Origin of the sequence: Breznakia pachnodae, assembly GCF_030814225.1 — a bacterium.
GTDB classification, from domain to species: Bacteria; Bacillota_I; Bacilli_A; order Erysipelotrichales; family Erysipelotrichaceae; genus Breznakia; species Breznakia pachnodae.
In genome coordinates this window covers 1-57,671 of the sequence record NZ_JAUSUR010000010.1, presented here as the reverse complement: position 1 = coordinate 57,671, position 57,671 = coordinate 1, and the positions used below count along the sequence as shown (strand labels likewise).

Genomic DNA, 57,671 nt, shown 5'->3' with positions numbered 1-57,671 from the left:
CACTATCAGGATTCACATATACATCTCCAGCTTTCAATTCAATTGTTTCTCCATCATAAGGAACAACTGTATCTTCTACAACTGTAGCTTGGAATCTTGCGACTAATAATTCTTTTGTTTCTTTTCTTTCATCACTGCGTTCGAACAGTTTATCAACAGTTAATGATCCAGTTGGACGAGTGTTTTCCATTACAGTAACAGTAACTGCTTTACCATCAATATTTGTTTCTTGAACATTACTTGCAGTGATTTCAAATGGGAATCTTGATTCTTCATCAACATATCCTTCAGGAGTTGAGACTTCAACCCATTCATAGTTACCTGCAGGCATTACCTTATTAGTGATCACTTCACCATTTTCTGCAGTCCATGTATCTACTAATTTAGATCCTACGACTTCACTGTACCATTCTTGTTTGTCAACATTCCAAATCTTAAATTCAGCATTGCTATGTGTAATATTAATTTGTGTTCCTTCATCAACTTTCACACCTTTTCCATAAGCTGTGTGTTCTTTGTTTGTAACAACATAACTAATCGTTACTCCATTTTCACTAATATCAACAATCCAATAAGGTGCAAGCTCTAGATTTTCATTCATTGCAGCATATTGAGTTACTCGATATTTACCATATGGAAGATCAATTGATTTCGCATATCCTACTAGGTTTGTTGTTAGATCATCATAAACTGTTGCTGATTCTCCAACCTTTTGAACTTCTTGTTCTAATTGCACTCTAAATTTAGCATTAGGTTCTCCTAGTTGAACACCTGAGTTACCTTGATCGATTACTTTACGAATTTCAAAGTTTCCTTTAATTACTTGCTGTTTTGATGTAACTTCCTTTTTGATTATAGCAGTTGCGTTATTAACATAAGTTAAATCAACTTCATATTTATTTGGATCGAGTAAATGTCCAGTTGATTTTGCTGTCTCTTGGAAATAATATTTACCAGAAGCCAATCCTGAAACTTCCATTTTTAAATCTGTTCCAATAACTTCAGATCTGATTTCTTGATCTTTAGTATAGATTAACTTGCCGGTAATACCATCATAAATATTGGTTGATGCATATAGAGCATAAACTGCATTATCCAATCGAGCATCACCTTGTGGCACTGTTAATCCTGTTTCTTTATCTACCTTATAAAGAATTGCAGTTCCTGAAGCGCGTTGGTTAGTTTGTGTATAGGTAACAGTTTGATTAGGTAAAATTGTAACTTTATGAATTGTATTATCAATTAATAAAGGAGCAACAACTGTTTTTTCTCTAATATACACATCTCCGAGATCGATATCTTCTTCTTTGATTGATCCATCTGCTCCAGTTGTAATTGTTGCAAAAGGATTACTCATATCTGAATTGTAACTTACATCAAATGTTACTCCAGAAACTTTATTACCTAAGTTATCTACTTTTGTAATTTGTAGATCACCTTTTCTAAGGTTTGTAAAATTAACTGGAAATCTATCGGGGTCATCCAACCCCCATTTTACAAGTTGTTGCGAACCCGACTTTGTATACACCATCGACACCTGTTTGTATGCACCAATTTCTTTTGTGATTTGAATTGTTATTGTATCATCTGTTGTATTATTATTTGTAACAGTTAATACTCCATTAGAGAAAGAAGCCGTTACTCCTGTTGAGGTAGTAAATATTCCCCAACCACTTGTAATTCCATTGGTTACAGAATAAGTTTTAGTTTCACCAGATTTAATTGTACCATCACCAAAGTTAAATGTTGGTTTTGTCCAATAGCTTGTTGTTTTTGCTTCAAACTGTGTAAAATACGTTGATAAATTTGGTACATTTGAAGAATCAACTGTAAAGCCTTCTGCTGCATACATAATAGAGTGTTGATATAATTGCCATGCTGCATATGCTTCATCATTCATTGCATATACATTATTAGCCACTGCAGCACGTGCAAGTTTTTTTCTAGTAGCATTAGATACTAATTCAGAAGAATTATATCCACCTCCTGGGATTACGGGTGTCGGTGGTTCTGAACATGTAACTAGTTCATTATCTGCGTAAATACGATCAATTGCAGCAAACCCACTATTCGCTCCACTGATGGTACTAGAACTGCTCCATGAAAATGTGTATCCAGTAGTAACTGTACGAACATTTGTTACTGGGCCTGCGCGCGCTTGTATTTCATTTAAAAGTAATTGAGTCAATGGAGATATCTCTGTTTCATTCACTTCACTCTTTATTTCATCATGAGCCAATACTGAGTGAATAGGTTCTTCTACAGTTATCTTGGTTTGCTTTGTTTCTTTTAAATCATTATGATTTCTAACAAGTTCACTCTTATTAGATCCTTTGAACTCATTTAAAAGAACAGGATTGACATAACTCTCCTTTGCATTTAATTCATTTGCATTAACACTAATATTACCAGTAAGGAAAGTACTCACTAATACTAATAATGCTAATGATAGTTTTGATATCTTTTTAAAATTCATTTCGTTTCCTCCTATTTATTTTGAATTTTATTCGGTTCTTTGTTTACCAGTCTCATCGCATAAAAAAAGCAGGGAAACCCTGCTATAAATAAAATACCCAATACAAAATATACATCTTTGCTCTCTCCTTCCATAAAAAAACCGATAATTTTCATTATCGGTTAATCATCAATTATTATCTATTGAAACGTAAATATAATTACATGTTTTGAATAAACTACTTGACCAGTACTTGCATATCCAAAATGGATAACTCCATTATACCAATTAGTAATCATTGTATAGCCATGATCTTCAGCTAACTTAGCGCTAGCTGTTGGACTGTCCCAAATTGAATAAGCCCAATTAATTGCTTCATCCTCTGTTTCAAATATAGGACTTCCTGTAGGAGTAGGAGTTAATTGAACAACTGCTTCTGTAGGTGCTGGTGTTGGATTACTTGGTGTTGTAGATCCTCCACTTCCATTCCCAGCACTAGTGCCTCCAGAAGAGTTTGTTGAACTTCCTGTAAATCCACCTGTAGTCTGGTTAGCATCAGGTTGTGTTCCTTGATTACCTTGTTGATCTTTATCTTGATCAGCTGAAGCTTTTTCTTTTACGACAATAGTTACATCCTTAGTTGCTTCATTATCATACTTATCTTTTGCTGTAACAGTTGTCTTGTATTCTCCTGCTTTAGACGAATCAATCTTTTCCACATCCACAGTAATAGTAACATCACTTAGATCAGTTGCAGTAAACTTAGTGCTTAGATCCTCTGCAGAATCTTGTTCGATTTCTATTTTCTCTTTAAAATCAACAAATTCAGGAGCAGTAGTATCTTTTACAACTATTTTGAAATCTAATGTCTCATCCTTATAAACTGCAGTTGCTTTATACGAACCTACTTCTAAGTATTTGATTTCCTTTCCATCAGCTTCTCTTTTTTCATATTTAACATCTTTGAAAGAAATACCTGTTTCCTTCAAAACATCTTTATCAGCTTTAATATAGTCCTTAGCATCTTCTGAAGCTGCATCGCCATATTCAATTACAAATTCTTTTTTCTTTAATTCAATAGAAGTCTTATCAGAACTCCCACATGCAACAACTGTCATGGCTAATAGCCCAATCATCAATAATTTTACTTTTTTCATTTTATCTCTCCACTTTCTTTGTTTGTAGCCTACATGGACAATGTGTCCATGTTATCAAAAAGGAAGAACCCCTGCTATCTCACGATATCATTTTAACACGGTTTTTTAGACATTTTGTTCCCCTCTCAGGGGGAACACTTTGTGAAATTATTTCACAAGTGAACAGCGCATTCTTCATTTCTCCTTTAAAATAGGCTTATTTTATTGTTTTTATAGTTTCTTCATCATCAAAATCTACGCTTAAAATTTTTTCTGCCCAACTATTGACAAGTTTTATTTGACGCTCTTTTGCACGTTTTTCCAACATCTCAATATGCTCTGTAATTTGAGGAGATGGTTTCAAAATTAAAGTCGCTTCTTTGAATAAATATTCGCTACTCTCTATTACATAATAATATCGTTTATTATTTATTTCTCGCTTTTTTAGAATTTCTCTTACTGTCATATCATCAAAGTATCTGTCATATAATAGTTCCAAAAAAATCGGACTGTATGATTTAAATGTACTATTAATCCTATCTAGGTAAAACGCTAATACATCTCGCTCCTCATTAATACGATCACTTAATTTCTTTGATTGCTCCACTTTCCAGTCTTTATTATCTGAACCTATCACACTGGTAGAGTATCGATAATCCATCAAATCATAATTCTCTCTAAATACTATTTTTCCATTTTGCAACAGATAGGATCCATGTGCTTGTTTGAATATATTGATCAAACGATTAAAAGCTGTTGTTTCATCAATCCTATCTCTATCTCTATCTTCCAATACTTGCCATGTTTCATCCCAATTAATATACTTATCCATAATCACCATCCTTTATCTTACTTTTAATACTTCATCATAATCTTCATCAATATCACTCTTATCTCTAAGTAACAGTAGAAACAAATTTGTAATAATCAAACTGATTTCGACTTCACTGAATGATTTCGATTGTATCTTTTCTTCAACTATTCCTACCGGTTGCCCAATCCATCTGGAGATTTGCTTTCTGTATTGCTGGAAGAAAACTATAAACTGAGCATCAGTGAATATTTTTGTTTGTATCTTCATATTATTTTCGAACACTCTCTTAATTGTCAGTAGAAGTGTTTTTTCATCTGTTGTCAGTTCTCCATCATATAATATCTGCTCCAATATTCTGTTAATTTTATTCTCTTCCACAAGCCCCTCCTGGTCCTACATGGACAACATGTCCATGTTATTTCCTATATTAATTATTACGGTTACTTTTCTCTTCTAAATTATTATCTTTTATTCTTAAATTCTCATTCACAAAATCATCTAAGCTAACTTTAAAAAACTTTGCTAACTTTGTAATATCTGATATCTGAGGATCCTTCGTTATTCCATTCTCTATTCGATGTATTTTCGAATGATTCACTCCTGTTAGTTCTTCAATATTTGCATATGTTAATTCGTACTTGCACCTTAAATATGCTAGATTCCTTTTTATATTCATTTTAGTATTTCCATTCATTGTGCTAAAATATCTTATATTCGAGATAGGAGGTTATTGTGATTTTGTTAAAATTCATTTCACTGCTTAAGCCTACTACTGAGGCAGCCGCTGATCAACCACTAACTACACCTGAGATAATCACGTTAGTCGCTACAATTTTGACTGCACTTGGATTCGGGAGTGTTTTCGTTGCGTTTTTAAATCATTATTTAAGAAAACGTTCTACTATTACTGAAATAGATAACTTAAGATTTGATTTTTACCGCTACATCTATTTCTCTGGCATATCCACTCCTTTATACGAAAAAATGGATATTCAGGAAACGAGATATTTTCTCTATAAATTAAGAAGTCAACTTTATTTAGATGATGATAAATCTTTATTACTTAGCAAGAAAACACTTAATCTTTTCAACATATTTTTAAAAGATGATTCTGATAGAAATACCAATGCATTAATTTGTTGTATCGAAAAAGAATTTAATCAAATGCTTAAACTTCATAGATATCGACCTTTGGACAGAAGTGATTTATTCAAATACCGAATTATATTTATAATTATTTCTATTTTTCTTTTCCCTATAGCAATCATTTCATTCTCGTTCATAGTGTACAATCTATTCAATGTTTTTTTTGGAACTGATTTAAATTTAAATCAACTATTGCCACATTATGTAGTTTTTTTCTTATCAACAAGTTTCTTATATCTTGCCATTTCATATCTTAGTAAGCTTTTATATTTAAAAAATTAAGTTGACTTCAGCCATTAAAAAGAAAGAATTATAGCAATGTAAAAAAATGTAACTCCAATCCCACCAACAAAGATATATAAAAGTTCATCAATCAACTCATAAAGTAGTATCATTAATAAAAACATAATACTCCCTAGTATTAGACAAATTATCTGTGCATTCAAAATATACATTGTTCCCCCTACCACATGGACAACATGTCCATGTTATTTCCTGTATTAATTATTACGGTTACTTTTCTCTTCTGAATTATTATCTTTTATTCTTAAATCTTCATTCACAAAATCATCTAAGCTAACTTTAAAGAACTTTGCCAATTTTGTAATATCTGATATCTGAGGATCTTTCGTTATTCCATTCTCTATTCGATGTATTTTCGAATGATTTACTCCTGTTAAACCTTCAATTTCTGCATAAGTTAACTGATACTTTTACACCTTCATTTTGAGTTTTATGGGCATATTTATTTGTGTCATATTTATGAAAGAAAAATATCCAGTTACAAAATGAACAGTATTACATAGCAACTTACAAAAAATAAAATACCAATTATTTTATCAATTATATTTAATTCAAAATGAAATATTTGATATTTAATAATTAACCACATGAAAGAACATGTTTGGAATATAACAAGAATTGTAAATAACATAATAAATCTCCTCATGATACTACATGGACAATATGTCCATGTAGGTATGCTCCTCTTCAATTAAATCACTTTGAATTCCTATTATTTTATATCGTTCAATCTTTATTACTTTTTCATTTAGCAGTGTGAACACTATTTTTCCATTTTTGATTACTATGTTTTTTATGTTTCTAATTTCTTTAGTTTTACCTTTATGTAAATAAACCATCATGCTTTTTCTTCCTCTTTTGAAGTGCAGCCAACTGATCTTCCAATATTTGTTTGGTGTATTGTATTGAGTTGTAGCATTGTAATAATTTCTCATCTTCTACCTCAAGTTCATCAAGCTCTAGAAGTTGTTCTCCGGTCTTTTCTAATCTCTTACAAACAGAAACTAGTGTTGGTTGTTTTTTCTCTTTAGGTTTGCTTTTTGAACCCTCAGTGGTCACTTCATTTAGATACCGACTTATAGTTCTACCTGATACCCCCATATGAACTCCAATCCAATCTTGTCTTAAAGTACCTGTTGGTATTTTTCCATCAGCTTTTAACAAGTCATGGATTTCGCCATACTCTTCAGCTCTTTTCTTTTTGTAATCCTTAGTATCCTCTGGTCGTTGTGAATTAGCATCTAGAATCATTATCCTTTCGCTAATTTCATCTCCTGGCTTTTCAACTATAATTGCTGGTATCTCTTCGTACTCTAGATACTTACATGCAGTCCACCTTCGTTCTCCAGCAATCAATCTATAATGATGATTTTTGACTTTATACACAATAATAGGATTTATTAGTCCTTGAGATTTGATTAACTCTGCTAGATCTTCAATTCCCTCAATTGGTGCTTTATTAAGAATATTTCTTTCAATCTCATCTACTTGGAGAATGGTTATCTTCTTGTTCGCTCTTTCTGCACTTGCATCATTTAACAAATTGTTTATCCCTGTCATTTTATACCTCCTGCCACTTAGTAAGTAACTCCTGAATTAGTTCCTGGTAATCCTTTCCAACATTTGATTTTCCTAAAACAACAGCTGCTTGATCATAACCTGCATCAGTAACCGGTTTAGGTTGGTTCCTGATTGTTACATCGATTATCTTGTCCCCATACTTTTCTCTAATGCTCTGCATTCTGAATTTATCAGTATTGTTTCTATTTACCATGGTGAATAGAATTTTGTAGTCAAGATCCAAATCATAACTATCAGCAATATCTTGAATGCTCTGTTTTGTAACTCCAAATCCTTTTTCAGCTGCCTTATCAACCTTGATAGGAATAATTACCTCATCACTCGCATTTAGGGCATTTACAATGAGTAAATTAAGGATTGGAGGACAATCTATAATAATATAGTCGAACTCCTCTCTCAAGTTCTTAATTACCTTCAGCAGTCTATTATGTTGCGCTTTTGTATCTAGTAAAATATTTCTTTCTGTTAGTGCCAGATCCAAACGAGAAGGAATGAAGAATACATTCTCATTATCTGTTGGATAAATTTTCGTTTCTGCTCCCTGTATCATTTCATCAATGTACACGTACTCCCGATTTTCATCTATAAAGTAATCTGTTGAATTTGCTTGTGGATCAAAATCTATTAGTATTGTTTTATTGTTCTGATTCCCTAATCCATATGCTAAGTTAATTGATGTTGTAGTTTTTCCAACACCACCTTTATTATTCAATACACATATTGTTTTCATGTTATTCTCCTTTTCTACATGGACAACATGTCCATGTTATATTTTTATTTTTTTATTAAACTGATTTTTACTTCTGAATGTCTCGAAATATAGAGTCTTCAAGTTCCTTACATTTGCGATTTCTTTCCTCAGCTTTTAATTGTTTCCTTTTTTCCTCTTCTTCATTTATTCTTTTATCTGTAATCTCTGTACATTCTTTAATTTCAAAATATAAGTAAGCTAACAATTCATACGATACATAAGATTCAATGGCAATCCTTTTGTTTTTTTCATTCAAATAGATACCATCATTTCTATAACAGCTAAATAACGATTTACCATTTAACCTTATCTCCCTTATAAAATCATCAAAATAAGAGTCATTGCCATCATTTATTTCAACATTTATGTTTCTCTTCTTCATTTCGTGAATCATTACTCTTGTATACTTACTATCATATTTAAGATAATTATCAATACATCTTGCAATGCTCTCTCGTGACATAAGACAATATTTTAAATTAATAAATCTAAATATACTCCATAAGGCAGGAAAACCAATGAACCATACTAACCCTGTGCAGCAAAGTGTCAGTATGAGGTTTTGATTTTCATCGCTTACTACGTTCCACAGAATAGGAAAAGAGAATACCCACGTTATAATTAGGATTCCGTCTATAAGAAACCATAAATTTCTTATTTTTTTCAATGAGGTTAAATTTTTCTTTGTTATTTTCTTTTTCATATATGCTCAATCCTTTCTACATGGACACGCTGTCCATGTAATTTATTCATTTGTTAAATAATCATCTATCTTAATAAATTCATCTTTAGACAAGGCATTGAAGAATAGATCAGTCATATCTGATATACAAATACTTGCAGGACTCTTCCAGTCAAGCACGGTTCCCAATGGTTCCCTTTGCGAAAGATAAATCTTTCCATCTTTCTTCCTAAATAAATATCCTGATTGGAATTGACTCATGAATTGATGTTCTTCTGGTGTGAAGCTAAATCCTAGTTCTTGTTGTTCTTTGCCTTCAGCAAACATCTTTCCTTTTTCATATCCAGCTCTCATTATATGTTTAGCTCCACTTCCTTTAGATGGAGTAGTTTTAACTACTTCAAGAGAAAATGTAATCTTCTGATATTCTTCTTCTACCTCTTTAGGAATTACGATCATAATTGCTGTCTCTTTTGACTCTTCTAATTGCTTTCGAAATCCATCAGCTAAACCTGCAACAAATCCATCAATGAAATCGTCTCTCACACCCATGCTTGATCCATAAGTGTTATACTCTCTCATTGCTATTCTATTCGCCTCATTTTTTGCGTAATCATATGCTGATTTGAATACTTCTACAGCTACTGTCACATCAGTTTCTAACCCTACAAACCTTGGAAGGAATGTTTTCTTATTAGGATATGAATAATATGTTTTACACCTAAAGTTTCTTCCAATAATAAGCTGCAGTTTCATAAAGCAGTCTTTTTTTATATTGTATTCCTCTCCAACATAAATTGTGATTGCTTCTTCTTTTTCTAAGTCACGTACATCATGCATTTCAATATGATACTTTGCCATCAGTTTCTGGGCTTGGAAATAAGCTACTTCTTGTTCGTGTTTTGTACCTCCTTCAGCCATAGCTAGAAGTTTCTTTACTTTACTAAGAATTTTCGTTCTGTCTTTTTCCACTATTACTCACTCCTTTCATTTTGAAAATATGAGCAAATTGTTGATTGCTTATTTTATATAATTCCTTGTCTTTAAAAAATTCTTTGATTTGCTCTTTGTTAAGCGAATGTTTCTCTTCAATCAAATTAGATAATTGATTGAGTATTTCAATATTCGCACTAAGAATTTCAATTGTTTCCATATAACATTGCTTCGCTAAGCTAATTAATGCTTTTGTCTGATATTCTTCTATTTGATGTAATTGCGCTTTTGAATTAATAAGTTCTTTTGCTAGCAGAGTGTTTCCTGAATCATCAAACAAGTATTGTAAGTAATATTGCAGATTTCTTGTGGCACTTTTAATATCATTTTCTCCACCCCCTGGTGTTTCTTCCCCACCATGGAGAACTTGAACAGCAGCCATTCCTGCATAGTCTATATAAGCATACTTTTTATAATGTTCTAAGGTTACCATTCCATCAATAGCACACTCATTTCCATTTGAAATCATACATCCACCAACTGGGTTAATTGGATATGAATTGAACACAGATGGATTGATTGTCACATTTTCTACACTGTATCCCATATAATATGCTAATAGCGTATGCCCAGCTTCATGCTCTGCCATTGTACGTGTCGCTTTTTTTAGCCAGGTATCGCCAGTCTCTGGACCATTATTTTTCAACTTTAAACTTTTCATTTTTCCAACATGGTCAATGTGTCCATCTTGATTCTCTATTCCCAATGTTTGGAAAAAACATTCTTTCACCACACTAGCACATAAGACTAGTAGTAATGCTTTCACAAAAAATGTATTTGTTAATTGTGAAAACTCATTTAATACATTCAACTGGTTTTTAGAATATACATTTTCTCCCACAGAAGTGAACAATAGAGTTGATAATCCAATCTTTACTATTAGATTATCTAATGTTAATGGTGTAGACGTAACACCAATCATAGCTTTTATAAGGTTCCATACGAATCTAACAAGTGAAATCATTAATAGTGCTGCTGTTCCTACTTGAACCAGTTTTGTTTCATTCCATGGCGCAAATGATGGCGTTGCTATTAAGATAATCACTACCATTCCAATCATGCTAGTTACATAGTATTTTGTAACAATATCACCAAAATATTCAATAAATGTGAGACTTACTCTTTTTAATAGTTTCATTTAATTTCCTCCCCAAATGTAATCACCCCAGAAGTTCAAACATTCGCTTTTAAACTGTTCATAGAATGAATAAATATTTTCCTTGAATCGATCACTCCTGAAATATGGACTGAATGACAGACGTACTCCACTCTCATGTTTAAACTTCCGTTTGCCAAGTAATGACTTATATTTCCTCATTAACTGGTAGAACGCTTCGAGTGTCTCATTATCCTGGTAAAACTTCCCAGGGGAATACAATGTTTCGTACAAGAAGTTATATCGATAGTTCATTTCGTATATGATCTGATTGTAATAATCTACATTTACATTCACATATACTGCTCGCTTCCCTTTCTTGTTTGTAAAAGCATATTGCTTTATTGCCTTGAAGTAATTTGACTCTCTCACCATCACATTCAGTTTCACTAATGCTTTTCGTACTACATTTTCTATCTTCATCCGGAAGAGTTTCAGTTCTTCTTTTCCCATCTCAAACAATCGCACCTTCTTACTCCAGTTGGATGTATAGGAGGATTTAACACTACCTTCTTCATAAACAAGTTCTGCTTCTGGATCATCTTCCTTGCACCAAAGCTTACTTACTTTGTTTCTATACACCGCAGCTTCTCGTAACACTTTAATCTCAATGGGTTTCTCATGGTACTTACGCTGAGCAAACGCTATGATCACGTACAGTCCCATTCCTCTTCTTACTACATGTGCTATCCATGGTAATTTATTACCGGATAGAATTTCTTCAGCTACTGCAGTAATGAATGCTGGATAATCATTTCTTTGGATTGTCTTTGGTAAAAGAACTTCAATACAGTAACCTAAGCAATGTTGATACTTCTTATAGTTGTAAGCTCTCTCTTTGGTATGTGAATCCAAGTCCTTGAATAATTCATACATTGTATCTGATACAGCATACTTATATACTGCAGTATCATGTTCTTGTTTGATTGTTTCTAAACTACGTATTGGGTATCTATCATAATAAAAGTTATAAATTGACACGTCGTGTACCTCCTGTATATAACTACACATCACCGGTTCCCGGGAATGTTTTTTTTATTTTTTGCTGATTTTCGGATCAGCAATATTCACTTTTCATTTTCAACTGGTATAATTACTTATATCAGATCAAGAATTCCCTCCTGGTCTGATATGAAATCTTTTCATAGGATGTTCAGACTCTCTCCCAAGTAGTTCTCTGGACATCCGTTTTATTTATCTTTTTTCTTTTCATCAATTTTTGTTATAATTGTCTTGTATCTGTGTATAACCCTATCTTCCTACAGATACAAATTTTGGATGCTCATCCTATTTGTTTTACACCCGAGCATCCTTTTTCTTTTACCACCGAAGTGGTGCCTGGTAAAAGAAAGGTTTGGTTTAAATTGGAGGGCATACAAAGGTATTTCAGCAACCCAGGCTAATTGCTTTCCTACATATACAAACATCTCTTAGACGGTCTGATATAGGTTTGTATATCCTGATAATTAAATGGCTGTCAGGCATCCATATCTATTCTCATTAGACCGATTATTAGATAATGATCATAATGTTATTTTCAAATTTATTTTTCAGTTGGCTCTTCTAAGATATATGCTATATATTCTGTTACTGAACACGCATAATTACCTGGAGACCATCCACGTAATACACTTTCTGATGAAATAACCTTATAACCTTTTTTTAGAAGTTTCTGTAAATCACCAAATGAATGTTCATCTTCTCCTAGCCTTCCATCCGTTCCGACAAAATAAACTATTTGTGCCATATTATTCTCCTCATACGCTTTTAATGAAGCGTTTCTTTTACTTTTAATTAAATATTTGTTAATATATACATGTGAGGTGACTCACATTGTTCACTCCTTTTATTAAAGGAGTCTTTTTTATTTGTTTATTTCTTTAAAAAGTTTCAACAAAATTAATAATGTTAGTAACGTTATAACACTATCCATGGTCGACCAACTCCTTTTTCGGTTGGAGAATGACTATGTTGAGTACCTCACATCACCTAATAATTATTATCTGCAGTATCTTATTCTTGTAGGGGTCCTAAGTTATTGCGTCGGGGTATTAGACAATCCCAAGCGCTTTTATGTACTCACCTTGATCATTTCATCAATAATCATTCCAAGAGTTACTTTAGGCATCTTTTTTACCTTCTTCCATTTCTTATTAATAAATGGTCTGTATACAGTATTAACTGCTAACCAAATTGTATGTTCCGAGAAAAATGAAATGTAATATTTACTGATAATTGGATAGACATAACAATCAATTTTGATTTTTACTGTCTCTATATCCAGTATTTTTTGTTTGCTAAACTCCAAGTGCTCTTCCAATTCTTTACTTGCTTCAATAAACAAATGATTTCCAATTTTTTTCCTACCAGCTTCACTTACAAAATCTAAAATTGTTCTACTCTTTTCATTGTTCATATTAGCCCTCTTCAGTTTCCATATTATTTTGCTGAGAATCGCCTTCAGGAATATTTGTTTCAACAACAAATGTAAACGGCATATCTTTGTCTTGTGATAATTCCTCTGTAGCTTTGATTAACTCATCCCATTCCTGATCACTAAGAGAGACCCATTCACCATCTTCTCCAGCACCAGTTCTTCCAAAACACAAATCATATTCCCATCCATCATTATTGATTGTACCAGTTGCTACCCACATATAATCTTGGACTATTGTATACTTCCATTGCCTTATATGGTCTCTTATATAGTCGTTTTCTTCATAATCAGCCTCTAATTTACTTTCATAATTAATACCAGTAATACCAGAACTTTGATCATCAATATCATATTTGATTTTTATTACTTCAAAATATCTTTCATTCTCATCATCGCATTTTGTATCAGAGCATGCTATTGTTTCGGCATCCTGCATGTTTCCTTGCTCATCAAGTATTACAAGCTTCAGTTCTTTCTTTTTTGATTCGTTACATCCTGCTAACAGAAGGATGAGTATTCCTAAAATTATTCCTTTTTTCATACCGTTCTCCTTGTTTCTTTGTTATAATTACTCATATATCTGATTAGGACCCCTCCGAGTCAGATATATCCAGGAGGATGTTCAAATTCCCTCAGAAGTATGAACATCCTTTTTTGTTGGAATAGTGTACCTGGAGAAGCTTCCTACAGGGGTTGGAGTTACTTCGTTTTCTCTAACTGAAGGGCTTCATGCTTAGAGTTACCATGTACACTCTGATCAGATCATCAAATGGGCTTTTGACTTATTCCTGATCAGGTATATGAGTAATTACTTTTTATATACCTGGAGTATAATAATCTCCAGGTACATTAATCATTTATTCATTAGTTGAGTCTTTCACTATTAGATTATTTATCTTTTCGTTTCTTGCTCTACAATCTGTAACACCTGCTACAGATGCAAATCCCATTACTACTATAAATACAACAGCATAAGCCATATTTATTCTCCTTTCCTTATCTACTTTCTAACTATTTCCTTATTATCAATTTGTGGACCATCAATCGTTACAATTCTGATGATCTGATTATGATCAATAACATAAACTTTTACTGTTTCCTTGTTTACACATGTCTCTAATCTAAAGCGACAACCTGATTCTTCTTTTTTTATACACTTAATCACTTCAGTAGCATGTGATAATGATGTTTCAAATAATTCCTGATTAAAGTCCTGTTTGCTTTTATTAATATTTTTCATTTTATTTACCACCATTTCTTATATCTTTCTATATCAAACTTATTTAGTCGTAATTCCTTAACATGATTTTTACAAATATTCATATCAAATGGTTCCTTTTTAAATTTGATCCATACGACTTCTTTGTTTGTTTTAATTTGCACGTACTTTTCACCTCTTATTACAGCTGCTGCAGTAATATGTCCATCACCTTTCACTGTCTGGAAAGTTGTACCTAGGTATGGTGTTATCTGATACACAATCCTACTTATCCTTATAGTAGGTACGTTTCGCACAATACATAAGATAGTCATCATCTGAATTTTGTGAAGCTATCGCTGTTATTACTCTATTAATCTGACGATCAGTGAGAGATCCATAATCCTCATTTACTCTATCATCAGCTGCAATAATACATGGACCAGCAATAATATCTCCATTCATGAAAATATTAGGTTGAAGGTTAATAAGTTTTCCTTCTTCATTGCATATCAAATTCAAATCATGAGCTATTCTTACATTCTCAATATGTCCTTTTACTATTTCACGTAAACATTCTAATGTATTTTCTATTTCTCTTATTTCTGGGGCTTTACCCGGCTCATAAACTACTACTCTTAACTTTTCCATCTCATTCTCCTTGTTATACTTTTTAATCATGTCGCTCTGGATATAACTTTCCTCTAACCTTTTCTAATTGAACATAAAGTTTACTTATTTTATTGCTGATTACAGGAAACTCAGGTGTTCCAATTGCTTTTTCCAATTCAACTGTTTTATCATCTAATTTCTTCATTATTCTTTCGTATTGGATTTCTAATATATAATTATCTATCTCTTTATTAATATCTTTTCTAAAATAACCAAATCCATTACTTAGAAAGAAATTAATGATTTCTTCTTTTGTACAATTCTTCATCAATTTCTGATATCGCATGTCTTCCACAAATAATCCTCCGTTTTTATAATTACTATTGAAATATCTTTTAAATTTGCTATAATATGGTTGTAGACATGACGAAAAGGTAGGCATTATTGCTATAAAATTTTGGTTCATGTTAATTTTGTAATCTAATTCAGGCTTTGCACGGCGTGAGAATTAGATTTTTTTTATATCTTCCTTTTCTTTACGTTCACTGCATACAAGATCAGCTACAGCCACTTCTAATGCATCTGCTATTGACAACAATGTTTTAAGTGTAAAATTAGTATCCTCTGGTGGATTATTTAATAGTTTCCAAACAGCATGATAATTCAGTCCAGCGTTTGCGGCTAATTTCCTCAGAGATATATCTGATTGATCAAGATAGTGATAAATCAGATATCTAACTTCAATTACTTTTGCAGTCAAACGTTCATCATTTTTCTTCCTCACTTTTTCCTCCTTTCTTAAAAACAAAAAAGCAGCATATAATGAACCATAAGTTCATATATGCTGCTTTTAGATTAGAAATCTATTTAAAGCGATATAACCATTTTATCTCTAAAATATTACCTAATTAACTTAAAATAAATGGTCGGGCCGGGGGGACTTGAACCCCCACGAGGTTACCCTCAACGGATTTTAAGTCCGTTGCGTCTGCCTATTCCGCCACGGCCCGATATGTAATTAATAAAATTGGAGGTTCCTACCAGATTCGAACTGGTGATCACAGAGTTGCAGTCTATTGCCTTACCACTTGGCTAAGGAACCAAAACCAAGAAATAAAAAATGGTGCGCGTGAAGGGACTCGAACCCCCACGGTTGCCCGCCAGATCCTAAGTCTGGTGCGTCTGCCAATTTCGCCACACGCGCAAGTGCTCATTTATTATAACAATACAAAATCTAAAATGCAATATTTTTAGGGTAAAAACTGAAAAAAGTTTGCTCTTTTCTTTGAAAAACTAGCTTTCATCTACCCGCTACCTTTGGGTTTCTATTAAATAAAGAAAAAAATAGATTATTTTCCTTCTTTATTTATGATTTTTATCTATATATTTTAATACATCTTTAGGGATATCTTCACGACTTACTTCTTTATCATATACGGTTCTGGTTTTACTTTGTTCAACCATAATATATGTGTTAGGCTTATATGCATTATTCACATCATCTTTTTCAAATGATGCAACTACTTCTTTTCCCTCTTTATTATATACATTGAATGTATAATCAATCGCACTGTAGTTTTCACCAGTTGAACCAACTAACTCTTGAGGCTCTAGTGACTGGTTTGATGGAATTTGTCCATAATATGTTTCACCTACATATGTGTTATCATAATACTCTTTTCCTTTAATAATTCCAAATACACCTAGTACTACAACTACTGCAACTATTCCAATTGTCATTTTCTTTTTGTTGGTCATACTATCACTCCAATCACTTCTATTAATTATAGTTTATAATTATGTTAGAAATATGTTTGGCATTACGATATATTATAAGATAGAAAGTTATTACTTGAATCACCCCATTCCATAAATTCTATTTTCTTTTTTATCTCATTTGATGTATCCTTATTAATGTATGCAATTGTATAAGTAATGCCATGGGGAGGTTAATAATGAATACAATTATGAAAGAAATGATAGATATCGCGAAAGAAGCAGGTATCAGAATTAAGAATGATAGAGATTTCTCAGTATCAGAAAAGACAGATGCTGCAAACATTGTCACAACAATGGATACACAAATTCAAAATTTTATTTTAGGTAGATTAGAACAACTACTTCCAGAAGCAAAGGTAATAGCTGAGGAAGATAATGTACATTCATTTGATAATGGATATGTATGGATTGTTGATCCAATTGATGGAACAACCAATTACGCATATGACTGTAAACACAGTTGTATTTCTATAGCACTGTTAAATGAAAATGATGGATATATCGGGGTGGTATATAATCCATATCTTGATGAATTGTTCTATGCGAAAAAGGGTGAAGGTAGTTTCTTGAATGGAAAACCTCTAAATGTTACAGATTGTTCAATGAACGAGTCATTAGTAATTATGGGTACTGCTCCTTATCGTAAAGATAAAGCGGATTACACATTTGAAATCGCAAAACGTCTGTTTGTGAATGGTAGAGACATCCGTCGTAGTGGAAGTGCTGTATTAGACCTTTGTTACGTCGCATGTGGACGATATGATGCTTTCTTTGAAGCAGACTTGGCTGTTTGGGATCGTGCTGCAGCAGCGCTTATAATAAGCGAAGCAGGAGGTATTGTAGAAGCGATTGAACCAGATGTTTGGAACTATGAGAGATCAATTGGTGTGATTGCTGGTAACAAGAATAATATCAAAGATTTGAAAGCTTTAGTTAAGCCTTAAACACTAAATAATATTACTTTTTCAACAATTTAAAATATTAATATATTTTCTTTATTAAAATGTCAAAAAGGGCTTGCCACTTTTATGGGGATATGCTATTATAATAAAGCATTCGCCTGAATAGCTCAGTTGGTAGAGCATCCGGCTGTTAACCGGCAGGTCACAGGTTCAAGTCCTGTTTCAGGCGCCATGAAATAAACAAAGCACCATGATAAATGGTGTTTTTTTATTAGGTTACATTCTATTCATTCACCTGAGAAATACGATTTTCTTAACAACATCAATATATAGTCAATTAGCATTATAATAAAAAGATTATATAGTTTAACAGTTTTACTCATTTTACTTTCAAATCGAACTTCCGAGTATTCCTCGATAGTTCGATTTTCATAAATTATCCTTTAATATGTAAACTAATATAAGAAATGTTTATTTATAGCGCTTGTGAAGTTTTTCTCTTTTTTCACTTTTGAATTACATCGTGCTATAATCTTCAATAATAAGTTTAAACTTATTTAGAGAGAAAGAGAGAAATTATGATTAATATTTTACAAGAGACACAACGGTGTTTACAGTGCAAGGTACCTTTTTGTCAAAAGGGATGCCCGATTAATACGCCAATTCCAGAAATAATCAATCTACTTGAGAATGAGTCGATTGATGCTGCTGGAGAAGTTCTTTTTAAAAACAATCCTTTATCGATTGTCTGTTCATTAGTATGCAACCACGAACAACAATGTGAAGGAAACTGTGTATTAAATCGAAAGGATGTACCAATTCAATTTAGTGATATTGAAAACTATATTTCAGATACTTATTTTGATAAGATGGTAATTCCAATCCAACCATCAAACAATAAGAAAGTTGCGATTATTGGTTCGGGTCCTGCCGGGATTACAATTAGTTTAATTCTCGCTCAGCTTGGTTATAATGTAACCATATTTGAATCAAGAAGTGAGTTGGGTGGAGTACTAAGATATGGAATACCTGAGTTTCGATTACCCAAAAGTATTTTGGAACGATATCATAAGAAACTATTACAGATTGGAGTAAAGATTCGTTTGAATGTAACAATTGGTGGAACATTAAAAATAGATGACTTATTTCGTGATGGTTATCTGAGTATATTTGCTGGAACTGGAACTTGGAGAGCTAACAGTTTAAGAATCGAAGGTGAGAGCTTCGGTCATGTTCATTATGCAATTGATTATTTAGCCAGTCCTGAATCATTTCACTTAGGAGAAAATGTCGTAATTATTGGAATGGGAAATGCTGCAATGGACGTAGCCAGAACAGCATTAAGACATGGTGCTAGAAAAGTAACTCTATATGCCAGAAGTGATAAGATATCTGCTAATACAATCGAGTATCAGAAAGCTAAGTTAGATGGGGCAGATTTTGAATTCAATATGGCTCCATCAAAAATAACTGATGAAGGAATTATATTCCATAACACCACAGATGATAAAGAAGAGCATATCGATGCAGATTCAATTATTATCTCAGTTAGCCAGGGACCAAAAGATAAATTAACCTCCACTACGTCAGGGCTTAATTCATCGAACAATGGTTTGCTGTTAACCGATTCATCTGGTAACACTTCGAGAGCGGGAATTTTTGCTGCTGGTGATGTAGTACATGGTGCCAAGAGTGTTGTTGAAGCTGTTAGTCAGGCAAAACTTGTTGCACAAAGTATGGATGAGTATATGTCTAATCTATAACATAATAAAGGCCAAGATACGGTTTATATCTTGACCTTTTTCTTTATTATTCTTTTTGTAATTACTGGTACGATGATTGCTGACAATACAATTCCAATGGATACCTGTGCAATTGTCTGATCTATATACTCTAAATACTCAGGATTCATTGATGATATCAGTAATGGTGCAGTTAATGAAATACCACCAACACAACTAATCGCAATACTGGCTATTCCAGATTGCTTCAATATCTTTGTATCAATAAAATAAAGTGGTATAAAATTAATGAACATATATATGATAAACAGAATAAGTCCTGATAGCCATGAATCAAATACTAATTCTAAGTTTATTGCACTACCTAGACAGGCCCCTAAGAATGGAAGCATAAGCTTGTTTAATGTCTTTGATGCATCTTTTGATTCAGGGAAAATCTTGCCAATTACAATTCCAACAACCAATGGTATTAAAGTTGCTGCTACCATTTTATAGTCAATTCCACCGCTATCATAGCTAATAATCATCGCTGGAACAATTGGTAATACAACCAAACTTAGTAATGCAAAATTGGCTTTATCAATATCATCTCCATGATCTTCAATAATTGCCATATACACTCCAGGATTATAACTGGTTATTGCCACTACAAAGGTAAGTACAGAGATACCAAACAGATTACCATTGCTTAATTTAATAAATACTATGGAAACTATGACATTGATAGTCATTCTTATTAGCACAAGTATTCCACCACGTTTCATTGCTTTCATAAATAACGCTAAATTCATCTGAATCCCTGTCACAACTAGCATGATACCAATGATTGTCATTGTACCTGCACTTGAGAATACTGCAGAAGTTGGATTACCAACATCTAACACTGAGGTATACGTATTTAGTAATGCAGTAATTGCCATTGGAACAAGTAAAAGAGCACCTGGGATCCCCATTATCTTATCTTTTATATATTGCATACACTATCCTCCCATATAGTTGAAGTATAACATCGTTAAAAGTAGTAAGAAGATTTATATACCCTTTGAACAAAGTTATTTCGATAATATCGAAATATTGGCGATCATTCTTTATAAAAACTTAAGATGCATTCAATAAAAAGTTTTGGTATAATCTAATAGGTTATTAGAGGACAGAAGAGGAGAAATAATTTGAAAAAAGTATTAATGATTATTGGAGGGGTAGTTGTTGTAATCATAATTGCTGCAGTAGCAATTATATATTTTGTATCATCTACATCTGAGAAAATGGTATGTGAATCTGATGATGGTAATATTACAATTATGTATAACGATGATAGTATTACTGGATACACTGCAAATGGTGTTTCATATGACTTAGACGGTCAACAAGAAATAGCGGAACAGATTGGTGTTGAAGAATACCTTGATCAATTTGAACTTTGGTTCACTTCAAACACAACTGGAAGTTGTAAACGATAAAATCCTATATAAAATATATTCTATTTTATATAGGATTTTTTACTATTTTAAATAAATAGAAGCGATTTTAACCATTGTACTTCTTCTGAATATTATTTACAAAGCATCTTAATTTTTCTATCATTTATTCTTTGAATTGGTCTTACATTATTATTCACATTTTTATTCAAAATCCCATATGAACAACTTCCAATAGAAATAATCTGTTTTCCAATAATCCATGTAACAGACTCTACGGTTGGAGGAGTTGTTAATGATCCTTCATAATGATAAAACTCTCTCACTTTATTTGTAATTAATTGACTTATATCCAACAATAAGTGTTTCTCTTTTTTATTTAATGCAGTTACCAATGACTCAAAAGAAGATATTGAATTATTACGTACATCTGACAATATAGCTAATACTAAATATTCTTTATGTATATTCTTATGAACAAAATGCCATTCTACAGAAAATCTTTTGTTATCAATTGTATGTTCTGAGGGTACATGAAAATGAATATGCTCCAAATAAAACTTTTCATTTTCATAAACAAAATATTGTTTATATTCATGTAATGGATATAACGATATAGTATATTTCTCAGACTTTATTAAATATTTATCTTCTTCATAATGATAATCAATTGATTGTGTTGCGCTATAAACATTATCGCTGTCTATATTAATTGGTGATTGCCTCATTCCATTTGTTGCAATAGAATATTCATGACACAAACTTCCCCAATAATCTGGTCCGTTATTTCCTATATAAGACCATTCTATATCTTTGTTCATAGTTTCTTTTCATGGTAATCGTAATTCTTCTGAATCTTTATGTTTCTCAAGATACTTTATATCTTCTTTAATTTCATTAATCCACGAGCTTGAGAGCATTCCGAAATAGTGTTCATAAATATCTTTGTCTTTAATTAATGTATCTGTCTCTATTCCATAATATAATGCGCTAGCAGCTACAAACAATAATTCTTTTGACTCTAGATGATATTTTGTTAATAACATAAGTGGAGCGATAATACGCTCATGATCACCAAGCTTACGATCCACATCACGCACATTTCTTTCTACAGTATCTACAATTTCTTTATTTTGAAACTTTTTAATTGCCATTTGTGAAAACTCTGTCTGTTTTTGAATATCTACGTAGTATTCTTTGGCAATTGCTTCATTGATTGACGTTGCAATTTTATGTAAATACTTATCTACTTCAATATCATTCCCTGCTTGTGCATAGTTTTCAATGCCCTTTACATAGCCTAGATATGCACTACAGGCACTTAAACAATTATAAGTATAAATCTTTCGCTCAAGCAAATCTTTAAAATTTTCTTCTGCAACCATCCCATGATAATTTAAAGGGTTGGGCAAGAATTTAATATCATATGGAAGAAAATCTAAGTCTTCACTCAAAATATCTAGTGAATTTTCTTTGGTGATTGTTGTACAGAAAATAACTGATTCAGATAAATGAACTCGTTTATCTTGAGTTAACTGTATCAATTTAACTTTAGGTGCAACTCCATTCTCTCCAGTTATAATATACAAAGGATTATCTCCTCTGTTTTTTAGGCTATTTTTTATTAAAGGAATCAAATCTACTAAATTCTTTTCACCCACACTTGTAAATACATAAGTTGCATCAGCAAGTGCCTCAACTGCTTTTGGATTTTCTATCGAATAGGCATCAAAATTATCAATAACGATTGACTCTCTTCCTTGATTTCCAAAATCAATTGTATATTCCTTTTGCTTATTTAAAGCATGGATTAACACTTCATCTTTATCAATAAAAGTTACTTTTTGATTTGACAATGCAATCAAACGATTAAGATATCCCCTGCCAGTTTGTCCAGCGCCAATAATTACAACATTCTTATTCATAACTCTTCTCCACACCTTTCTCCATTAATTCATTATATCGTTGTATTACATCTTGATAGAGTGGTTCTTTTGGATTTAATTTACTAACTGTTTGTAGTACATATTCAACACCATTATCTTTACGCATTTCTTGTAACTTTTGGGCTGCTTCATCACTTTTCTCATCAAACATAATTGCTTTTGCAATTGTATCAATAATAATTTCAGGATAAATATTATATCTATATGCCATCCTAGCTGGTGCGATTAATCGATCTTCTGGGCCTAGTTTTCTTAATGGATCCTTTCCATGTCGAATGATACGGTCAACAATTTCCCAATCCCCATACTTAGCTCTTGCTTTCTTTGCAAATTCTTCTTGTTTCTCTGGATCTAAATTTAATTCCATAATTAAAATAGAATTTATTTCCTTATATGCTTTATCAAGAAGTTTAGATATCTCTGGACTATTGGTTGCTTCAGCAATTAAATTATATCCCAAAAGATATCCGTTGTAGGCAATGACTGCATTACTGGTATTGTTAGTATACATTTTCTGTTGAAGAAAGTTACCAAAATCATCAATAAGTTTCATCGAATGAATAGCCGGTATACTTCCTTTGAAATTCTTGCTATCTACAGGGAGATACCAATAGTTCTGAACCCACACTCCAGTAGGATCAGCTTCACTTAACTCCTCAGATGGTTGTGTAGCTGTCCTCATAATAACTGCTTCATTTATACCTATATAATTATCAAAATCATTATGCAAATCTTTTTTCAACTCTTGTTTAATGGAATCATATAATGCTTTTCCTGCATCTTTCCAATTCTCACAAGTGATAAAATTAAAAGGTTTTTCCTCAATTCCATTTTTATTATAGATGGAAGCAACTAACTTTCCAACGCTACCTAAATTTTGGCCACCTACTGCAACAAAACTAATATCAGAAGTTACCAATTCTTTTGCAATTGATGCTTCATCATCAAATGTTAATGCCTTATAATTAGTTACATCATTATCTAATGAAGAATCACCTAACACATGTACATGATAGGATTTATCTTCATTTAATTTATGCACCAAATCTTTACTTACATCTACAAACACTATTTCATAATTACTTAAATATAATAACTGCCCTATAAATCCTCGAGCAATTTTTCCAGCTCCAAATACGATTGCTTTCATTTTTTTCTCCTCCTTAAAAAATAAGAATCAGCTTAAGCTGATTCTTTTGATCATTTTGATTGTGCAATATCTACAAAAGTTTTCGCTCTTCTTGTTAGTTCTTCATAATTGCCTTCAGCAATTACTTTTTTATCTAGTAATCGTCCACTAATTCCTGCTCCAATATATCCTGTTTCTAAGAAATCAGCAAAGTTTTCTTCACTCACTCCAGCTGCAGCTAAGAACTTCACATTATTGATTGGTCCTTGGATATCTTTGATATATTTCAGTCCTAAATGTCCAGCTGGAAATATTTTCACAATATCTGCTCCAGCACGATGTGCAGTTAAGATTTCAGTAGCAGTCATTGCTCCAGGAATTGATATTAAACCCGCTTCCTTTGTTGCTATGATTACTTCTTCATTAACATCAGGTGATAAACAGAACTCACCACCCGCTTTTTTTGTAGCTTCTACATGTTCAACTCTAGTAACCGTTCCAGAACCAATTTTCATATCTGGAAAGTTCTTTATTAACATTGAAATTGCACTACTGGTTTTTTCAACAGCATTTGGATCTGCTTGATCAAATGTTACCTCTGCCATACGTATTCCACCTTTATATAAAGATTCAATCAGTTTTCTTAAATCTTCTCCATAAATACCACGACAGATAACCAGTACCTTATTATCTTCTATAAACTTTACTGTCTCATTCATCTTTCTCTCCCCGTTTCTACAAGTATTTCTTAATATCTTCTTGTGGATCAGTCGTAACTACTCTAAAGAAAACATTAACTCCTTTATCCACTAAATTACGAAATGCGGTTTTTTCATCTTCACTTACTGAGATATTTTTATACATTGATTTTCTTCCAGCTTTTGCACCTATTCCACCAACGTTAATTAACTCAAAATCAATACCATTATTAGCCAGTTCATCAAGCACTATAGGTGTCTTTACAAGAATGATAATCTTCTCACTTTTAGAATCATCTTTCAAATAATCGACTGCTTCTTCTACACTGCGAACTTCTAAGTTTATTGTTTTAGGAACACTAGATTTCATGACCATTTGTAGAAAAGAATCTTTCGCTACTCCATCATCAATAATCAACACTTCATTTGCTGATGTATATTGAATCCACTGCGTCATTACCTGCCCATGAATCAAACGATCATCAATTCTAGTCCATACAATATTTTTCATATTTACATACTCCTTTCAAAACTATTTCGTTTTAAAATATTCAATTAAATTATCTACTGCTTTATGCGACATTTTATTAATTGCTTCTACACTTACAGCAGCATTATGTGGACTCAACACTACATTATCCAAGTCTGCAAACTCTTTATTCACTAATGGTTCTTCAGCAAACACATCTGTCCCATAACCATAAATTCGTTTATCTTTTAACGCACAAATCATTGCTTCTTCATCAATCAAAGACGCACGAGCAGTATTAATAATAACCATGGATGATTTCATCATATCCAGTTCCCTTTTTGATATGAAATAACTGCCATCCACATTACCAGGCATATGAAGCGTTATGATATCCGCTTCTTTAAAAATCTCTTTAGGTTCTTTAATAGTAATATTTTCGTTTTTGCAATAATCCTCATCCACATATTTGTCATATCCCAAAATTTTACAATTAAATCCCTGTAGTCTTTTTACTACTTCCCTACCAATCGCACCCAATCCAAATACACCTACTGTTTTATTACATAAGTCCAAGCCTGTTTCTTTTTTCCATGTATTCTTTTTCAAATTACTATCAACATTACAAATATGCCGTAATGTTGACAACATCAATCCTATCGCATAATCAGCAACTGCTTCTGTATTACAATTTGCAGTCACTGTAACTTCAATACCTTTTTCTTTTGCTGTTTCTAAATCAATATTATCAATCCCAACACCATATCGTGAAATGATTTGTAAATCGTTTGCTTTATCAAGTACTTTTTTACTTACTGTGTCTGATCCTAAAATAATTGCATCCACTTCATTTACTTCACCCATCATCTCTTCTTCATTCATAATGTGTTTATATCGATTTCCAATTAACTCCCACCCAAGATCTAACATTTTTTGTCTTGGAGTTTCATCAAATTTACTAAAACTATTTGATGTAATCAAAACTTTCATAGGTTCTCCCCCTAACTATATAATTCCTGCTATTCCACCAATAATTCCAATAGCAAATAAAATTAATAACACTTTATTTACACTAACTTTTTTATTCATAAGATAGAATGTTAACATTACAACTCCCAAAGGAAGAAGATTTAAACAAATCTTATCAAAGATTCCTTCTTGAATATTTAATACATTATCTCCTAATGTAATTTCTGCCACTGAACTTAATTTGACTGTTGTTGCAGCAAGTGCACCAATCGTAATTGCTCCCATGGCAGTTACCATAGTCATAATCTTCTCCATCTTTCCACTTTCGAAGAACTCACCAACAAAATCTCTTCCTTGTCCATAAGCTCTGTGAAATAGATTATAACTGATTCCAAAGTTTAATACTAAAGTTGCCACAAAATAGAAGATTGGTCCTAGTAGATTTCCTGTTTGCCCAATAGAGATAGCAATTGATCCAATAATTGGAATGAATGTTCCTTGTCTTAGGGTATCTCCAATACCTGCAAGTGGACCCATCAGTGATGTTTTAATTGCAGCAATTGCTGTTCCATCAAGATCAGCTCCTGATGCCTTTTCTTCTTCAAGTGCAATTGTAAGCCCTAAAATAAGTGGCCCCACAAGAGCAAATTCCGAGTTGTAAAATTCCATATGTCTTTGACATGCTTCAATACGATCATTTTTATCTGGGTATAATTTTGCAATTACATTCTTCATTCCTGAAAAGAATCCTGGTGCTTGCAAACGCTCATAACTACAACATGCTTGGGCAAAGATTTCAAACATCCAATAGGATGTATTTAAATCCTTTTTTGTAAGCAATTTGTTTGTTTCTGATGTATTACTCATTACTTTTCCTCCTTAAATTTCAACTCACCATAGAAGTAAGCAATAATTCCTGCAAATACTGAAATCACTAACATGCTTAATCCTGAATATGTTGCTAAGAAAAAACCAAACATAAAGAACACTAATATTCCACTTCTTGTATTCAACATACGAATAATCATTGCAATCCCTACTGCTGGTAAAATCCCACCAATTACAGTTAAGATATGTAATGGTGTACCTGCCAATGCATCAAGTACACTTTGTGTAGCACTTGCTCCAAAATAAACTAGCAAGGCACATGGAATTGCTGTTACTAAACAACCAAATATTTGTGTTGGCACCAATTGCCAAAAAGCCATCTTCTTAATATCTCCAACCAAAGCATATTTATCCATTTGGTGTACAAAATAAATATTTACTGTTTGACGTAATGTCCAAATCATGGTTCCCATAATCCCTAATGGAACTGCAATTGACATCGCTACTTCTGGAGTAGCATTCACTGATAATGCCAACGCCGTACCAACAACTCCTCCAATTCCTGGATCTGTTGGTAGTGTACCACCAGCATTTATAAACCCTAAATAAATTGTATTTATGGTAGCTCCCATGATACAGCCTTCAACTGGTTTCCCTAAAATAATTCCTACAATCGTTCCAGCACAAATTGGCTGACGAATTGATACACTCCCTAAACCTGTTAACCAAGGAACACCATTATTTGTTAAATAATATAGTAGTCCAATCAATACCGCTTGAAAAATAGTAATATCCATTATATTTCCTCCTTATAATCATTACTTAAAAATTCAGTCTCTCTTTTAGGCATAAGATATTATCTTTACCTGCATTAATACAATGATTCTTTAGTTCATCCAAATTCATATAACTTTTGCAATTTGCCGCTTCTAATAAGATTGGCAAATTGACCCCTGTTATACATTCCGCTTTTACGTTATCTCCCAGTTCATGTAACGCTCTTGCAATTGCATTGGATGGACTCCCACCAAATAAATCAGTCAGAATAATTACTCCGTCTCCTTCAGATTTTTCGTGTAGATTTGTAATTGAATCTTTAACCGTATCTTTTAACCCTTCAATGTTCTCCCCATGATAGAGTCCCTGACTTTCCGTTAAAGAAGATTCACCCATAATCAGGTGTGCACTTGATACTAGCGCTTTTGCTAGATCCCCATGCGTTACAATCAACATTGCAATCATAAATTCCTCCTTTACTTCTTTCAAAACTTAAGTTTTATGTTTCAGCACCATTTGATGCTACATCCAGAGTATAGCATCAAATTTAAATGCTACAAAATTCAATCTAAATTTACACACTACCTTATTTGTGCACTATAAAAATATCCAATATTTGCCGTGATTAACAGAATACTTTTTATATTAATGTAATTTTAGAAAGTATAAATTATTTGTTTTACACAGAATATTTTATAAAATCACAGGTTTTATACATTTGTGTGCAGTTATAGAACTCATTTTACACAAAATAATTATTTTTTTCTGATATAATCTACTTAATCGAAGAAGGCTAAGGGAGATTGTAGAGGTACTATTAATGAATAAAAAGAAAGTAGAAATATACAAAGCAATCTATGAACACACAAAGACTTGTCTAAAAAAGAATCAGTTTGAAAAGATGAATTATGATGCAACAAATCTTAGTCTTGACTTACAAATGGAACGTTCCAATGTTTCAAGAATACTAAATCAGCTTCATCAAGAAGGATTGTTAATTAAGATTCAAGGTCGACCAACTTTATTTGCTGCAAAAAAACCAATTGATGATTTGAATAAAGATGTTTATATTCCTACCACTATTCCAAAAGGAAAAAATATCAAAGATTATTTAGAACTTACAAATCCTTTCACGAAACTTCGCAAGCAAAGCAGTTTTGAACAAGATATTTATCTTCGTGAAAATAGTAGCTTATATGAACCAATTCAAAAAGCAAAAGCAGCTGTGCTATATCCTCCAAGAGGATTAAATACATTAATATACGGAGAACCTTGTACTGGTAAAGTGAATTTCGCTAAATCGATGTATGAATTCTCGATAGAGAAAAATATCTTTAAAGAGAGTATGCGTTATTATCATATTGATTGTTTAAACTATGAAAGCGATAGTAACGATAATATCTTAAAAGATTTTTATGGTTATCAGGAAAAGGATTCTGTACATAAAGGTCATTTTGAAAAAACAAGAAACGGTATTTTAGTAATTGATCATATCGATCGCTTACCTCGTGGTGTATTATCTAATATTTATAATACAATTGTTAATGGATTTTATTCTCCCATTAACGCTTCATCAAAGACAGTGGAAGTGAAAAGCTTAATTATTGCAATTTCCGATGATGAAAGTCTTAGTAAAGATCCAAATGTAAAACGTAGTTTTCCTATGCAAATTAGAATTCCAAGTCTAAAAGAAAAATCCATTCATGAACTTTTAGTTTTAACTCTTCAATATTTTCAAGAAGAAGCAATAAGAATCGAAAAAACAATTCGTATTTCTAAGGATGTACTTAGTTGCTTTATCATGTCTAACTATTCAGGCAACTTACCACATTTGCATGCTGAAATCATCCAGTCATGCTCGAATGGCTATCATAAATTTGTAGATAATGAAGAATTATTTATCAATGTAGATTTCAATGACATATCTACCCCTGTATTAAATAATATCTTTGATGTTAATGAGAGAATCAACGAACTAAATAATATTCTAAATTTATTCAGCAATGATTATTTCTTCTTTTCGCCTGTTCAGGACAATAAGGAACTATTATTTCTATATGAATTAAATGACAACTCTCAAAGTGAAGAACCATTGTTAGCCAATATTGAAGATAAGTTAATCAATCAATGTATAAAAGACATTGATAGTGCTTCAAAAATAGAATTGAATACAATTCGCTCTGTAATGGTAAAGCGTATTTACGATGATTTATATCCAATTATGCTTAATAATCCAATAACAAAGAATGAAAATCTACTATATGGATTACTTCAACATATTTCTAACAGCATTAATCAAATCAGAAGTGGTCAAATAAACAATGATTATATAATGAATGATTATAAGATAGCAAAACAAACAGATTATGACTGTGCTAAAAAGATTTATAAAAAGATAAAAGAGAGTTACAACTTAATTCTTCCTGACGTAGAAATAGAATATATAGCAACTTATTTATATTTATCCTCTCAATGGATTAACAATAATTATATTCAGTTACTCATTGTTTCTGAGGATAGAGATACAGCAAAGGATTATGTTGAATACATTAATAGTTTAAATTTTAAATCAACTGCAAACTGGTTAGCGATCGATCCTGATAAAAAGAACGATGATTTATGTAAAGAAATTACTATAAAGATTGATCAAATAAATAAAGAAAAAGGAGTTGTCGTTGCAACTGATAGCCAATTAATTCAAAATCTAGAATCTGAAATAAAGAGTAATACAACTGCTGAATTCATTATTATACCTAATATTTCATTGCAGTCTTTGGTAAAAATTGCTGGAAAAATGGAGTCACTTGGTACAACTATTAATTCAATGAGTTATTTTGACTTATCGAAGCCTAGTGATGGAACTGATGAATTATCTACTGAGTATCATGCACAAACATTAATCAAACAAATTACTGATAAAGTACTGTCTGAATCATTAATTTTTTTAAACGCTTCTAAAGCGTGTCAATCATTGTTTAATGTTCTTGTTAATATTTTACATGATTTATCAATCAGTTACTCTGACGACTTACTAATCAAGTTTCTCTTTCATTGTTCATTTACGATTGAACGATGTATAAAAAAAGAACCTATGGTATATCCTAAGGATCGGGCTATCATAAATACTTATAGTGACATTTATTATTCTGTTGAAAAGAACTTTGAGATTATTACTGAAATTTTCTCAACTACAATTCCAGCGTCTGAATTCGCACTAATAACAGAAATATTTATTCCTTATATCAATCAAAACTAAATAGTTACAAACTTCAAAAAGAACTGTGATTTTTAAATTTCACAGTTCTTTTTGAAAATGTTGGTGTAATTTTTAAAAGTAAAATTCTGCCGTAAACCGACAGAACTCTTTTTATATAAAACTAATTATTCCGATACTGCGTTACATTATGCAGAACCCACATATTCTGTTTCGCATAAATTGCACTACCACAATGACTACAATTTTTCTCACTTAGGATATGAACTGGAGCTCCACAATTAGGACAATTCACTAGTACATCTCTATCTTGAGAAATGGAAGTATCTTCCTGTGTTTTAACAAAGGAAGCATCATACATTTGCGTAACTGTACTACGCTTCACCAATACTGATTTATCATTATATTTCGATACATCTGCACGAAGGGTTATCTCAGCCTTCAACAATACAGTATTTCCACTTTGACTTACCTCTTGTAAGGCGATATCACTTATTAACACAGACGAATAGGAATACATAGATTCACTCTTCAACTTCTCTAGTTCTCTTATGTAATCCTCTATAAATGCCTTAGAAGAGTACATACGTAAATCTTCTATTCCATTTTCATTGTAGTTCCTTGCTTTAATATAAAGTGGCATTACTTTTTCAACCAATTTCTTAAACTCTTCATAAGAAAAGTTCTGATCATACAAAGCTATTTTACTAATCACTTCATTATTTCTATTGATATATTCTTCTTTTTCCTTTTGTTCTTCCTGTATTGAATTCAACAAATTACTTACTGTTCCTAAATTATGTTTCTTAAACATATAGTATGCAAAAACAATAATTGCTGCACTACCAATTATAAGTAAACCACCGATTCCATAAAAGATATAACGAACTGGTTTCACAAATATAATAACAGCCAGAAAAATAAGAACTCCAATTCCAATATTACGTTTTACTTGATTATTCATATAGACCCCTCAATATTATTATTTTAACATACTTATCATACTTAATAGTACAGGATTTTAGGAACTGCTATATCAATATCAATTATTCAAAATAAAGATATTTTTAGTAATGTGATATCCGCAACATAATCATACTAATTATTTAATAATGAAATGTATAACCTTTGACATTAATTCCCTAAAAAGCGTAATGTTAATTTAAGAAATAGGAAAGGAAATATTAATATGAAAAGACAAGTATCTTTTATAAATGCAATTATTGCTATTATCATTATGGCTCTTGCATTTCTTGGCTTAATTTACAGTTATCCATTTGGTAACTTCTACTTACTGATTGGAGGAGTCTTATCGCTTTATATACTTGGCTATGATTTAAAATCATTAATTAGACCATTAAAGAAAAAAGATGTATTCTTAATTATCAAAGCTATTTTATTAAGTATAGGATTGAGTTTAATAATGTTATTAATTGGAAATTTATTAGATCAACCATCTGCAGCAAATCCAATAACAGAAGGACTTAACTGGACCATTTTGCTTTATACAATTCCTGCTCTATTTGGAGAAGAATTACTGGTAATAGTTATGTTAGTAATTTTAGAAAAGATATTACCTAAAACCAGAAATGGTATTATTACTGCAAGTATAATAAGTGCTTTTATCTTTGGTGCATGTCACTTAAGTACATATGACTGGAACTTATGGCAATCCATCGTTGTAATTGGATTTACACGATTACCATTCACATATGCTTGGTATAAATCAGATAAAAACTTATTAGTAAATGGATTAAGTCATTATCTGTATGATAATTTATTATTCTTGATTACTGTTCTTGCATAACGTAAAAACGACTTGCTTTCGATTATAAGCAAGTCGTTTTAGAGTAATCAAGCAACAGGCTGATGACTCCCTATTACTTTAGCGATTCAATACAATATGACTCTCATAAATAGGTTAAGTTAATAGTGAAGGGCGAATTCTTTCTTAAAGAAACCTTTTTATATTATTCAATTTTGGAGGGATGAATATCTATCATATCATAAGTCAAATAATGTCATCAGAACATTGTGTTTTTAGCTTTCCTATCTTCTATACGTATAATAATACAAATCATATATACTTTTTTATTCAATTTACTACTATTTTTATCAGGTTTTGTATAATTTCATTTAATTCATATAACATAGTTTAGTAAAATTATGAGAATTCTAGTACAATAAACATATAGGCAACATGTTTGACAAAGCATAAGTAGTCTTATATATTGCAATGGATACATATTATATAAGGAGGACGAAATGAACTTTTTAAGTGTGCTTTTAAACAAACACGAGTTTGAAAAAATGAATTTATTAGAAAAGACATTTGAATATGACTGCAGTAATGTCAGTGAATTTGCAGATCTGATTGGTTTAAAAAGATCTACCGTCCGAGCCGGTCTTAATGAACTTGAAGAAGATCTTCTTCAAGCAGTTGAAACTGATGAATATATTCAGGATTTTTATAATCTAAACATATATGATAAGGAAAGAATCTATCACCAATTGGAGTCTTTTTATCTAGTTGGTTCAATTCCCTATCAAATCTTATTTCATATCGTTGCTGGTGAATATACAACGCTTGAAAATCTTGCATATGAACTAAATGTAAGTATTTCCTATTTATACAAAAAGATTCATAACATGAATAGTTTTTTTAAAGAAAAAAAATTAGATATCTCTATTAAAAAAAATAATAAATATCTTACATTAAATGGAAAAGAAGAAAACATCAGATTATTTTTATTCTTATTCTTTTATTATAACTTTAGAAGTTTCCAATGGCCATTTACATCATTAAACAAAGATTTCAATCACTCTTATGAGCTTTCTAATAAATTGCTAACAGATAGATCAAATGAAACTCAGCTGGCTATAAAATATCTGGATACAATTGTAAAGTTAAGAAATGATAAGCAAAAGTACCTTCCTAAATTACCTAAGGAACTATATTTTATGCTTCATACTTTAAAACAATATACAGATTCAGCAGTTGAAATATTTGATAGTTTGAATATTTCCTTCCATCATATGGAAGATGAAGAAAATGAATTATTCTATTACATAGCACTTGCAAACATCTTTATTCCAAACATTAAAAGTATTGCTAATAAATCTAAGATTGGAAAACAATTGATAGAAAATAAAGAAGATGAATTCGCAAAATTCTGTACTTACTTTTTAGAACAATTCTTACAGGCATTTAACTTAACAGTATCTGATAGTGATAAATATGAAATCATGTTTTATTTCTCAGTGTATTTTCTTGCTACTAATTTATTTCAAAAAGACGTTATTGATTTAACAAATATCTTGAGTATTAAGAAATACGAATTTTACCAAGATGATAAAGACATTCATAACGTTGAAGAATTCTATAATAACTTTATTGATAATAATCAAAATATCAGTAATATTGATAATCTAAGAAATTATTCAGTATTTGGATGTACAATTTTCTACTTTGTATTAAAAACTTACAATAAAAAATTACTAAAAGTATATATTGAATATTCTAAGGTGTTAAATGGAACACAAATTATTCGAAAAAAGATCTCCAATTGTTACAACCCTACTACTGTAGAAATTGTAGATACCAAACAAGAAGGTGGATTAATTATTAGTGATTACTTAGAACGTCCAGAAAGAGATGTAAAACACTTTATCTTTGATAACATCTTTTCAGTAGAAACATGGACTTTAGCCTTTAATTATATTAATCAGATATTGATTGATAAAACATTCAAAGATTAGAAAAGCAAGTTACGTTAGTTATGCAACTTGCTTTTTATAATCCATTCCCCATTCTTCCATTGACTTAATCACTGGACGCATGGATTCACCAACTGGGCTTAATGTATATTCCACTTTTGGTGGAACTTCAGGATATGCCTTACGTTCAACAATCCCATCCTCTACCATACTCTTTAATGTAGAAGTAAGCATTTTCTGTGATATCGCTGGTAATCCTCTTAATAGTTCGTTGTATCGTTTGGTACCTGTTAACAAGTTTCTAAGTATTAGTAGTTTCCATTTACTTCCAATCAACTGTACTGTAGTCGCTACAGGGCACTCTGGTAAGTTTTCTTTCTTTATCATAATATACCTCCATTTTATACATTTCTTTCCAAAAGAATGTTTCATTCTAAATATTATATACTATCACTAATATCCATATTAATATTATAATCATCTCTCAATTAAATAGCAAAAATAAGATTCAAACCATCTATGTAAATTGACTTATACTAAAAGCGATGATAAAATCTATTTAAATAAACGTTTAAATAGATTGGAGTTAATATGAGTATTTCTAAAACACTTAAAGCAATGTCTGATCCTATAAGACGCGATATTCTCTCCCTTCTTAAAAGAAAAGGAGAATTATCAGCAGGTGAAATTGCACAAAATTTTAATATTACTAATGCAGCTATATCATATCATCTTAATCTTCTCAAAAAAGCTGATTTAGTATTCGAAACAAAGTATAAAAACTATATATACTACCAAATTAACATAACTGTATTTCAGGAATTAACCCTATGGCTTAAACAATTTGAAGGAGAAAACAATGAAAATACGAAATAAACTTGTAGATGTATTAATAATTATTTCTTTGCTTGGATTATTTGTTATTATTTTTTTTATTCCAATATCATTTCCAATGCAAATTTGTGGTGATGGTAGTATTGCACGTTGGGGAGATCGAATTGAATTTCTTATTTATAGTATGTTTCCTATCGTTTTTGGTATCATAACCAAAGTAAGCATAGCTTACAAAAGAAAAAAGCTTAATTTAAAAAAGTCTGAACATTTTCGTAACGAAAAACCCTTACTTACTTCTGCCATAATTTTTATGGTACTTTTCGATTTAATATTATGCTATATTATTGCTCGAGGATATATGCTTATTTCAACTGGCTCTACTCCATTGCTTCATTTTATGAATGTTCCATTTGGCATATTAGGTATAGTGATTATGCTTGTAGGAAACTATATGCCAACTATAGAATATAATTCTATGATTGGTTTTAAAAACACCTGGAGCATAGCTAATGAAAACTCATGGGAATTAACACATAGATTTCTTGGTAAACTATACACCTCTTTTGGTTTTGCACTAATATTCTTTTCCTTCCTGACAAAAAATGAGTCATTTAGTGGACCGTTATTTATTTTAATAGTATTGATTATAGTTGTTATCTCATACGCTCTATCTTACATAGCCTACAAAAGAACTAAATAATACATTTTTCTTTTCTTACACAAACGATACAATTAAGATATAAGCAGATAGTGTAATCACTATATATAGCGAAGTATATGCAGAGATAAAACTTACATCATTATTACTTTTAAATAAACCTCTTATCTGCACCTGTAATATCAAAGCAGGAGGACACATAAAATAAAGTAAAAGTGCAATCAGCATAATTCGATCATCTAGGATATGTGGAAATAGTAGTAATAAAATAATAATTCCAGTAAACATAATAACAAAGCGTAAGAAAATACATTTTATTAATATACCAATGCTGCTCTTTTCAATCTTGAACTGGTATCCAATCATAAATAAAATCACACCAACAATCGGACCAATTGCCATTTGTACTACTCCATCATATAGTTCTATAAATGAAGAATTAGAAACTAGAGTATATGCTCCCAACAACTTTAAGGTAAATGCCAATATCAAGGTAATTACAATTGGATTATGGAATATGTTTTTTAGCAACACTTTCACATCACTTGTGTGACTAGTGGATGCTGATACAATAAGTGGAATTACAAGAAATACAATGAACATGTTTGCGATATCTAGTAATACAATATTGCCAATATAAGAACTTTCTACAATTGTGGCATATAATGGAAAACAAATATTGCCTCCATCAACCGTACTCATTAAAAATGGAGTGATATGAGAATACTCTTTCCCAATGAATCTACCTGCAAGTTTCCCAATCACAATTCCAGTTATATGAAGAAAGAATACAACAATAATGATATACAATGCGGATACTTCAATATTCGAAGTAAATATTGCATTGAATACCATAATGGGAACAAGCACCTTTGAAATCACTGTATACATACCATTTGCCTGTTCATCTGTAACTAAATTTTTTCTGTTTGATAACATCCCCAAACCAATCATAAAAAATACTGGGATAATTGTTGCTAATACCTTCATAAACTCTCCTTTTTCTTTTCTCTGCTAGATTTACTTCCACATAATATCAATATAAACTTCCTTTTAGAAGTATGCACTTTTTGGTGTGAAACGCACCTTTTTGTAAGAAATAAAAAAACCTCTGGATAATCAATTATGATTTCCAAAGGCTTTTATCTATTTCTTTATATTAAACATTACTGTAGTTCCTAGCGAAACTTTACTATCAACATCTAATTCAATATTATGACGTTCTGCAATTTCTTTCACAATTGCTAAACCTAATCCACTACCATTACTATTTGATTTCGCATCTGAGGAATAGAATTTATTAAAAATATTCTTTAGTGCTGATTCTTCAATTCCACAGCCCTGATCTCTTATACTGATTCTGAATTCTTTATCTGTATTTTTTACATCAATGCTAATCTGCGAATGTTCTGGTGAAAATTTAATCGCATTGTCCAATACAATAATAAACATCTGACGTAGTCTTGCATAATCTGCATCCATTTCAAATATACTTTCTTTCTGAGAATAATTTATATTAATATTTTTATCTACTGTTAATGGTCGAAGTGATCTTACTGCATCAGATAAAATATCTATTACATTTACACATTCCTTCTTTATTGCATAATCAGGATTTTGCAGTCTGGACAATTCCAACAAATCATTAATCATTCGTTCCAGATGAATACTGTCAGATAACATCTGTTTATAATAATCCTGAATCTTATCTTCATCTGTAATCACACCATCTTTTAGCGCTTCCAGTGAACCTCTCATGACCGTTACGGGTGTTCTTAGTTCATGTGCAATCTTTGTCATAAAGTCTTTTCGTGACTGTTCCACTTGTGACATATACTTTTCACTCTCATCCAATTTCTCTGCTAACACATCAATATGAAGCGCCAGAGATCCGATTTCATCTTTTTGATGAACATCAGTTCTAACTGAATAATCTCCTTCACTAAGTGTCTGTGTTACCTTTTCCATCTTCTTAAGTGGAGTTACAAATTTACAAGCTAAAACAATGGATAGGATTAATACAAATAATAATGATATCAACAAACTTACAGCGAGAATAAAGATACCATCTTTAATTCCAGATTCTATACTAGATAATTCTGTGTGAAGTAATACCACTGCAACTACTTTACCATTATTATTAAATACAGGAGTAACTACACTTACTGTTGGTGTATCTATAATACTGCTAAAACTTTGGCTACTTTGGGTTTCACCACTAAAAGCATCTTCAATTAAACCTTCAGCTTCTGCAGGTAAATCATTATAATTTACACTATGCCCACCATGTCCTACATGCACCAAACTAGAATTTCTATCTATCACCCATATATTCCCTTGAATGGATGCCTCTAACAGACTAATATCATTTGCATATTCTTCATCGCTGATTTCACTTTCTTCATGATTATTCAAAGAATGTTTTCCCTGTCCATGACCATTATTTGATTGTCTTTTTGAAGTTAGAGTTTCCGCAATTTTATCTGCTTGTACCTCTAAATCTGCAATCCTGTTATCCATTGAACGACTTGCGAAACTATAGACAAATAGTCCACCTGTAATCAATGTAAACAACATCAGTAAAATACTGAAATATAGAATCAGTTTCTTCGTTATTCTATGTTTCATTCTTTTCCACCTCAAACTGATATCCTACTCCCCAAATTGTCTTTATTTGCCACTTGTCATTTGAAAACTCGTTCAACTTTGCTCTTAATCGTTTTATATGGGAATCAACAGTTCTGCTATCGCCATAATAATCATAACCCCAAACACTATCCAGCAAATTATCACGAGTAAACACTTTCCCTTTATTTGTGGCTAACAGCCATAAGATTTCAATTTCTTTTTTGGTTAGATTTACTTGTTTCCCATCTATTTCTACTACATATTTTTCTAAATCTATTTTCAAATTATCATATTGAATAATTTCATTCTTATCATCATTTACCCTTCGTAGTATCGCTCGTACTCTAGCCATTACTTCACTAGGAGAAAATGGCTTTACAATATAGTCATCTGCTCCAATGTCTAAACCCATGATTTTATCATAGTCTTCACCTCTTGCTGTAATCATGATAATTGGAACAGAAGATGTTTCACGAATTATTTTACATACATCAAAGCCATCTAATTTTGGCATCATCACATCAAGCAAAATTAAATCTATTTTACGATTATCAAACACATCTAAAGTTTCTTCACCATCAAATGCAGTAAATACTTCATATCCTTCTTTATTTGCATAGTCAGATAGAATTGATATGATGTTTTTATTATCATCTGCAATAAGAATTCGTTTCATACAATGCCTCCATTAATATCTATAGTATATAATACTATAGATATTTGTCTTTTCTATGTCATTCTCATTATTTCATATTTGTGTCAAAAAACATAGATTTGACACAAATCTATTTTATACTGCAGTTGTAAAAGGAGGAGAAAACAATGAAAAAGAAATTACTTTTATCTAGTCTAGCCCTTGGTATTGTGATTGCTATTCTCTTGTTTACTGGTCAATCGATGAAGGCGCAATCAGAAGCAACAAACAAAAACCCATCAGAAATTGATAAAACAGTTGAAAAAGTATCAAAAGAAAACAAAGTTGTAGAAGCTTCTGCAGATACTACTATTGAAACGAAAACAGTGACACAAGTAGATAATCAAAGTGAGGTAATACAACAGGTACAAAATCAACAAACTACAAATTATATCAACTGCAATGGTAGTGGAGAATGTGGTGGGTATAATTGCCAGAGTTCAAATTGCCCTTACGTAACACAACAAAATAATAATCAAAACATCAATCAAGGCATTCATCATGGAGATAAGAATCAACATCATAGTGGTGAAAGAAATCAACACGGACACAAATAAGAAAAATACGTTAGCACTTATTATAGCTAACGTATTTTTTGCTTATATTTGATTTCTTACTTTTGTGGTAAACATAAGATTACTTATATAATCTTTGCAATTACCTCTTCACTTCTGACATCACTTGGTGTATTGAACACCACTTGTTTTTCATTAGGTTTCACAACAATCAGCATTGTTGTCATATCGTAAGTTTTTTCTAACTCTTTCAAATCTAATTTAATTACAGGCTCTCCTGCAATTACGTAATCTCCTTGAGTTTTTAACGCTGTGAATCCCTTACCATTTGCTTCAACTGTGTTGATTCCAATGTGACACAATAGCTCCACTCCATTGTTCATTGCAATTCCAAATGCATGCCCAGTTGGGAAGAGTACACTAAGTTTACCACTCGCTGGTGCATAAATTGTATCACCCTTTAGTTTGAATGCTACTCCATCCCCCATTGCCTTGCTTGCAAACACTTCATCATTTACATCAGTAATTAAAATCTGTGTTGCATCTGCAAGTGCTACTATTTTATTATCGTTATAACTAACTACACTGCTTTTATCTGTTTTTTTTTGCCAATAAGATACGTACATGCAAACGATACTACTAATGCAATAATCATAACTGCAACTGCAATAATCAAGTTTTCATTTGTACCATCTGGATTAATGTAAGCAGGAATTGAAATAAATCCTGGTGTAGAAATTACATATTGTGTCATTCCAAACAATCCAGCAATCAATCCTCCGATTCCTCCACCAATCATTGCCCCAATTAAAGGATAACGATTAGGGAATAATACTCCATATACTCCTGGTTCTGTAATACCACATAGTGCAGTGACTCCAGCTGAAATTGATACCGATTTTTCTTCTACGTTTTTCGCAATCAATGCTGCAGCCAAACAAGCTCCTCCAACTGCCACATTTGCTGGTGCCATTCCTGTACAAATTAATGGATCACTACCAACTTGTGCCAATAATGCGAATACGACTGGATATGTTGCATTGTTCATTCCAAAGAATACTAATAATGGTGTTGTAATACCAATGATCATAACAGCGATTGCTGGTACTACATCGTAGATTGCAAATACTCCATCTGCCAACCATGTACCTACTGTGTTACCAATTGGTCCAAGCACAATTAATGTAACTGGTACTGTAATTAGAATTGTAATCAGTGGAACGAATATCGTTCTTAAATACACTGGTGTATATTTTTGTAGGAATTTATATACAACTGACATAAACAACACACCAAGAATTACTGGGAATACGGTAGAGTTATAAGCAATTTGTGCTACCTGAACTCCTAAGAAATCCAATCCTTCTGCATTATTAATTGTTGAATATAATAGAATTGCTCCCAAGAATGCTCCTAGATATCCATTTGTTTTTAATCTAGTTGCTGCTGAGAATCCAATGAACACTGGCAAGAAATAGAACGTTGCCTGGTTAATTGCATAAATAATTGTATATGTTCCTGATTCTGTAGTTACTCCAAAGAAGTTTGTTAATAGAGTAAGTACAGCACCTGTAAGCCCACCAGCTACAAGTACGGGAATTAGTGGAGAGAATGTTCCTCCAATGAATGATAAGATACCATTCATAATATTTCCTTTTTGGAATCCTGTATCATCTTTTAGTGCATCTGGATCATCCACTGCTCCACCAGTCTTAATGCCATCCAATTTTTGGAATTCTGCATATAGACTAGCTACATCCTGTCCAATAACTACTTGATGTTCTCCATTTTGGATAACAACATTCAAAACTCCAGGAATTTCTTTAATCTTTTCTATATCAAATTTATCTGCATCTTTTATTTGTAAACGTAAACGAGTCATACAGTGGCTCACACTTGCGATATTTTCTACCCCACCACAGTTATCAATAATTGAATCTCTAATTTTCTTAAAATCTTTTCCCATATTACTTCGTCTCCTTTCGGTATCTTTATTTCTTCGAATAAAGATACAAGCAAATGTTCATTAAGAGAAGTATAAGAAATGCTTTCAATATCCTTCCAAGTCCCTATATTTCCTATGCACTTCGAAGTAATTGCATCATTAGATGCATTACATCCCAACTCTGTTTTTATATACAATAGTATGTTGATTCGCGCAAATCATCACAAGACAGCAGTTTTATGTAATCGCTATCATTGCTAATTTTATTATAACAAAGTAAAAATTCAAAAAGGGGCTAATATGTGCCCCAATCCTGTTCTTTTTGAATGATTGGTTCCAACATTTAGGAACTAATCCACAAAACCTTATTTCCCAAGAAATAATTTTCAATCTGCCTGTACATCTACTATAGCAGTATATAATAAGGAAGGTAAAGTACTATATATAATCCCTACTTCTAAAATGGTGTATATATCACAACCGAATCTTTCTACTTCGATAAATAGGGGCACATAATAGCCCCCTTTTATGAAAACTGCTTTGATATAATGTGGTTAGCAATAGTAGTAAACTTATGAAATCACTATTGTGATGATGATTTGCGCGAATCACTAATTTGAAAGAGGAGGAACTAGATATATGCATTATAAACATGATCCAAAATTCCCAGAAGGATTTTTCTGGGGAGCAAGTAGTGCCGCATGGCAAGTAGAAGGTGCGACTGAAGCAGATGGTAGAACACCAGCAATTATTGACTTAAACTCGAAGACGAAAAAACCTTTCGCAGATAACTCAATTGCAGCAGACCACTACCACCATTACAAAGAAGACGTTGCATTAATGGCAGAGTGTGGATTTACTTCTTATAGATTTTCACTGGCTTGGCCTCGTATCATTCCAAATAGTGATAGAAAAGTAAATCAGGCAGGTATTGATTTCTACAATAACTTAATTAATGAATTATTGAAACATAATATAACACCAATCGTAACGTTATATCACTATGATATGCCAGTATGGGTGGAAGAAAAATGCAATGGTTGGTTAGACCGTAGTATTGTAGATGAATTTGAATATTATGCTAAAGTTTGTTTTGAAAACTTTGGTGATCGAGTAAAATATTGGTTAGCAATTAACGAACAAAATATGCAAATCTGTTATGGACACTGGCTAGGTGTTTCCAAAGGATGTACGGATTGGTTTAGACAAAAATGGGTAATCAATCACAATATGAATATGTGTTCAGCTAAAGCAGTAATTGCTTGTCATGAAATGGTAGAAGGTGGAAAAATTGGACCAGTTCCTGGAATGGTTCCTATCTATCCTGAAACTTGTAAACCAATGGACCAAATTGGGGCAATGAACGCTGAAGAATTCACAGAAAAAATCTGGAATGACACAAATGCTTATGGAAAATACAGCAACTTCTTAAAGAACTACTGGAAAAATAACGACATCGATCCTGGAATCCAACCTGGAGATGAAGAATTAATGCTTGCTGCTAAAATCGACTACATTGGTGTAAACTGCTACCGTAGTAATACTGGTAAAGATGCACCATTAGACGCAGAAGAACAAGAATACCTATTAAACAAAGATGGTGTAAAAGGAAATCTTAAGTTCCCTGTTGTCCCTGGACAATATGCACTTACAAACAACCCATATGTAGAAACAAATGATTGGGACTGGGAAATCGATCCAGTATCATTACGTTATACATTAAGATACTTATGGGATCACTACCAACTTCCAATGATGATTATGGAAAATGGTTTCGGTATGCATGAAGCAAAAGATGAAAATGGTGAAGTTCACGATCCAGAAAGAATTGAATTCTTACGTGAAAACATCTATCAAGTAGGACTAGCAATCGAAGATGGTGTTGAAGTTATTGGATACAACCCATGGTCATTTACTGATTTATTATCTACAGGTAATGGTATGGCGAAACGCTATGGTCTTGTATTCATTGACGCAACTGATGAGGAATTAGCAAATGCAAAAGATGCATCTGAATTAGGTATGAAGAGAATTAGAAAAGATTCATTCTACTGGTACTCTAAACTAATCAAATCAAATGGAAAAGATTGGGGAAAAGAGATGCTAGGTAAATAAACCTAAGAAAGCGATGGTAATTGTAGTTTACACTACATCACCATCGCTTTTTCTTTTATTCAGAAATTTTAGTACCATATTTTATATAGTAAGCATTGTATAATCGATCAAAGAAATAGTTCAATCCATACTTTCCTGGAATACTCTTTTCACCTGAATGATCATAATCACTTAAGAAATATACCTCATCATATGTATCAGAAAAGGATTTATCCCTTGCAGTAGTAACCAGTGCCTTATGTGCTTTGACCTTTTTTATAAGTTCCTGTACTTCTTTCGCAAATTGTCCTGAAGAGGAAACAACTAACAGATAATCATTCTCATTTAAATCCAGCAAGCTTTCTTCATCCATATTATTATCGGACATTACATTCACAATCTTTCCACTCAACACTAAAGGTCGTTGAAACTCCAACAACACCATATTACTAGAATATGAAGAAAGTAATACTGGATGTTCACTGCTTTGAATATGAGTAACAATTTTATCATAATCTTCAAATTTTATATTATTATCAACTTCTTTCGGCATCGATAATATTTCTTTTTTAGTCCATTCTGCATATTCTTTTGCATTCTTATGCCCTTCTTGCAGTTGGATAAAATAAGTATATTCATGATTCAAAGATTTAAACTCTGTCTTTAAGTCCTTAAAGTTATCATATCCAATTGACTTACAGAAACGTCTTACTGAACTTCTTGATACAAAACAATCTTCAGCAACCTTATAGATATTTGCATCACTTAATTCCAGATAATGTTCTAAAAAATATTGAGCTAAAACATAGTTTGGATTATCAGTGCTGTTTTCATTAATAATATGCAATAATTTGTTAATTAGACTTAGTTTGTATATACTCATTTCATGCTCCTCCATTCTGAAGAATCTAATTTATGTATACACTAATATTATCATGAATGGGTTTAAAAACAAATAATTATGAAGACGACTACAATGAAATAATTCTACCTTATATAAATCAATAACTAGTAATAATATAATACTGTATAATTTTAAAAAATAGTCTTTAGAATTCTTTGTTTATAGTTTGTGATGCTAATTTAACTACAGGTAATCCTTTTGTATATCTCTTTGCATATTCATTATAACTTTTCATCATCAATAAGTCTGGATTTATTGTTCTTTTGGTTACTTTAGAGAAAACAATATTATTTAGATATGATTCCAAACTTTGTGAGGACCCTATATAACTCGCTAAAATTGCCATGCCCCAAGCTCCTCCTTCATTTGCTGTTTCCATCAAAGAAACAGGAACATTCAAAGCTGATGATACTATTTTATCTACAACTCCTCTTGTCTTGAATAATCCACCATGAGCAAGAACATAATCAATTTTTATTCCTTCCTCTTGTAGTAAATCCATACCTAATTTAAGTACACATATTGTAGAATACAATTGTACTTTCATAAAATTTGAAAGTGATAAATTACTATTAGGGCTTCTAACAAATAAAGGACATCCATTTACTAATTGTAGAATATGTTCTCCAGAAAGAAAGTTATATAAAAGCATACTCTCATTATCCATATCAGCGGTTTCTATTTGTTTAAATAAATGTTCGTATAAATAATCACGTTGTACAGTAACACCAAAAGTTTTTAATACCTCCGAAAATAAGTCCATCCATTCATTTAAATCTGATGTACAGTTATTCACATGAACCATTGTAACTAGTTTTCCATCTGGAGTCATTACTAAATCAAGTTCTTCATAAACTCTTGATAATTCTTTCTCTATCACAACCATAGAAAAAATACTAGTGCCTGCAGATATATTACAAGATCTCTCAGATATTGTATTGGTTGCCACCATACCTGTTCCTGCATCTCCTTCTGGAGGACAAAATATACAACCAGACTGCAAATCACCATCATTATCTAATAATAACGATCCTTCTAAAGTTAGTGTTCCTGCCAATTCACCTGCTAGGAGAACTTTTGGCAATATATCTTTTATTTTCCAATTATAATTATGGTTTTTAACTAAGTTATCAAAAGCGTTTATCATTTCATTGTTGTAATTTTTCTTATCCAAATCAATCGGAAACATTCCTGAAGCCTCGCCCACTCCAACAACCTTATTACCAGTTAATTTATAATGAATATATCCTGAAAGGGTAGTCATATAATTGATATTTTCTACATGATTTTCATCATTCAAAATTGCTTGATACAAATGAGAAATACACCATCGTTGTGGAATTTTATAATCAAATAATTTAGTTAATTTCTTTGATGCACATTCAGTTGTTGTATTTTGCCAAGTTCTAAAGGGTACAAGTAATCTGTCATCTTTATCAAAAACCATATAGCCATGCATCATTCCACTTATTCCAATGGAAGCTATTTTTCTAATTATTACACCATACTCTTCCTTTACATTATCTTTTAGTGATTTATAGCAAGACTGAATCCCTTTCCAAATATCATCTAATGAGTAGGTGAAGATATCATTTATATATTGACTTTTCCATTCGTAATTTCCCTTTGCGATAGGAGTATGATTTACATCTATAAGCACTGCTTTTATCCGTGTCGAACCAAGTTCAATACCCAATACAATCTCTCCCTCTATAATCTGTTCTTTAATCTTTTCAATACTCATTTTATAACACCTCTCTTTAATTGAAATTTGTATTATATTGCAAATATAGTGGGGGTCTATATTTATAGTTAACTCCCCACTACTTTTGTCCATAATAGGCATTGGGCCCATGTTTTCTTTTAAAATGTTTATCCAGTAATTCTTCTTGAATGTTTGCTACATCCCTATTTAAGGTAATAGTTGCATAAGCCATTTGTGCACATTCTTCCATAACAACTGCTTTATATACGGCGTCCATACAATCAATTCCCCAAACAAAAGGACCATGACTATGAACTAGAACTCCAGAAATATTATCTGGACTTAACTTTCGCTCTCTAAATGTTTCTACAATGACTTTGCCAGTCTCTTTCTCATAATTTTCATTAATTTCTTTTTTACTCATTAATCTTGTGCATGGAATATCACCAAAGAAATAATCTGCTTGTGTTGTTCCATAAACAGGAATATTAAAACCTGCTTGTGCAAATACAGTTGCCCATCTCGAGTGCGTATGTACAATACCATTTATATTTTCAAAATGTTTATATAATTCAATATGAGTCATTAAATCACTCGACGGTTTCAGATTTCCTTCTATTACATTACCTTGCAAATCACATACAACAACATCATCTATTTGCATATTCTCATACTCCACTCCACTTGGTTTTATTGCAATCACTTTTCTCTTTCGATCAATCTCAGAAACATTTCCCCAAGTAAAAGTAATCAAATTATATTTTGGTAGCAAAAGATTTGCTTTTAATACTTTTTCCTTCAACTTCTGATACATAAATTTACCCTTTAAACTTCCAGATAAGATCATTCCAATCAAGTTCTTTTCGAAATTGCTGAAGATTCAGTTGTTTATCAATATGCACAAATTCAATTTGCATAATTTCTGCAAAGTCTCTCATGATATCTGCAGTCAAATCATAACTTAAAACACTATGATGACCTCCACCTGCATAAATCCATGCCTCTGTACCAGTTATAAAATCAGGTAAAGGCTTCCATAAAACTCCTGCAACTGGTAAATTTGGCATTTCTTCGTCTTGGTTTTGACAAACAATATCATGGCAAATCATTCGAAACCTTCCTCCCATATCGGTTAAGGTTACTAATATAGCATTTCCCGCTTTCGCTTTGAACACTAATCGTGCAGGTGCTTCCCTTCCTCCAATATCCAATTCACTAACGATTATTCTAGGTTTTTCATCAGCAAAACTTGGACAAACTTCTAGCATATGAGATCCTAAATTCATACTATTTTGCGAATTCAAATGATAAGTGTAATCTTCCATAAATCCTGTACCATTTTCTTTATCTGCAACCATTTGTTTCATAATTCTGCAAAGTGCTGCAGTTTTCCAATCACCTTCTCCTGCGAATCCATAGCCTTTTCGCATTAAATTCTGAACTGATAACCCTGGTAATTGACGTAACGCTTGTAAGTCCTGAAAATTTGTATGAAATGCATTGTAATCACCTTTTTCTTTCATACACTTTTCAATAGCTATTTCTTCTTTTGCCTGATACCTTATAGATTCCATTAATGCACTATTAAAATCATATAAAGATTTATATTCTTCTAACTTTTTACTAATTTCATCTTCTGTAACTCTATTTACATAATCAATAATATCACCAACACCATAATAATCGATTGTCCAACCCAGTTTAATTGCGGCCTCAACTTTGTCACCTTCAGTAACAGCAACATCTCGCATATTATCTGATATTCTTAATACCTTTGTTTTATTACTTTCATGAGCTCCAATTGCAGCTCTCATCCAACTATCAATTCTCTGACATGTTTCAATTTCTCTCCAATATCCACAAATCACTTTTTGAGGGATCCGCATACGTGCCAAAATAAATCCATGTTCTCGATCGCCATGAGCTGATTGATTTAAATTCATAAAATCCATGTCAATATCAGACCATGGAATTTCTTTATTATATTGTGTATTTATGTGTAGAATAGGTTTTTTTAAACTTTTCAAACCTGATATCCACATCTTGCTAGGCGAGAAGGTATGCATCCAAGTAATCAATCCTATACATTCTTCATCATTGTTTGCATCTTTTATTACATCGCTTATTTCTTTTGAATTTCGTACCACTGGTTTCCAGACTATATTAAAAGAAATCGTTTTATTTACATTCCATGAATTTACCATTTCTAAACTATGTTCGTTTACTTTTTTTAATGTTTCTTCGCCATATAAATCCTGACTTCCTACAATGAACCAAAAATTATAGTTTTCCATCTTTTCTCCTAATTATCATTTATTGTATGTCACTTTGTTTTAATATTAGTATTTTCAAAGATTACTTTTATACTTTTATCTTTTTCTATAAAATTATCTTTATTAAGTGGATCTTTAAAATCAATCTCACAGTCTCTAAAAATTAGTTTGCATTGTTGACCATTACCTTTCATAAGTGAAGATTTTGTAATTCCATCAAATAATACATTTTCAAACACTAACTCTCGAAGTGGTTTATTATTTTGCATTAATCTTTCTTCCCCATAATTATATTCGATAATGGCAGGAATGTTCTTAATTATACTATTACGAATAATAATTTTTTCACCATCTCTTCGAATTATATCTGGACGAATAGAATAATACTTAAATAATCTATGCGTATTATATGTATTTTCTTTTATGTGTGGATATTTTGCAGGACCTTCAATTTTACAATCATCAAATATTAGATTATATCCACCAATACGTAAAACATTACATGCTGTATTCATATAACAATTTCTCACTTTAAGATTTTCAATATCATATCCTGCAAAACAGTCATCACCTGTCATAATCGTACAATTTTCTATTTCAATGTTCGTACAATGATGAAGGTTAAAACCATCATGACCTGCTAAAATTGTTACATCCTTAGCATATACCTCTTCGCAACTATCTATCTGATGTGACCAATTGGCACAATTAACAAATGTATATCCTTGTAATTGAATATTTTTACATTGACTAAATATGATACCCATAGGTCCTCTAAATTTTTCTTCACCATTTGCATCAAAGCAATCTTGCCCATCAATTTTAGACCCTTTTTCACCTTTTATTGATATATTATTTTCCTGAAAAGCACAAATTATTCCATATGCATAATAGTCAGGTAAATTCCAAGCCTTTATATAATATTCATCATGTAAATAACCTAATGTACTAGGTACATTAAAATTGATATAATCTTTACAATCACTACTCCCTATTAACTCTGCATTTTCCATTAGATGAAATACCATATTTGAATATAAACGAATACTGCTTATATAGTACTTCCCTTCAGGAATTAAAATTTCTCCACCACCATTTTTATGACAATCATCGATTGCTTTTTGAAATAAAGAAGTTTGTAGTTTCTGCGAGTTTTGTATCACTCCATAGTCCAATACATTATATATATTCATTACTCATCTCCCTCTTCATCTTCAACGGAAAATTCATTCATATAGATCATTTGTTTTTGAGCTTCATCTATAATTGATTGAATCTTCTCTTTCGTTAGTTTTTCATCTTGAGGATGTAGTGCAAATGCAAGAGCAAGTGGAAGATTAACTCCACAAATTAAATGAATATGCTCATTTGTAATAAAACAGAATTCTTGTGTTACACTGCCTCCTTGCATATCACTTAAAATGATTACTTCATCGTCTTTGTCTAATGTTTTTTGAAAGATGCTAATTTGTTCTTTAATCGGTGTCTTATCTATGTATGCACTAATTGCATATATATTATCCATACTGGTTAAGAATTCCAATGTATCTTTCATTCCATTGGCCATATTGCTATGTGATGCTATTAATATTTTTCTCATATACTTCTCCTATCATTTTTGTCAAAAAGGTGCTATAAAGCACCTTTGTTATGCACTCAATACACCAAAGAATGCAGCTACCATTGAAAAGATAATTACAATCAAAATCAGTTTTGACATACTTATATTTTTCTTTGTTAATAATTGATAACAAATAAATGTAAAGACTACTGGTAGCATACTTGGCATTACTTGATCAATTAGTGGTTGAATTTCTTGTGTGACTTCTCCTGATGTAAATGTTAATGGTACATTTATATTTACTACTCCTGAAATCAGTCCACCAACTACTACAAGTCCTAAGACAGAAGCTGCTTCTGTTAACAACGTAATTTTTTCTCCTAATGATGATAAAATCTGTAATCCTTTGTTATACCCAAAATGAACTAATCGTGTTCTTAAAAAGAATAAACTTACCCATAATATACTCCACACAACAGACAGGAATGGATTTCCTTCAAGAAGCATATATCCTGATAATGAACCCATAATCGTAGGAAATAATACAAAGATTAAAGTATCTCCTATCCCAGCTAAAGGACCCATCATACTCGTCTTAAATTCTGTAATTGTACTTCTTGCAGCTGATCCTTGTGAATCTTCTAAAGCCAGTACTGCACCAACAATTACATTAACTGTCCATGGATTTGAATTAAAATAACGATAATGTGATAGCAATGCATCCTTAAATTCTTCATCATCACTATATATCTTTCTTAATGCAGGAGCTATTGCATATGCAAATGTCCCACCTTGGAGCACTTCATAATTTAATGTTGAACAAGACATCATCTGCCAACGATAAGCTGCAGTTGTAATATCTTTTTTCGTTAAAACGGTTTTACTCATCTTCATCTGCCTCCCCTACATTTACGAATGAAACTTCATTTCTTCTGCGATAAAAATCAAATGCTAATGCGAAACCTACAATTGCAATTCCTAAAATTGGAACTTGTAAGTATGCAGATAAAACAAATCCAAGCAATGCATAATTTAAATATTTCTTAACTGGCATATATTTAAGTAGCATTGAAAAACCAACAACTGGTAGTAACGCTCCAGCTAAAGATAATCCCTGTGTTACCCAAACAGGTGTAACATCTAAGATTTGGTTAATAAATGTAGCTCCTAACGTTACGGATAACAATACTGCAATTGCTGCTTCTAAACCAAATAGAACCCAGCAAGCAAGTAATAAGCGTTGTCCTGACTTTGCTTTTCCCTCTGCAACCATTTTTTCTGATTTTCTAACAATTACTCCATTGATCAAACGAACAACAATATCCATTTGAACCCCTAACATTCCTACTGGAATTCCTAATGCCAATCCAGCTTCAATCCCTTTTCCTGTACCAACTGCTACAGCTGTAGCAATAATTGTTGCCCATCCATAGCGAGGAGTTGATGATCCTCCTACTGCTGCCACTCCTAACGACATTAACTGTAAGGTTCCCCCTACTACACATCCTGCTTCTAAATTTCCTAATAATAATCCAGTAATTGGTCCTATAATACCTGGATAAATTAGCCCAAAACCTTGAGGCCCCATTTCATCCATTTGCATTATAAAAGCTAAAACTGTAACGATAATAATTTGAATAGGTTCTAGCATTTTCTTTTCCTCCTAATACTCTACCTTTGTATCTGCGGGTACATATTGAATATATGTATAAACACCATCGCTTTTAATTTTATTTAAGAATTCTTGATCTTTTTTAGTACATGAATATCTGTTTGATAACTTAATAATCTCATCGCTCAGATATCCTGAACCACCAATATTTAGTTCTGCCATGGTAATTCCATTATCCAATAGAAGAGAAAAAGTTTCTGGTTTTTTAGCAACTACAAATACTCTTTTACCTTTGTATTTATCTGCTTTGAAATTTTCTATAGCAGTGTCTAAGGTAATAATTGATAATGGGATACCTACTGGTCTAGCCATTTTCATAATTTCTTTCTTTTGTGGATCTGCTGCGACTTCATCATCAATTATCATAAGGCGCTCACATTTTGTGTGCTGTGCCCATTGTGTTGCAATAATTCCATGTAGAAGCCGATTATCCAATCTGCCTAAAACAATATCCATATGTTCCTCCTTTGAATCAAGATAATTCATTTTACTCTTATGTCGACATTTAAGTAATTACATAGTATCATCAAAAAAATATTGTGTAAGTAGAATAGTTACACAATAAGTGGACAATTTTTACTTTGTAATTCTATTATTCTTTAATATTTAACGTTTTTTTTAATAAATCTACTGATTTAGCTTAAGAATCAAGTAATAAGTAGACAAAGTCCACCTAGCAATTTATACTTTACTATATAAGGAACGTATTATGAAATATAATTATTTTTACAGTAAAATCCAAAGAGAAGCGACGTTTCTATGGGGTGGAAGATTTATTAGCACTCCTGAATGGCAACACAAAAAAAGAACAAGCAACTTTCATGAAATCATTATTGTCATTAGTGGTGTATTACATATACAAATAGGTGAGAATAAATTTTCAGCGCCTAAAAATACGATATTATTAATTCCAAAAGGGACTTTACATTTTGGAACTCAGAGTTGTCTTGAGGATACATCTTTTTATTGGTTTCACTTCCTACTTCCTGAGAAATGGGAAATCATCGATAATAAAATGGTTGATTTTTATCTACAAGAATATCCATACAATAATGCTTTACTTCTACCTTTATATTCTGAAGAGATGGATTTCTCTAGAATTAATATTTTAGCCAATCAACTTTTAGATATATTAAAAAGAAATGAAAGTAATCGTTTTTATCTTGATTTTTTTCTAACAAGTTTTCTAATAGAAATAACAGAAGAAATTGCATTTGACCGTAAAGATACTGATATGTTACATAATGAGAGAAAGACGTTATCTTATATCACAGAATGGATTAAAGCAAGTTTAGAACAAGACTTATCATTAGAGATTGTGGCTAAAAAATTCAATTACAGTAAATCTTATTTATCTAGAATGTTCTCTGAAAAAATGAATATAACTCTTACTGAGTATATAAAGCAATTGCGCATTGAAAGGGCTAAATCGTTATTAAGCAATCTTTCTATATCTATAGAAGAAGTTGCGGAACTATGTGGTTTCAATGATGAAAAGTATTTTATGCGTTGCTTCAAGAAGGAAGAGTTAATAACACCTTCACAATATCGAGATGCTTTTAATAAAAGTAGTATAAACAATAAATAAAATGTATAACCAATAAAATTTAATTATTAAAAAAGCATTAGAAATATTACCTACTACATGATAGAATAAGTTGGTTCGATGTCTGAACAAATAACCTAATTAAATAATACTCAAAACACATTGAGTGATAAATATTTGTTGGTAAAAGGAGCAACCATGATTAGTATAAATAGATATAGTTTATCAATGATTGATTTAAAGGATAGTACAATTATTTCATCACAACCAGTAGATGAAATATCATTTCATGAAAGTAGTTTTATATTACGTAAAATAAAAAAAGTATTCACAAATAATGACAACCGTGACTGTAGTTTAAATGAATCTAGTCGTTATATTGAACTCTTTGATAATTATAAAAGCAATAGAAACATGTATGAATTAGCAGAAACGCTATCTCAAGATATCTTTAATAAGAAACTGGAATTAGGAATTAATGCTAGCAGTGATTTACTGATTGTTGATTTTATAAAAGATGACCATAACTATCTACTAATTTATGACCATTCATTAGAAAATGCTTTCTCTCACTATGTAGAACAAACAAGTGGTGAAGCTCAAATTCGTATTACTAGAAATAAAAATGGTTTAAATGGAAGAATCAAAAAAAGCGATTCTTATCTTGCTTGGGATTTTACTGATAATAATTTTATGATTTGTGATGCAATGGATTTAGAAGAAAAAGATGAACTTGAAAAAACGGTTTTTGAAACAATCTTCGATATTGGTGCAAAACCAAATGATAAAGATATCATCCTAACATTAGAGAAAAGTGTAAATCAAATTGCGGAACAACACGAATTAGATCAAATGGAATGTACAGTTGCCTTAAAGAAAGAACTATTAGCATCTCCAGAAATTGTACTATCTAATGTATCAGAATTAGTATTCGCAGATAATGAAAGAGCAAAAACTGATTTTACTACATTATCTCAGGAGCATGAAATTCCAAAAGAAATTACAATCAATCAGGCTGTCTTAAAGAAAAAAGATAAATTCCAAAAAATTATGACGGATATCGGAATTGAAATTAATATCCCTATTGAGCAATTGAGCGAAAAAGAAAAAGTTGAATTTGTAAATAACGATGATGGAACCATCTCTATCAAAATCAACAACATTACAATGATCAATGATTAACAGAAAAGCAATTGAATCTCCCAAAGAGTCTAGATTCAATTGCTTTTTTATTATCTTCACTTCCAACTTCTCACCCATTTTCGCCAAAGAACGGATACTATTGTTTTCATTTTTACCACCTGTTTCTTTCTCTATGTTACGCCTCACTAAATATAAGAATGTATATTCCTAGATATGCTACATTTTCCTTGGTTAATTTATATCCATATTTAGAAACTATTATATCTCCAATTTGCTTCGCCTCTGCTTTTGCGAATGGATAATCATGCAATAACTTTACTCTATCTATATCAATTGAATAATTCTCTTTTTTATTCTTTATAATTTTGTATGCTAGATTTAAATTGTATTTCAAGAACTCTTGATAGTACTCATTATTTGAAATACTATAATTACCTGTAATACTTTTTGTCATTTCACAAATATCCATGGCAGCATTCATAATATCAATCATTTCTCTTCTTGATACACGAAACCTTGCTTTCATAATTAACAGAACAATTTCAACTTTATCCAATATAGTAAGAGCACTTGAAGCCACTTCATTAAAATCCATTACAATCATGGATGCAAGATTCATCTCCTCTTCAAACCATTGAACAAACCTACATATATCTAGATTACAACTTCTATTTCTGGTTTCTGGAAATTCCAGAAAATAATCGTATAAATCAGGATATATTGTATTATCTATATCCGACTCATAATAGTGTTTAATATTTTCAACATATTTATCTACTAAAACATTTATAATTTGAATACTTGGATACTTATAATCTCTATGCTTATGAACTTTACAACTAATTGTTTGCATACAAGCTACCTCCACTTTTTATTTATATCGAAGAATAATCATGAGCAATAATTTCTAATGGTGTAAACTCTTTCCCATCATACTCATACTTTACTATTGAGCAATTAAGAAAAGCTTTCTCATAACTTGGAAGTTGTTTTCTACAATTCCTATAAAACAATCCACTCACTCCTGAATGAGAAACAATAAGTACATTCTCATGATCTTCTTTATCCATTATCCCTGTTATGGACTTTACAATTCTATCTTGTCCCTGACTATTTGATTCTCCACCATATTGAAGAAAGAAATCTCCATAATCCCCTTTGGGATTCAACATTTCACTTTCTCCTTCAAAGACACCAAAGTTGAGTTCCTTTAATTCCTTCACCCTTTTATAAGGCATCTTATTTCTTAACACGATTTCTATTGTGTCACTTGCTCTTTCGGCAGTAGAACTATATGCATGGTCAAATAAAACTGGATTCTTTATAAAATATTCTGCAGCAATATGAGCTTGCTTTATACCTCTTTTTGTAAGTGGCGAATCACAATATCCTTGTATTTTCTTTCTTACATTAAATACCGTTTCTCCATGTCTCATAATATATAAATATTTTCTCATAGTTTACCTCCCATCTTTTCAACAAGTTTAACTACTATTCTTTATCTAATTAAATTGTAGTCTATCCAGTTACTGGATAGTCAATCATAAATTTTTTTCAATCAAAAAAAGTACCAATTTGAAATTGATACTTCCATTTTTATATTACTCTTATAAGCGTCTTAATAATAAAATCGTCTGGTAATTTTGCAGATATTTCATTTATTAGGTAATCTTCATAAGCCCATTCCTCAAGAGTATAGTTTTTTTCTTTCGCATATTCCACAAGTTTCCAATATGCTTCCTGCCGCTCAACTCTGCCTCCATAAGTATACGTAAAAATATAGGTTCCTTCCATCATATATTCTTCTGACTCTGGAACATGATAATAATAATGAAAATAATTATGAGTCATATCATGCATATACTTTTTATAATCGACACACGCTCCCCATGGAAAGGTATGCGTAATTCCCTGATTTTTTGCATCATTGTAGAATTTTGATACAGACATTGACAAACTAACTTCTTTACCACGACGATATAGTTTTCTAGATTCACAAAAAATAGGTTCCCTTTCTCTATACTCTTCACTCACAACTCCCATCTTTATATTCTCTGCTTCCATTGCCATTTCTTTTTGCATTCCAATCATACTACTTATTGTCTTCAAATCTTTGATTTTTTCTTCAATAATTTTCTGTTGTTGATCGAATGTATTTATCATTATTGTAGGATTCTGATTCTTAATAAATTCTTTGATATCCTTTAATGACATTCCAATTTCTTTTAATATTTTGATTGTATTAATCATATACAATTGACGATAGTAATAATACCGATAACCATTATCCAATACAACTGCAGGAGAAAATAAATCTATCTCATCATAATACAAAAGTGTTTTCCTTGCTAATCCTGCCAGTTTAGCAAATTCACTTACAGAAAAATATCCATCTTCTTTTGTTATGTTTGTCATTGAAGCTCCTTATCTAAAAAATACTATATACTCATTATAAACCACAATACCTCTTAATTGTAATTATGAATCCTAATAATTGAAATATTTATACAAATCACTTGTACACCTTGTAAACTTTGTAAACTTTGTAAACCTTGTAAACCTTGTAAACCTTGTAAACCTTGTAAACCTTGTAAACCTTGTAAACCTTGTAAACCTTGTAAACCTTGTAAACCTTGTAAACCTTGTA

Annotated in this window: 64 protein-coding genes, 4 tRNA genes and 1 pseudogene (1 of these 69 running past the window's edge); 14 read left to right on the top strand and 55 right to left on the bottom strand. The window is 31.5% G+C overall.

What is annotated here, in order from left to right; translation table 11 throughout:
* From J2S15_RS19825 to J2S15_RS19805, 5 genes are all read right to left on the bottom strand, one after another.
* A protein-coding gene (locus tag J2S15_RS19825; protein WP_307412061.1) for a SpaA isopeptide-forming pilin-related protein crosses the window boundary here: on the bottom strand, window positions 1-2,476 show its 5' portion. It extends 1,436 nt beyond the left edge of the window; only the first 2,476 of its 3,912 coding nucleotides appear in the window; the start codon lies at window positions 2,474-2,476; its stop codon lies beyond the left edge, outside the window.
* A gap of 179 nt (window positions 2,477-2,655) precedes the next feature.
* Window positions 2,656-3,612, bottom strand: a complete 957-nt coding sequence (locus J2S15_RS19820) for a hypothetical protein (RefSeq protein ID WP_307412059.1) — start codon at window positions 3,610-3,612, stop codon at window positions 2,656-2,658.
* Between the two features lie 196 nt (window positions 3,613-3,808).
* The gene (locus J2S15_RS19815) at window positions 3,809-4,423 is read right to left on the bottom strand and encodes a hypothetical protein (protein ID WP_307412057.1); all 615 of its coding nucleotides are present in this window, start codon (window positions 4,421-4,423) and stop codon (window positions 3,809-3,811) included.
* 12 nt (window positions 4,424-4,435) lie between these two features.
* Window positions 4,436-4,783 carry a hypothetical protein gene (locus J2S15_RS19810; RefSeq protein ID WP_307412054.1) on the bottom strand — a complete coding sequence of 116 codons (348 nt, stop codon included), beginning with the start codon at window positions 4,781-4,783 and terminating at the stop codon, window positions 4,436-4,438.
* 49 nt (window positions 4,784-4,832) lie between these two features.
* Entirely contained in the window at window positions 4,833-5,081 is a 249-nt protein-coding gene (locus J2S15_RS19805; RefSeq protein WP_307412051.1) for a helix-turn-helix domain-containing protein, read from the bottom strand.
* Window positions 5,082-5,137: 56 nt separating this feature from the next.
* Here J2S15_RS19805 and J2S15_RS19800 point away from each other — a divergent pair, with 56 nt between their 5' ends.
* Entirely contained in the window at window positions 5,138-5,833 is a 696-nt protein-coding gene (locus J2S15_RS19800) for a hypothetical protein (protein WP_307412049.1), read from the top strand.
* A 218-nt stretch (window positions 5,834-6,051) separates the two neighbouring features.
* On the opposite strand, the pseudogene J2S15_RS20365 reads toward J2S15_RS19800, so the two are convergent.
* The 21 genes and pseudogenes from J2S15_RS20365 to J2S15_RS19700 all read right to left on the bottom strand — a co-directional run.
* Window positions 6,052-6,243 (bottom strand): annotated as a pseudogene (locus tag J2S15_RS20365) (helix-turn-helix domain-containing protein); the annotation flags it as partial.
* A gap of 261 nt (window positions 6,244-6,504) precedes the next feature.
* Window positions 6,505-6,696 (bottom strand): hypothetical protein, encoded by a 192-nt coding sequence (locus tag J2S15_RS19795; RefSeq protein WP_307412047.1) that lies wholly within the window; start codon window positions 6,694-6,696, stop codon window positions 6,505-6,507.
* Window positions 6,677-7,414 carry a ParB/RepB/Spo0J family partition protein gene (locus J2S15_RS19790; RefSeq protein WP_307412045.1) on the bottom strand — a complete coding sequence of 246 codons (738 nt, stop codon included), beginning with the start codon at window positions 7,412-7,414 and terminating at the stop codon, window positions 6,677-6,679. The genes J2S15_RS19795 and J2S15_RS19790 overlap by 20 nt, the downstream gene beginning before the upstream one ends.
* Window position 7,415: 1 nt before the next feature.
* The gene (locus J2S15_RS19785; RefSeq protein ID WP_307412042.1) at window positions 7,416-8,165 is read right to left on the bottom strand and encodes a ParA family protein; all 750 of its coding nucleotides are present in this window, start codon (window positions 8,163-8,165) and stop codon (window positions 7,416-7,418) included.
* Between the two features lie 67 nt (window positions 8,166-8,232).
* Window positions 8,233-8,889, bottom strand: a complete 657-nt coding sequence (locus J2S15_RS19780) for a hypothetical protein (RefSeq protein ID WP_307412039.1) — start codon at window positions 8,887-8,889, stop codon at window positions 8,233-8,235.
* 42 nt (window positions 8,890-8,931) lie between these two features.
* Window positions 8,932-9,840 (bottom strand): DUF2786 domain-containing protein, encoded by a 909-nt coding sequence (locus tag J2S15_RS19775; protein WP_307412036.1) that lies wholly within the window; start codon window positions 9,838-9,840, stop codon window positions 8,932-8,934.
* On the bottom strand, window positions 9,812-10,999 hold the full coding sequence (locus tag J2S15_RS19770) for a hypothetical protein (RefSeq protein WP_307412033.1): 1,188 nt from the start codon (window positions 10,997-10,999) through the stop codon (window positions 9,812-9,814). The genes J2S15_RS19775 and J2S15_RS19770 overlap by 29 nt, the downstream gene beginning before the upstream one ends.
* Entirely contained in the window at window positions 11,000-11,998 is a 999-nt protein-coding gene (locus J2S15_RS19765; protein ID WP_307412029.1) for a hypothetical protein, read from the bottom strand. It abuts the gene before it with no gap.
* 562 nt (window positions 11,999-12,560) lie between these two features.
* On the bottom strand, window positions 12,561-12,764 hold the full coding sequence (locus J2S15_RS19760) for a hypothetical protein (protein WP_307412026.1): 204 nt from the start codon (window positions 12,762-12,764) through the stop codon (window positions 12,561-12,563).
* Window positions 12,765-13,088: 324 nt separating this feature from the next.
* Window positions 13,089-13,433, bottom strand: a complete 345-nt coding sequence (locus J2S15_RS19755; RefSeq protein ID WP_307412023.1) for a hypothetical protein — start codon at window positions 13,431-13,433, stop codon at window positions 13,089-13,091.
* A gap of 1 nt (window position 13,434) precedes the next feature.
* The gene (locus J2S15_RS19750; protein WP_307412019.1) at window positions 13,435-13,995 is read right to left on the bottom strand and encodes a hypothetical protein; all 561 of its coding nucleotides are present in this window, start codon (window positions 13,993-13,995) and stop codon (window positions 13,435-13,437) included.
* Window positions 13,996-14,311: 316 nt separating this feature from the next.
* Complete coding sequence (locus J2S15_RS19745; protein ID WP_307412017.1) at window positions 14,312-14,434, bottom strand: hypothetical protein; 123 nt, start codon at window positions 14,432-14,434, stop codon at window positions 14,312-14,314.
* A 20-nt stretch (window positions 14,435-14,454) separates the two neighbouring features.
* On the bottom strand, window positions 14,455-14,694 hold the full coding sequence (locus J2S15_RS19740) for a hypothetical protein (RefSeq protein WP_307412014.1): 240 nt from the start codon (window positions 14,692-14,694) through the stop codon (window positions 14,455-14,457).
* 5 nt (window positions 14,695-14,699) lie between these two features.
* On the bottom strand, window positions 14,700-14,933 hold the full coding sequence (locus tag J2S15_RS19735; protein ID WP_307412011.1) for a hypothetical protein: 234 nt from the start codon (window positions 14,931-14,933) through the stop codon (window positions 14,700-14,702).
* A 4-nt stretch (window positions 14,934-14,937) separates the two neighbouring features.
* Window positions 14,938-15,303: a DUF3846 domain-containing protein gene (locus tag J2S15_RS19730; RefSeq protein ID WP_307412007.1), complete on the bottom strand. Its 366-nt coding sequence runs from the start codon at window positions 15,301-15,303 to the stop codon at window positions 14,938-14,940.
* Window positions 15,304-15,325: 22 nt separating this feature from the next.
* Window positions 15,326-15,619 (bottom strand): hypothetical protein, encoded by a 294-nt coding sequence (locus J2S15_RS19725; protein WP_307412006.1) that lies wholly within the window; start codon window positions 15,617-15,619, stop codon window positions 15,326-15,328.
* Window positions 15,620-15,772: 153 nt separating this feature from the next.
* Window positions 15,773-16,048 (bottom strand): helix-turn-helix domain-containing protein, encoded by a 276-nt coding sequence (locus J2S15_RS19720; protein WP_307412003.1) that lies wholly within the window; start codon window positions 16,046-16,048, stop codon window positions 15,773-15,775.
* Between the two features lie 139 nt (window positions 16,049-16,187).
* Window positions 16,188-16,274: transfer RNA gene (locus J2S15_RS19715), tRNA-Leu, on the bottom strand.
* Between the two features lie 18 nt (window positions 16,275-16,292).
* Window positions 16,293-16,366, bottom strand: a tRNA-Cys gene (locus J2S15_RS19710).
* Window positions 16,367-16,385: 19 nt separating this feature from the next.
* Window positions 16,386-16,468 (bottom strand) — tRNA-Leu (locus J2S15_RS19705).
* A gap of 158 nt (window positions 16,469-16,626) precedes the next feature.
* Window positions 16,627-17,022: a YxeA family protein gene (locus J2S15_RS19700; RefSeq protein WP_307412000.1), complete on the bottom strand. Its 396-nt coding sequence runs from the start codon at window positions 17,020-17,022 to the stop codon at window positions 16,627-16,629.
* A gap of 197 nt (window positions 17,023-17,219) precedes the next feature.
* On the opposite strand from J2S15_RS19700, the gene J2S15_RS19695 reads away from it, so the two are divergent.
* The 3 genes from J2S15_RS19695 (at window position 17,220) to J2S15_RS19685 (ending at window position 19,708) form a co-directional block, all read left to right on the top strand.
* Window positions 17,220-17,987: an inositol monophosphatase family protein gene (locus J2S15_RS19695; protein ID WP_307411997.1), complete on the top strand. Its 768-nt coding sequence runs from the start codon at window positions 17,220-17,222 to the stop codon at window positions 17,985-17,987.
* 114 nt (window positions 17,988-18,101) lie between these two features.
* Window positions 18,102-18,177, top strand: a tRNA-Asn gene (locus J2S15_RS19690).
* 346 nt (window positions 18,178-18,523) lie between these two features.
* Window positions 18,524-19,708, top strand: coding sequence for an NAD(P)-dependent oxidoreductase (locus J2S15_RS19685; protein WP_307411994.1), 1,185 nt, complete (start codon window positions 18,524-18,526; stop codon window positions 19,706-19,708).
* Between the two features lie 23 nt (window positions 19,709-19,731).
* Here the strand turns inward: J2S15_RS19685 and J2S15_RS19680 are convergent, their stop codons facing one another.
* Window positions 19,732-20,664: a 2-keto-3-deoxygluconate permease gene (locus tag J2S15_RS19680; RefSeq protein WP_307411992.1), complete on the bottom strand. Its 933-nt coding sequence runs from the start codon at window positions 20,662-20,664 to the stop codon at window positions 19,732-19,734.
* A 192-nt stretch (window positions 20,665-20,856) separates the two neighbouring features.
* On the opposite strand from J2S15_RS19680, the gene J2S15_RS19675 reads away from it, so the two are divergent.
* On the top strand, window positions 20,857-21,147 hold the full coding sequence (locus J2S15_RS19675; RefSeq protein ID WP_307411990.1) for a hypothetical protein: 291 nt from the start codon (window positions 20,857-20,859) through the stop codon (window positions 21,145-21,147).
* A 92-nt stretch (window positions 21,148-21,239) separates the two neighbouring features.
* Here J2S15_RS19675 and J2S15_RS19670 read toward each other — a convergent pair whose 3' ends face one another.
* The 9 genes from J2S15_RS19670 to J2S15_RS19630 are packed head-to-tail and all read right to left on the bottom strand — an operon-like array spanning window position 21,240 to window position 28,386.
* Window positions 21,240-21,926, bottom strand: a complete 687-nt coding sequence (locus tag J2S15_RS19670; protein ID WP_307411986.1) for a carbonic anhydrase family protein — start codon at window positions 21,924-21,926, stop codon at window positions 21,240-21,242.
* Between the two features lie 9 nt (window positions 21,927-21,935).
* Window positions 21,936-23,030 (bottom strand): mannitol dehydrogenase family protein, encoded by a 1,095-nt coding sequence (locus J2S15_RS19665; RefSeq protein ID WP_307411983.1) that lies wholly within the window; start codon window positions 23,028-23,030, stop codon window positions 21,936-21,938.
* Window positions 23,023-24,201: a mannitol dehydrogenase family protein gene (locus tag J2S15_RS19660; RefSeq protein WP_307411978.1), complete on the bottom strand. Its 1,179-nt coding sequence runs from the start codon at window positions 24,199-24,201 to the stop codon at window positions 23,023-23,025. Before J2S15_RS19660 ends, J2S15_RS19665 begins: the two co-directional genes overlap by 8 nt.
* A gap of 50 nt (window positions 24,202-24,251) precedes the next feature.
* Complete coding sequence (locus J2S15_RS19655) at window positions 24,252-24,899, bottom strand: bifunctional 4-hydroxy-2-oxoglutarate aldolase/2-dehydro-3-deoxy-phosphogluconate aldolase (RefSeq protein ID WP_307411975.1); 648 nt, start codon at window positions 24,897-24,899, stop codon at window positions 24,252-24,254.
* A gap of 16 nt (window positions 24,900-24,915) precedes the next feature.
* Window positions 24,916-25,389, bottom strand: a complete 474-nt coding sequence (locus J2S15_RS19650; RefSeq protein WP_307411972.1) for a PTS sugar transporter subunit IIB — start codon at window positions 25,387-25,389, stop codon at window positions 24,916-24,918.
* Between the two features lie 21 nt (window positions 25,390-25,410).
* The gene (locus J2S15_RS19645) at window positions 25,411-26,337 is read right to left on the bottom strand and encodes a phosphoglycerate dehydrogenase (RefSeq protein WP_307411969.1); all 927 of its coding nucleotides are present in this window, start codon (window positions 26,335-26,337) and stop codon (window positions 25,411-25,413) included.
* 15 nt (window positions 26,338-26,352) lie between these two features.
* Window positions 26,353-27,183 (bottom strand): PTS system mannose/fructose/sorbose family transporter subunit IID, encoded by an 831-nt coding sequence (locus J2S15_RS19640; RefSeq protein ID WP_307411967.1) that lies wholly within the window; start codon window positions 27,181-27,183, stop codon window positions 26,353-26,355.
* Complete coding sequence (locus J2S15_RS19635; protein ID WP_307411965.1) at window positions 27,183-27,941, bottom strand: PTS mannose/fructose/sorbose/N-acetylgalactosamine transporter subunit IIC; 759 nt, start codon at window positions 27,939-27,941, stop codon at window positions 27,183-27,185. The genes J2S15_RS19640 and J2S15_RS19635 overlap by 1 nt, the downstream gene beginning before the upstream one ends.
* Window positions 27,942-27,966: 25 nt before the next feature.
* Window positions 27,967-28,386: a PTS sugar transporter subunit IIA gene (locus J2S15_RS19630; RefSeq protein WP_307411962.1), complete on the bottom strand. Its 420-nt coding sequence runs from the start codon at window positions 28,384-28,386 to the stop codon at window positions 27,967-27,969.
* 355 nt (window positions 28,387-28,741) lie between these two features.
* Here J2S15_RS19630 and J2S15_RS19625 point away from each other — a divergent pair, with 355 nt between their 5' ends.
* Window positions 28,742-31,177 (top strand): PRD domain-containing protein, encoded by a 2,436-nt coding sequence (locus J2S15_RS19625; RefSeq protein WP_307411958.1) that lies wholly within the window; start codon window positions 28,742-28,744, stop codon window positions 31,175-31,177.
* Window positions 31,178-31,298: 121 nt separating this feature from the next.
* Here J2S15_RS19625 and J2S15_RS19620 read toward each other — a convergent pair whose 3' ends face one another.
* Window positions 31,299-32,099 (bottom strand): zinc-ribbon domain-containing transport protein, encoded by an 801-nt coding sequence (locus J2S15_RS19620; protein WP_307411955.1) that lies wholly within the window; start codon window positions 32,097-32,099, stop codon window positions 31,299-31,301.
* Between the two features lie 225 nt (window positions 32,100-32,324).
* On the opposite strand from J2S15_RS19620, the gene J2S15_RS19615 reads away from it, so the two are divergent.
* A complete protein-coding gene (locus J2S15_RS19615; RefSeq protein WP_307411952.1) occupies window positions 32,325-32,942 on the top strand; it encodes a CPBP family glutamic-type intramembrane protease in 618 nt (205 codons plus the stop codon).
* 458 nt (window positions 32,943-33,400) lie between these two features.
* Entirely contained in the window at window positions 33,401-34,894 is a 1,494-nt protein-coding gene (locus tag J2S15_RS19610) for a helix-turn-helix domain-containing protein (protein WP_307411949.1), read from the top strand.
* An 18-nt stretch (window positions 34,895-34,912) separates the two neighbouring features.
* Here the strand turns inward: J2S15_RS19610 and J2S15_RS19605 are convergent, their stop codons facing one another.
* Entirely contained in the window at window positions 34,913-35,239 is a 327-nt protein-coding gene (locus J2S15_RS19605; protein WP_307411946.1) for a winged helix-turn-helix transcriptional regulator, read from the bottom strand.
* 204 nt (window positions 35,240-35,443) lie between these two features.
* On the opposite strand from J2S15_RS19605, the gene J2S15_RS19600 reads away from it, so the two are divergent.
* Window positions 35,444-35,728, top strand: a complete 285-nt coding sequence (locus J2S15_RS19600) for an autorepressor SdpR family transcription factor (RefSeq protein WP_307411944.1) — start codon at window positions 35,444-35,446, stop codon at window positions 35,726-35,728.
* On the top strand, window positions 35,712-36,386 hold the full coding sequence (locus J2S15_RS19595; protein ID WP_307411942.1) for an SdpI family protein: 675 nt from the start codon (window positions 35,712-35,714) through the stop codon (window positions 36,384-36,386). Before J2S15_RS19600 ends, J2S15_RS19595 begins: the two co-directional genes overlap by 17 nt.
* A gap of 15 nt (window positions 36,387-36,401) precedes the next feature.
* On the opposite strand, the gene J2S15_RS19590 is transcribed toward J2S15_RS19595, so the two are convergent.
* From J2S15_RS19590 to J2S15_RS19580, 3 genes are all read right to left on the bottom strand, one after another.
* Window positions 36,402-37,334, bottom strand: coding sequence for an AEC family transporter (locus J2S15_RS19590; RefSeq protein WP_307411939.1), 933 nt, complete (start codon window positions 37,332-37,334; stop codon window positions 36,402-36,404).
* A gap of 156 nt (window positions 37,335-37,490) precedes the next feature.
* The gene (locus J2S15_RS19585; protein WP_307411936.1) at window positions 37,491-38,972 is read right to left on the bottom strand and encodes an ATP-binding protein; all 1,482 of its coding nucleotides are present in this window, start codon (window positions 38,970-38,972) and stop codon (window positions 37,491-37,493) included.
* The gene (locus J2S15_RS19580) at window positions 38,962-39,648 is read right to left on the bottom strand and encodes a response regulator transcription factor (protein WP_307411932.1); all 687 of its coding nucleotides are present in this window, start codon (window positions 39,646-39,648) and stop codon (window positions 38,962-38,964) included. Before J2S15_RS19580 ends, J2S15_RS19585 begins: the two co-directional genes overlap by 11 nt.
* Before the next feature lie 146 nt (window positions 39,649-39,794).
* On the opposite strand from J2S15_RS19580, the gene J2S15_RS19575 reads away from it, so the two are divergent.
* Complete coding sequence (locus tag J2S15_RS19575) at window positions 39,795-40,223, top strand: hypothetical protein (RefSeq protein ID WP_307411929.1); 429 nt, start codon at window positions 39,795-39,797, stop codon at window positions 40,221-40,223.
* A gap of 83 nt (window positions 40,224-40,306) precedes the next feature.
* Here the strand turns inward: J2S15_RS19575 and J2S15_RS19570 are convergent, their stop codons facing one another.
* Together J2S15_RS19570 and J2S15_RS19565 are read right to left on the bottom strand one after the other, a co-directional pair.
* Window positions 40,307-40,807: a PTS sugar transporter subunit IIA gene (locus J2S15_RS19570; RefSeq protein ID WP_307411926.1), complete on the bottom strand. Its 501-nt coding sequence runs from the start codon at window positions 40,805-40,807 to the stop codon at window positions 40,307-40,309.
* Entirely contained in the window at window positions 40,762-42,147 is a 1,386-nt protein-coding gene (locus J2S15_RS19565) for a PTS transporter subunit EIIC (RefSeq protein ID WP_307411923.1), read from the bottom strand. Before J2S15_RS19565 ends, J2S15_RS19570 begins: the two co-directional genes overlap by 46 nt.
* Window positions 42,148-42,765: 618 nt before the next feature.
* Between J2S15_RS19565 and J2S15_RS19560 the strand changes: the two genes are divergently transcribed.
* The gene (locus J2S15_RS19560) at window positions 42,766-44,241 is read left to right on the top strand and encodes a glycoside hydrolase family 1 protein (RefSeq protein WP_307411920.1); all 1,476 of its coding nucleotides are present in this window, start codon (window positions 42,766-42,768) and stop codon (window positions 44,239-44,241) included.
* A gap of 55 nt (window positions 44,242-44,296) precedes the next feature.
* Here the strand turns inward: J2S15_RS19560 and J2S15_RS19555 are convergent, their stop codons facing one another.
* The 9 genes from J2S15_RS19555 to J2S15_RS19515 all read right to left on the bottom strand — a co-directional run bounded on the left by J2S15_RS19555 (window position 44,297) and on the right by J2S15_RS19515 (window position 52,791).
* Window positions 44,297-45,103 carry a MurR/RpiR family transcriptional regulator gene (locus tag J2S15_RS19555; RefSeq protein WP_307411917.1) on the bottom strand — a complete coding sequence of 269 codons (807 nt, stop codon included), beginning with the start codon at window positions 45,101-45,103 and terminating at the stop codon, window positions 44,297-44,299.
* Window positions 45,104-45,269: 166 nt separating this feature from the next.
* Window positions 45,270-46,868 carry a xylulokinase gene (locus tag J2S15_RS19550; protein ID WP_307411914.1) on the bottom strand — a complete coding sequence of 533 codons (1,599 nt, stop codon included), beginning with the start codon at window positions 46,866-46,868 and terminating at the stop codon, window positions 45,270-45,272.
* Between the two features lie 79 nt (window positions 46,869-46,947).
* Window positions 46,948-47,643 (bottom strand): L-ribulose-5-phosphate 4-epimerase, encoded by a 696-nt coding sequence (locus J2S15_RS19545; protein ID WP_307411912.1) that lies wholly within the window; start codon window positions 47,641-47,643, stop codon window positions 46,948-46,950.
* A 4-nt stretch (window positions 47,644-47,647) separates the two neighbouring features.
* Window positions 47,648-49,123, bottom strand: coding sequence for an L-arabinose isomerase (gene araA, locus J2S15_RS19540; protein WP_307411908.1), 1,476 nt, complete (start codon window positions 49,121-49,123; stop codon window positions 47,648-47,650).
* A gap of 29 nt (window positions 49,124-49,152) precedes the next feature.
* Window positions 49,153-50,295, bottom strand: a complete 1,143-nt coding sequence (locus J2S15_RS19535; RefSeq protein WP_307411905.1) for a glycoside hydrolase family 28 protein — start codon at window positions 50,293-50,295, stop codon at window positions 49,153-49,155.
* Window positions 50,295-50,702 carry a PTS sugar transporter subunit IIA gene (locus tag J2S15_RS19530; protein ID WP_307411902.1) on the bottom strand — a complete coding sequence of 136 codons (408 nt, stop codon included), beginning with the start codon at window positions 50,700-50,702 and terminating at the stop codon, window positions 50,295-50,297. The genes J2S15_RS19535 and J2S15_RS19530 overlap by 1 nt, the downstream gene beginning before the upstream one ends.
* A gap of 48 nt (window positions 50,703-50,750) precedes the next feature.
* Window positions 50,751-51,551 (bottom strand): PTS system mannose/fructose/sorbose family transporter subunit IID, encoded by an 801-nt coding sequence (locus tag J2S15_RS19525; RefSeq protein ID WP_307411900.1) that lies wholly within the window; start codon window positions 51,549-51,551, stop codon window positions 50,751-50,753.
* The gene (locus tag J2S15_RS19520; RefSeq protein WP_307411897.1) at window positions 51,544-52,314 is read right to left on the bottom strand and encodes a PTS mannose/fructose/sorbose/N-acetylgalactosamine transporter subunit IIC; all 771 of its coding nucleotides are present in this window, start codon (window positions 52,312-52,314) and stop codon (window positions 51,544-51,546) included. Before J2S15_RS19520 ends, J2S15_RS19525 begins: the two co-directional genes overlap by 8 nt.
* Before the next feature lie 12 nt (window positions 52,315-52,326).
* Window positions 52,327-52,791: a PTS sugar transporter subunit IIB gene (locus J2S15_RS19515; protein ID WP_307411895.1), complete on the bottom strand. Its 465-nt coding sequence runs from the start codon at window positions 52,789-52,791 to the stop codon at window positions 52,327-52,329.
* A 253-nt stretch (window positions 52,792-53,044) separates the two neighbouring features.
* On the opposite strand from J2S15_RS19515, the gene J2S15_RS19510 reads away from it, so the two are divergent.
* Both J2S15_RS19510 and J2S15_RS19505 read left to right on the top strand, forming a co-directional pair.
* Complete coding sequence (locus J2S15_RS19510) at window positions 53,045-53,923, top strand: helix-turn-helix domain-containing protein (RefSeq protein WP_307411893.1); 879 nt, start codon at window positions 53,045-53,047, stop codon at window positions 53,921-53,923.
* Between the two features lie 156 nt (window positions 53,924-54,079).
* On the top strand, window positions 54,080-55,063 hold the full coding sequence (locus J2S15_RS19505; protein WP_307411891.1) for a nucleoid-associated protein: 984 nt from the start codon (window positions 54,080-54,082) through the stop codon (window positions 55,061-55,063).
* A 136-nt stretch (window positions 55,064-55,199) separates the two neighbouring features.
* Here the strand turns inward: J2S15_RS19505 and J2S15_RS19500 are convergent, their stop codons facing one another.
* From J2S15_RS19500 to J2S15_RS19490, 3 genes are all read right to left on the bottom strand, one after another.
* Complete coding sequence (locus J2S15_RS19500; RefSeq protein ID WP_307411889.1) at window positions 55,200-55,877, bottom strand: hypothetical protein; 678 nt, start codon at window positions 55,875-55,877, stop codon at window positions 55,200-55,202.
* Window positions 55,878-55,899: 22 nt separating this feature from the next.
* Window positions 55,900-56,481 carry a histidine phosphatase family protein gene (locus J2S15_RS19495; RefSeq protein WP_307411886.1) on the bottom strand — a complete coding sequence of 194 codons (582 nt, stop codon included), beginning with the start codon at window positions 56,479-56,481 and terminating at the stop codon, window positions 55,900-55,902.
* Between the two features lie 139 nt (window positions 56,482-56,620).
* Window positions 56,621-57,439: a MerR family transcriptional regulator gene (locus tag J2S15_RS19490; protein ID WP_307411884.1), complete on the bottom strand. Its 819-nt coding sequence runs from the start codon at window positions 57,437-57,439 to the stop codon at window positions 56,621-56,623.
* Window positions 57,440-57,671 lie beyond the last annotated feature (232 nt).

What these genes read in the sequence shown, in the direction of transcription:
- J2S15_RS19590 (WP_307411939.1), bottom strand. Translation starts at nt 37,334, where the DNA reads ATGAAGGTATTAGCAACAATTATCCCAGTATTTTTTATGATTGGTTTG.
- J2S15_RS19645 (WP_307411969.1), bottom strand. Translation starts at nt 26,337, where the DNA reads ATGAAAGTTTTGATTACATCAAATAGTTTTAGTAAATTTGATGAAACT.
- J2S15_RS19620 (WP_307411955.1), bottom strand. Translation starts at nt 32,099, where the DNA reads ATGAATAATCAAGTAAAACGTAATATTGGAATTGGAGTTCTTATTTTT.
- J2S15_RS19700 (WP_307412000.1), bottom strand. Translation starts at nt 17,022, where the DNA reads ATGACCAACAAAAAGAAAATGACAATTGGAATAGTTGCAGTAGTTGTA.
- J2S15_RS19820 (WP_307412059.1), bottom strand. Translation starts at nt 3,612, where the DNA reads ATGAAAAAAGTAAAATTATTGATGATTGGGCTATTAGCCATGACAGTT.
- J2S15_RS19565 (WP_307411923.1), bottom strand. Translation starts at nt 42,147, where the DNA reads ATGGGAAAAGATTTTAAGAAAATTAGAGATTCAATTATTGATAACTGT.
- J2S15_RS19780 (WP_307412039.1), bottom strand. Translation starts at nt 8,889, where the DNA reads ATGAAAAAGAAAATAACAAAGAAAAATTTAACCTCATTGAAAAAAATA.
- J2S15_RS19615 (WP_307411952.1), top strand. Translation starts at nt 32,325, where the DNA reads ATGAAAAGACAAGTATCTTTTATAAATGCAATTATTGCTATTATCATT.
- J2S15_RS19515 (WP_307411895.1), bottom strand. Translation starts at nt 52,791, where the DNA reads ATGGATATTGTTTTAGGCAGATTGGATAATCGGCTTCTACATGGAATT.
- J2S15_RS19535 (WP_307411905.1), bottom strand. Translation starts at nt 50,295, where the DNA reads ATGAATATATATAATGTATTGGACTATGGAGTGATACAAAACTCGCAG.
- J2S15_RS19520 (WP_307411897.1), bottom strand. Translation starts at nt 52,314, where the DNA reads ATGCTAGAACCTATTCAAATTATTATCGTTACAGTTTTAGCTTTTATA.
- J2S15_RS19550 (WP_307411914.1), bottom strand. Translation starts at nt 46,868, where the DNA reads ATGAGTATTGAAAAGATTAAAGAACAGATTATAGAGGGAGAGATTGTA.
- J2S15_RS19795 (WP_307412047.1), bottom strand. Translation starts at nt 6,696, where the DNA reads ATGATGGTTTATTTACATAAAGGTAAAACTAAAGAAATTAGAAACATA.
- J2S15_RS19530 (WP_307411902.1), bottom strand. Translation starts at nt 50,702, where the DNA reads ATGAGAAAAATATTAATAGCATCACATAGCAATATGGCCAATGGAATG.
- J2S15_RS19580 (WP_307411932.1), bottom strand. Translation starts at nt 39,648, where the DNA reads ATGAAACGAATTCTTATTGCAGATGATAATAAAAACATCATATCAATT.
- J2S15_RS19655 (WP_307411975.1), bottom strand. Translation starts at nt 24,899, where the DNA reads ATGAATGAGACAGTAAAGTTTATAGAAGATAATAAGGTACTGGTTATC.
- J2S15_RS19815 (WP_307412057.1), bottom strand. Translation starts at nt 4,423, where the DNA reads ATGGATAAGTATATTAATTGGGATGAAACATGGCAAGTATTGGAAGAT.
- J2S15_RS19640 (WP_307411967.1), bottom strand. Translation starts at nt 27,183, where the DNA reads ATGAGTAATACATCAGAAACAAACAAATTGCTTACAAAAAAGGATTTA.
- J2S15_RS19555 (WP_307411917.1), bottom strand. Translation starts at nt 45,103, where the DNA reads ATGAGTATATACAAACTAAGTCTAATTAACAAATTATTGCATATTATT.
- J2S15_RS19500 (WP_307411889.1), bottom strand. Translation starts at nt 55,877, where the DNA reads ATGCAAACAATTAGTTGTAAAGTTCATAAGCATAGAGATTATAAGTAT.
- J2S15_RS19545 (WP_307411912.1), bottom strand. Translation starts at nt 47,643, where the DNA reads ATGTATCAGAAGTTGAAGGAAAAAGTATTAAAAGCAAATCTTTTGCTA.
- J2S15_RS19560 (WP_307411920.1), top strand. Translation starts at nt 42,766, where the DNA reads ATGCATTATAAACATGATCCAAAATTCCCAGAAGGATTTTTCTGGGGA.
- J2S15_RS19505 (WP_307411891.1), top strand. Translation starts at nt 54,080, where the DNA reads ATGATTAGTATAAATAGATATAGTTTATCAATGATTGATTTAAAGGAT.
- J2S15_RS19635 (WP_307411965.1), bottom strand. Translation starts at nt 27,941, where the DNA reads ATGGATATTACTATTTTTCAAGCGGTATTGATTGGACTACTATATTAT.
- J2S15_RS19805 (WP_307412051.1), bottom strand. Translation starts at nt 5,081, where the DNA reads ATGAATATAAAAAGGAATCTAGCATATTTAAGGTGCAAGTACGAATTA.
- J2S15_RS19495 (WP_307411886.1), bottom strand. Translation starts at nt 56,481, where the DNA reads ATGAGAAAATATTTATATATTATGAGACATGGAGAAACGGTATTTAAT.
- J2S15_RS19490 (WP_307411884.1), bottom strand. Translation starts at nt 57,439, where the DNA reads ATGACAAACATAACAAAAGAAGATGGATATTTTTCTGTAAGTGAATTT.
- J2S15_RS19630 (WP_307411962.1), bottom strand. Translation starts at nt 28,386, where the DNA reads ATGATTGCAATGTTGATTGTAACGCATGGGGATCTAGCAAAAGCGCTA.
- J2S15_RS19790 (WP_307412045.1), bottom strand. Translation starts at nt 7,414, where the DNA reads ATGACAGGGATAAACAATTTGTTAAATGATGCAAGTGCAGAAAGAGCG.
- J2S15_RS19665 (WP_307411983.1), bottom strand. Translation starts at nt 23,030, where the DNA reads ATGAATAAGAATGTTGTAATTATTGGCGCTGGACAAACTGGCAGGGGA.
- araA (WP_307411908.1), bottom strand. Translation starts at nt 49,123, where the DNA reads ATGGAAAACTATAATTTTTGGTTCATTGTAGGAAGTCAGGATTTATAT.
- J2S15_RS19660 (WP_307411978.1), bottom strand. Translation starts at nt 24,201, where the DNA reads ATGAAAGCAATCGTATTTGGAGCTGGAAAAATTGCTCGAGGATTTATA.
- J2S15_RS19605 (WP_307411946.1), bottom strand. Translation starts at nt 35,239, where the DNA reads ATGATAAAGAAAGAAAACTTACCAGAGTGCCCTGTAGCGACTACAGTA.
- J2S15_RS19730 (WP_307412007.1), bottom strand. Translation starts at nt 15,303, where the DNA reads ATGGAAAAGTTAAGAGTAGTAGTTTATGAGCCGGGTAAAGCCCCAGAA.
- J2S15_RS19670 (WP_307411986.1), bottom strand. Translation starts at nt 21,926, where the DNA reads ATGAACAAAGATATAGAATGGTCTTATATAGGAAATAACGGACCAGAT.
- J2S15_RS19750 (WP_307412019.1), bottom strand. Translation starts at nt 13,995, where the DNA reads ATGAAAAAAGGAATAATTTTAGGAATACTCATCCTTCTGTTAGCAGGA.
- J2S15_RS19575 (WP_307411929.1), top strand. Translation starts at nt 39,795, where the DNA reads ATGAAAAAGAAATTACTTTTATCTAGTCTAGCCCTTGGTATTGTGATT.
- J2S15_RS19770 (WP_307412033.1), bottom strand. Translation starts at nt 10,999, where the DNA reads ATGAAACTATTAAAAAGAGTAAGTCTCACATTTATTGAATATTTTGGT.
- J2S15_RS19650 (WP_307411972.1), bottom strand. Translation starts at nt 25,389, where the DNA reads ATGAAAAATATTGTATGGACTAGAATTGATGATCGTTTGATTCATGGG.
- J2S15_RS19525 (WP_307411900.1), bottom strand. Translation starts at nt 51,551, where the DNA reads ATGAGTAAAACCGTTTTAACGAAAAAAGATATTACAACTGCAGCTTAT.
- J2S15_RS19760 (WP_307412026.1), bottom strand. Translation starts at nt 12,764, where the DNA reads ATGGCACAAATAGTTTATTTTGTCGGAACGGATGGAAGGCTAGGAGAA.
- J2S15_RS19595 (WP_307411942.1), top strand. Translation starts at nt 35,712, where the DNA reads ATGAAAATACGAAATAAACTTGTAGATGTATTAATAATTATTTCTTTG.
- J2S15_RS19755 (WP_307412023.1), bottom strand. Translation starts at nt 13,433, where the DNA reads ATGAACAATGAAAAGAGTAGAACAATTTTAGATTTTGTAAGTGAAGCT.
- J2S15_RS19740 (WP_307412014.1), bottom strand. Translation starts at nt 14,694, where the DNA reads ATGAAAAATATTAATAAAAGCAAACAGGACTTTAATCAGGAATTATTT.
- J2S15_RS19685 (WP_307411994.1), top strand. Translation starts at nt 18,524, where the DNA reads ATGATTAATATTTTACAAGAGACACAACGGTGTTTACAGTGCAAGGTA.
- J2S15_RS19570 (WP_307411926.1), bottom strand. Translation starts at nt 40,807, where the DNA reads ATGTACGTATCTTATTGGCAAAAAAAAACAGATAAAAGCAGTGTAGTT.
- J2S15_RS19680 (WP_307411992.1), bottom strand. Translation starts at nt 20,664, where the DNA reads ATGCAATATATAAAAGATAAGATAATGGGGATCCCAGGTGCTCTTTTA.
- J2S15_RS19510 (WP_307411893.1), top strand. Translation starts at nt 53,045, where the DNA reads ATGAAATATAATTATTTTTACAGTAAAATCCAAAGAGAAGCGACGTTT.
- J2S15_RS19600 (WP_307411944.1), top strand. Translation starts at nt 35,444, where the DNA reads ATGAGTATTTCTAAAACACTTAAAGCAATGTCTGATCCTATAAGACGC.
- J2S15_RS19625 (WP_307411958.1), top strand. Translation starts at nt 28,742, where the DNA reads ATGAATAAAAAGAAAGTAGAAATATACAAAGCAATCTATGAACACACA.
- J2S15_RS19695 (WP_307411997.1), top strand. Translation starts at nt 17,220, where the DNA reads ATGAATACAATTATGAAAGAAATGATAGATATCGCGAAAGAAGCAGGT.
- J2S15_RS19745 (WP_307412017.1), bottom strand. Translation starts at nt 14,434, where the DNA reads ATGGCTTATGCTGTTGTATTTATAGTAGTAATGGGATTTGCATCTGTA.
- J2S15_RS19785 (WP_307412042.1), bottom strand. Translation starts at nt 8,165, where the DNA reads ATGAAAACAATATGTGTATTGAATAATAAAGGTGGTGTTGGAAAAACT.
- J2S15_RS19585 (WP_307411936.1), bottom strand. Translation starts at nt 38,972, where the DNA reads ATGAAACATAGAATAACGAAGAAACTGATTCTATATTTCAGTATTTTA.
- J2S15_RS19610 (WP_307411949.1), top strand. Translation starts at nt 33,401, where the DNA reads ATGAACTTTTTAAGTGTGCTTTTAAACAAACACGAGTTTGAAAAAATG.